The organism is Arthrobacter pityocampae (genome assembly GCF_002927275.1).
GTDB lineage: Bacteria > Actinomycetota > Actinomycetes > Actinomycetales > Micrococcaceae > Arthrobacter_D > Arthrobacter_D pityocampae.
The window spans coordinates 115343-171560 of record NZ_PRKW01000006.1 but is presented as its reverse complement, the minus strand read 5'-3'; the positions used below and the strand labels follow the sequence as shown (position 1 = coordinate 171560).

General features: G+C 71.4%; 50 protein-coding genes, 1 tRNA gene and 1 other RNA gene (2 of these 52 cut by a window edge). 21 read left to right on the top strand and 31 right to left on the bottom strand.

The window, feature by feature from the left end:
• From acs to C4K88_RS14730, 4 genes are all read right to left on the bottom strand, one after another.
• Positions 1-520, bottom strand: partial view of an acetate--CoA ligase gene (gene acs / locus C4K88_RS14745; protein ID WP_104122543.1) — the start only. Its footprint begins 1397 nt before the window's first position; only the first 520 of its 1917 coding nucleotides appear in the window; the start codon lies at positions 518-520; its stop codon lies off the left edge, out of view.
• 80 nt (positions 521-600) lie between these two features.
• Entirely contained in the window at positions 601-1458 is an 858-nt protein-coding gene (locus tag C4K88_RS14740; protein WP_104122389.1) for an ABC transporter permease, read from the bottom strand.
• The gene (locus tag C4K88_RS14735; RefSeq protein WP_104122388.1) at positions 1455-2492 is read right to left on the bottom strand and encodes an aliphatic sulfonate ABC transporter substrate-binding protein; all 1038 of its coding nucleotides are present in this window, start codon (positions 2490-2492) and stop codon (positions 1455-1457) included. The genes C4K88_RS14740 and C4K88_RS14735 overlap by 4 nt, the downstream gene beginning before the upstream one ends.
• 106 nt (positions 2493-2598) lie before the next feature.
• The gene (locus tag C4K88_RS14730; protein ID WP_104122387.1) at positions 2599-3438 is read right to left on the bottom strand and encodes an ABC transporter ATP-binding protein; all 840 of its coding nucleotides are present in this window, start codon (positions 3436-3438) and stop codon (positions 2599-2601) included.
• Positions 3439-3694: 256 nt separating this feature from the next.
• On the opposite strand from C4K88_RS14730, the gene C4K88_RS14725 reads away from it, so the two are divergent.
• Complete coding sequence (locus tag C4K88_RS14725; RefSeq protein WP_104122386.1) at positions 3695-4111, top strand: CoA-binding protein; 417 nt, start codon at positions 3695-3697, stop codon at positions 4109-4111.
• 3 nt (positions 4112-4114) lie between these two features.
• On the opposite strand, the gene C4K88_RS14720 is transcribed toward C4K88_RS14725, so the two are convergent.
• Positions 4115-4999, bottom strand: coding sequence for a DUF1206 domain-containing protein (locus tag C4K88_RS14720; RefSeq protein WP_241521989.1), 885 nt, complete (start codon positions 4997-4999; stop codon positions 4115-4117).
• Positions 5000-5132: 133 nt separating this feature from the next.
• On the opposite strand from C4K88_RS14720, the gene C4K88_RS14715 reads away from it, so the two are divergent.
• The 4 genes from C4K88_RS14715 to C4K88_RS14700 all read left to right on the top strand — a co-directional run bounded on the left by C4K88_RS14715 (position 5133) and on the right by C4K88_RS14700 (position 9601).
• A complete protein-coding gene (locus C4K88_RS14715) occupies positions 5133-5696 on the top strand; it encodes a DUF1990 domain-containing protein (RefSeq protein WP_104122385.1) in 564 nt (187 codons plus the stop codon).
• Between the two features lie 234 nt (positions 5697-5930).
• Positions 5931-7334, top strand: coding sequence for an acetamidase/formamidase family protein (locus C4K88_RS14710; RefSeq protein ID WP_104122384.1), 1404 nt, complete (start codon positions 5931-5933; stop codon positions 7332-7334).
• 492 nt (positions 7335-7826) lie between these two features.
• A complete protein-coding gene (locus C4K88_RS17465) occupies positions 7827-8771 on the top strand; it encodes a hypothetical protein (protein ID WP_167399060.1) in 945 nt (314 codons plus the stop codon).
• 95 nt (positions 8772-8866) lie between these two features.
• Positions 8867-9601, top strand: coding sequence for a class F sortase (locus C4K88_RS14700; protein ID WP_104122382.1), 735 nt, complete (start codon positions 8867-8869; stop codon positions 9599-9601).
• Positions 9602-9757: 156 nt separating this feature from the next.
• Here C4K88_RS14700 and purL read toward each other — a convergent pair whose 3' ends face one another.
• The 5 genes from purL to C4K88_RS14675 form a co-directional block, all read right to left on the bottom strand.
• Complete coding sequence (gene purL, locus C4K88_RS14695; protein WP_104122381.1) at positions 9758-12058, bottom strand: phosphoribosylformylglycinamidine synthase subunit PurL; 2301 nt, start codon at positions 12056-12058, stop codon at positions 9758-9760.
• A complete protein-coding gene (purQ, locus tag C4K88_RS14690) occupies positions 12059-12853 on the bottom strand; it encodes a phosphoribosylformylglycinamidine synthase subunit PurQ (protein ID WP_438502355.1) in 795 nt (264 codons plus the stop codon).
• Positions 12850-13110, bottom strand: coding sequence for a phosphoribosylformylglycinamidine synthase subunit PurS (gene purS / locus C4K88_RS14685; RefSeq protein WP_104122380.1), 261 nt, complete (start codon positions 13108-13110; stop codon positions 12850-12852). Before purS ends, purQ begins: the two co-directional genes overlap by 4 nt.
• Positions 13111-13397: 287 nt before the next feature.
• A complete protein-coding gene (locus tag C4K88_RS14680) occupies positions 13398-14015 on the bottom strand; it encodes an SSI family serine proteinase inhibitor (protein ID WP_104122379.1) in 618 nt (205 codons plus the stop codon).
• 134 nt (positions 14016-14149) lie between these two features.
• Positions 14150-15031: a 3-methyladenine DNA glycosylase gene (locus tag C4K88_RS14675; RefSeq protein WP_104122378.1), complete on the bottom strand. Its 882-nt coding sequence runs from the start codon at positions 15029-15031 to the stop codon at positions 14150-14152.
• Positions 15032-15250: 219 nt separating this feature from the next.
• On the opposite strand from C4K88_RS14675, the gene C4K88_RS14670 reads away from it, so the two are divergent.
• A complete protein-coding gene (locus tag C4K88_RS14670; protein WP_104122377.1) occupies positions 15251-18385 on the top strand; it encodes a S8 family peptidase in 3135 nt (1044 codons plus the stop codon).
• A 241-nt stretch (positions 18386-18626) separates the two neighbouring features.
• Here C4K88_RS14670 and C4K88_RS14665 read toward each other — a convergent pair whose 3' ends face one another.
• Entirely contained in the window at positions 18627-19916 is a 1290-nt protein-coding gene (locus C4K88_RS14665; protein WP_104122376.1) for an aspartate kinase, read from the bottom strand.
• Between the two features lie 207 nt (positions 19917-20123).
• Between C4K88_RS14665 and C4K88_RS14660 the strand changes: the two genes are divergently transcribed.
• Together C4K88_RS14660 and C4K88_RS14655 are read left to right on the top strand one after the other, a co-directional pair.
• Positions 20124-21056: an ABC transporter ATP-binding protein gene (locus C4K88_RS14660; RefSeq protein WP_104122375.1), complete on the top strand. Its 933-nt coding sequence runs from the start codon at positions 20124-20126 to the stop codon at positions 21054-21056.
• On the top strand, positions 21053-22192 hold the full coding sequence (locus tag C4K88_RS14655) for an ABC transporter permease (RefSeq protein ID WP_104122374.1): 1140 nt from the start codon (positions 21053-21055) through the stop codon (positions 22190-22192). The genes C4K88_RS14660 and C4K88_RS14655 overlap by 4 nt, the downstream gene beginning before the upstream one ends.
• Before the next feature lie 24 nt (positions 22193-22216).
• On the opposite strand, the gene recR is transcribed toward C4K88_RS14655, so the two are convergent.
• From recR to ffs, 4 genes are all read right to left on the bottom strand, one after another.
• Entirely contained in the window at positions 22217-22813 is a 597-nt protein-coding gene (gene recR / locus C4K88_RS14650) for a recombination mediator RecR (RefSeq protein WP_104122373.1), read from the bottom strand.
• 175 nt (positions 22814-22988) lie between these two features.
• A complete protein-coding gene (locus tag C4K88_RS14645) occupies positions 22989-26948 on the bottom strand; it encodes a DNA polymerase III subunit gamma and tau (protein WP_104122372.1) in 3960 nt (1319 codons plus the stop codon).
• Complete coding sequence (gene gluQRS, locus C4K88_RS14640) at positions 26945-27904, bottom strand: tRNA glutamyl-Q(34) synthetase GluQRS (protein WP_104122371.1); 960 nt, start codon at positions 27902-27904, stop codon at positions 26945-26947. The genes C4K88_RS14645 and gluQRS overlap by 4 nt, the downstream gene beginning before the upstream one ends.
• Before the next feature lie 28 nt (positions 27905-27932).
• An RNA gene (gene ffs, locus C4K88_RS14635) (signal recognition particle sRNA small type) lies at positions 27933-28028 on the bottom strand.
• Positions 28029-28175: 147 nt separating this feature from the next.
• Here ffs and C4K88_RS14630 point away from each other — a divergent pair.
• Positions 28176-28263: transfer RNA gene (locus tag C4K88_RS14630), tRNA-Ser, on the top strand.
• Positions 28264-28307: 44 nt separating this feature from the next.
• Here the strand turns inward: C4K88_RS14630 and C4K88_RS14625 are convergent.
• Positions 28308-29225 carry an oxygenase MpaB family protein gene (locus C4K88_RS14625; protein ID WP_104122370.1) on the bottom strand — a complete coding sequence of 306 codons (918 nt, stop codon included), beginning with the start codon at positions 29223-29225 and terminating at the stop codon, positions 28308-28310.
• A 151-nt stretch (positions 29226-29376) separates the two neighbouring features.
• On the opposite strand from C4K88_RS14625, the gene C4K88_RS14620 reads away from it, so the two are divergent.
• Positions 29377-29880: a glutathione peroxidase gene (locus C4K88_RS14620; RefSeq protein ID WP_104122369.1), complete on the top strand. Its 504-nt coding sequence runs from the start codon at positions 29377-29379 to the stop codon at positions 29878-29880.
• Between the two features lie 55 nt (positions 29881-29935).
• On the opposite strand, the gene C4K88_RS14615 is transcribed toward C4K88_RS14620, so the two are convergent.
• A complete protein-coding gene (locus tag C4K88_RS14615) occupies positions 29936-30856 on the bottom strand; it encodes a Cof-type HAD-IIB family hydrolase (RefSeq protein WP_241521986.1) in 921 nt (306 codons plus the stop codon).
• A gap of 90 nt (positions 30857-30946) precedes the next feature.
• Between C4K88_RS14615 and C4K88_RS14610 the strand changes: the two genes are divergently transcribed.
• From C4K88_RS14610 to C4K88_RS14600, 3 genes are all read left to right on the top strand, one after another.
• Positions 30947-31864, top strand: coding sequence for a ribokinase (locus tag C4K88_RS14610; RefSeq protein WP_104122368.1), 918 nt, complete (start codon positions 30947-30949; stop codon positions 31862-31864).
• A gap of 72 nt (positions 31865-31936) precedes the next feature.
• Complete coding sequence (locus tag C4K88_RS14605) at positions 31937-32236, top strand: type II toxin-antitoxin system VapB family antitoxin (RefSeq protein WP_104122367.1); 300 nt, start codon at positions 31937-31939, stop codon at positions 32234-32236.
• Positions 32229-32921, top strand: coding sequence for a LytR C-terminal domain-containing protein (locus tag C4K88_RS14600; RefSeq protein WP_104122366.1), 693 nt, complete (start codon positions 32229-32231; stop codon positions 32919-32921). The genes C4K88_RS14605 and C4K88_RS14600 overlap by 8 nt, the downstream gene beginning before the upstream one ends.
• 53 nt (positions 32922-32974) lie before the next feature.
• On the opposite strand, the gene aceB is transcribed toward C4K88_RS14600, so the two are convergent.
• Positions 32975-34603 carry a malate synthase A gene (gene aceB / locus C4K88_RS14595; protein ID WP_104122365.1) on the bottom strand — a complete coding sequence of 543 codons (1629 nt, stop codon included), beginning with the start codon at positions 34601-34603 and terminating at the stop codon, positions 32975-32977.
• 130 nt (positions 34604-34733) lie between these two features.
• On the bottom strand, positions 34734-36068 hold the full coding sequence (aceA, locus tag C4K88_RS14590; RefSeq protein ID WP_104122364.1) for an isocitrate lyase: 1335 nt from the start codon (positions 36066-36068) through the stop codon (positions 34734-34736).
• A 123-nt stretch (positions 36069-36191) separates the two neighbouring features.
• Between aceA and C4K88_RS14585 the strand changes: the two genes are divergently transcribed.
• Complete coding sequence (locus C4K88_RS14585) at positions 36192-37676, top strand: helix-turn-helix domain-containing protein (RefSeq protein WP_104122363.1); 1485 nt, start codon at positions 36192-36194, stop codon at positions 37674-37676.
• Between the two features lie 150 nt (positions 37677-37826).
• Here the strand turns inward: C4K88_RS14585 and C4K88_RS14580 are convergent, their stop codons facing one another.
• From C4K88_RS14580 to C4K88_RS14535, 10 genes are all read right to left on the bottom strand, one after another.
• Positions 37827-38402, bottom strand: a complete 576-nt coding sequence (locus tag C4K88_RS14580) for a DUF6328 family protein (protein ID WP_241521985.1) — start codon at positions 38400-38402, stop codon at positions 37827-37829.
• A 10-nt stretch (positions 38403-38412) separates the two neighbouring features.
• Positions 38413-39240 carry a hydroxymethylpyrimidine/phosphomethylpyrimidine kinase gene (locus C4K88_RS14575; RefSeq protein WP_104122362.1) on the bottom strand — a complete coding sequence of 276 codons (828 nt, stop codon included), beginning with the start codon at positions 39238-39240 and terminating at the stop codon, positions 38413-38415.
• 4 nt (positions 39241-39244) lie between these two features.
• Complete coding sequence (locus C4K88_RS14570; RefSeq protein WP_104122361.1) at positions 39245-40240, bottom strand: TIGR01777 family oxidoreductase; 996 nt, start codon at positions 40238-40240, stop codon at positions 39245-39247.
• Entirely contained in the window at positions 40237-40677 is a 441-nt protein-coding gene (locus tag C4K88_RS14565; RefSeq protein WP_104122360.1) for a hypothetical protein, read from the bottom strand. The genes C4K88_RS14570 and C4K88_RS14565 overlap by 4 nt, the downstream gene beginning before the upstream one ends.
• The gene (locus C4K88_RS14560) at positions 40674-41339 is read right to left on the bottom strand and encodes a TetR/AcrR family transcriptional regulator (RefSeq protein WP_104122359.1); all 666 of its coding nucleotides are present in this window, start codon (positions 41337-41339) and stop codon (positions 40674-40676) included. Before C4K88_RS14560 ends, C4K88_RS14565 begins: the two co-directional genes overlap by 4 nt.
• A 242-nt stretch (positions 41340-41581) precedes the next feature.
• Positions 41582-42520, bottom strand: a complete 939-nt coding sequence (locus C4K88_RS14555) for a hypothetical protein (protein ID WP_104122358.1) — start codon at positions 42518-42520, stop codon at positions 41582-41584.
• A gap of 166 nt (positions 42521-42686) precedes the next feature.
• Positions 42687-43949, bottom strand: a complete 1263-nt coding sequence (gene tgt, locus C4K88_RS14550; RefSeq protein WP_104122357.1) for a tRNA guanosine(34) transglycosylase Tgt — start codon at positions 43947-43949, stop codon at positions 42687-42689.
• Between the two features lie 39 nt (positions 43950-43988).
• Complete coding sequence (locus C4K88_RS14545; RefSeq protein WP_146065705.1) at positions 43989-44858, bottom strand: DUF6707 family protein; 870 nt, start codon at positions 44856-44858, stop codon at positions 43989-43991.
• Positions 44859-44962: 104 nt separating this feature from the next.
• A complete protein-coding gene (locus tag C4K88_RS14540; protein ID WP_104122356.1) occupies positions 44963-45502 on the bottom strand; it encodes an NUDIX hydrolase family protein in 540 nt (179 codons plus the stop codon).
• A 97-nt stretch (positions 45503-45599) separates the two neighbouring features.
• Positions 45600-46343: a VOC family protein gene (locus C4K88_RS14535; RefSeq protein WP_104122355.1), complete on the bottom strand. Its 744-nt coding sequence runs from the start codon at positions 46341-46343 to the stop codon at positions 45600-45602.
• A gap of 91 nt (positions 46344-46434) precedes the next feature.
• On the opposite strand from C4K88_RS14535, the gene C4K88_RS14530 reads away from it, so the two are divergent.
• Positions 46435-47037 carry a YdeI/OmpD-associated family protein gene (locus tag C4K88_RS14530; protein WP_104122354.1) on the top strand — a complete coding sequence of 201 codons (603 nt, stop codon included), beginning with the start codon at positions 46435-46437 and terminating at the stop codon, positions 47035-47037.
• 91 nt (positions 47038-47128) lie between these two features.
• Here the strand turns inward: C4K88_RS14530 and C4K88_RS14525 are convergent, their stop codons facing one another.
• Together C4K88_RS14525 and C4K88_RS14520 are read right to left on the bottom strand one after the other, a co-directional pair.
• Entirely contained in the window at positions 47129-48361 is a 1233-nt protein-coding gene (locus C4K88_RS14525) for a saccharopine dehydrogenase family protein (protein ID WP_104122353.1), read from the bottom strand.
• Positions 48362-48373: 12 nt separating this feature from the next.
• Positions 48374-49411 carry a glycoside hydrolase family 76 protein gene (locus C4K88_RS14520; RefSeq protein ID WP_104122352.1) on the bottom strand — a complete coding sequence of 346 codons (1038 nt, stop codon included), beginning with the start codon at positions 49409-49411 and terminating at the stop codon, positions 48374-48376.
• 143 nt (positions 49412-49554) lie between these two features.
• On the opposite strand from C4K88_RS14520, the gene C4K88_RS14515 reads away from it, so the two are divergent.
• The 6 genes from C4K88_RS14515 to C4K88_RS14490 form a co-directional block, all read left to right on the top strand.
• Positions 49555-50340: an SDR family NAD(P)-dependent oxidoreductase gene (locus C4K88_RS14515; protein WP_104122351.1), complete on the top strand. Its 786-nt coding sequence runs from the start codon at positions 49555-49557 to the stop codon at positions 50338-50340.
• A 36-nt stretch (positions 50341-50376) separates the two neighbouring features.
• Positions 50377-51537: an acyl-CoA dehydrogenase family protein gene (locus tag C4K88_RS14510; protein ID WP_104122350.1), complete on the top strand. Its 1161-nt coding sequence runs from the start codon at positions 50377-50379 to the stop codon at positions 51535-51537.
• 160 nt (positions 51538-51697) lie between these two features.
• Positions 51698-52039 carry a YidH family protein gene (locus C4K88_RS14505; RefSeq protein ID WP_241522005.1) on the top strand — a complete coding sequence of 114 codons (342 nt, stop codon included), beginning with the start codon at positions 51698-51700 and terminating at the stop codon, positions 52037-52039.
• 2 nt (positions 52040-52041) lie between these two features.
• Positions 52042-52407 (top strand): DUF202 domain-containing protein, encoded by a 366-nt coding sequence (locus C4K88_RS14500; protein WP_104122348.1) that lies wholly within the window; start codon positions 52042-52044, stop codon positions 52405-52407.
• A gap of 229 nt (positions 52408-52636) precedes the next feature.
• Positions 52637-55474, top strand: a complete 2838-nt coding sequence (gene ppc, locus C4K88_RS14495) for a phosphoenolpyruvate carboxylase (RefSeq protein ID WP_241522004.1) — start codon at positions 52637-52639, stop codon at positions 55472-55474.
• Between the two features lie 127 nt (positions 55475-55601).
• Positions 55602-56218, top strand: the 5' portion of a protein-coding gene (locus C4K88_RS14490; protein WP_104122347.1) for an NADP-dependent oxidoreductase. The gene runs 316 nt beyond the window's last position; only the first 617 of its 933 coding nucleotides appear in the window; its start codon is at positions 55602-55604; the stop codon falls past the right edge of the window.

The window sequence follows — 56218 nt, the reverse complement described above, 5'->3', positions numbered from 1 at the left end:
CGTCGGTGGTGACCAGCAGCTTCGCGCCGGTGTCCTCGACGCGGAAGCGGAGCGCCTCCGCGGAGAACCCGCCGAAGACCAGCGAGTGCACGGCCCCGATCCGCGCGCACGCGAGCGTGATGACCACCGTCTCGACGAGGACCGGCAGGTAGATCACCACGCGGTCTCCCCGCCCGATGCCCAGCGCCAGCAGTGCATTCGCGGCCCGCGACACCTCGTCCTGCAGGTCCGCGTAGGTGACGGTGCGGCGGTCCCCGGGCTCACCCTCGAAGTGGAGGGCGACGTTCGCGCCACGCCCGGCCCGGACGTGCCGGTCGACGCAGTTCACGGCGACGTTCAGGGTGCCGCCGGCGAACCACTCGATGGCGGGAATGCTGAGCGTCCCGTCCGGTTGCGGCTGCGCCCGCTCGAAGGAGTGCACGGTGTGCCAAGGGGTCTCCCACTCGAGCCGGGCGGCCTGGTCGGCCCAGAACGCGAGGCGCTCGGCCTCGTCCCGGGCGTCGGCCTCCTTCCGTGGCACGTCGGCTGGGTCCGCGCCCGGACCTGCACCCGTCGTCGCCGTGCTCGCGCCCGCGCCCACCGTTCTTGCGCCCCCCGTCCTCACGCCCACCGTCGCACCGCCCAGCGTTCGGCGATGCCGAGGAGCGCGTCCGTCGTCTTGCCGATGACGGCCAGCAGGATGATCGCGAGGAGAATGCGGTCCACGCGGCCCGTCTGCTGCGAGTCGGTCAGCAGGAAGCCGAGTCCCATCGACGACGCGATGAGCTCGGCGGCCACGAGGAACAGCCACGACTGCGCGAGGGCCAGCCGCAGGCCGGAGAACAGGGCCGGGACGACGGCGGGCAGCTGCACCGTGGTCAGCAGGCGGAGACCGCCCAGCCCGAACGCCCGCGCCGCCTCGACGAGGTTGCGGTCCACGTGCCGCAGGCCGAGGTAGAGCGTGGTGAAGACGGGGAAGAAGGCGCCGATGCTGATCAGGGTGACCTTCGAGTCCTCGTTGATGCCGATCCACAGCACCAGCAGCGGGACCCATGCCAGGGACGGCACGGCGCGCAGCGCGCCCACGGTGGGGGTCAGCAGGACGTCCGCGAGGCGGGACAGGCCCAGCAGTGCGCCGGCCAGGACGCCGAGCAGGGACCCGATGACGAAGCCGAGGACGACGCGCTGGGTGGAGATCAGGATGTGCGGGGCGAGCTGGCCGCGCTGGGCCAGGTCGACGGCGGCCGCCAGGACCGACGCCGGCGAGGGGAGCTGCGACGGCCGGAAGAAGCCCGACGCCGTGCTGAGGTGCCAGGCCAGCAGGATCAGCGCCGGGACGATGAGCCCGAGCAGGATCACCCCGGTGCGCCGGGCCGTCCTGCTCCGGCCGGCGTCCTTCTGCGGTTCCACTCCGGATACCGGCGCGCCGATCGCCTGGAGGCCCTGCGCGCTCACCGGCGTCGCGTGGTCGGCACTCATGATCCGGAGCCGATGGACGCCGGGTCGGCGTTCTCGACGAGCGAGGCGTCGAACAGGGAGCCGAGGGCGTCGTCGATCTGCTCCTGGGTCTGGACGTCGCCGGTCTCGACGAATACGGGGCCGATCTTCTCGAGGACGCTGCGCTGGGCGTCGCCCGGGGCGGGGTCGACGTCGAGATTCGTGCGGTCGATGATGACCGACTCGGCGACCTCCGGGTCGATCGCGGCCACCTCGGCGAGGATGGCGGCGGTCTCCTCGGGGTTCTCCGTCGCCCATTCCCGGGCCTTCTCGTAGGCGTCCACCACGGTCTGGGCGATGTCCGGCTTCTCCGTGAGGAAGTCCTCGGTGGCGTTGAGGAAGCCGTAGGAGTTGAAGTCGATGTCGCGGAAGAAGAGCTCCGCGCCGTCCTGTTCGGCGGCGGCCATGATCGGATCCAGGCCGGACCACGCGTCGACGGCGCCGCTCGCGAGTGCTGCGCGGCCGTCGGCGTGCTGCAGGTTCTCGATGGTGACCTCGGACTGGTCCACGCCGGCGGCCTCGAGCGCCTGCAGGAGGAAGAAGTACGGGTCGGTCCCGCGGGTCGCGGCGACCGACTTGCCGCGGAGGTCCTCGACGCTCGTGATGCCGGAGTCGGGGAGTGTGACGAGGGCCGCCCACTCGGGCTGCGAGTAGATGTCGATCGCCTTGATCGGGGAGCCGTTGGAGCGGGCGAGCAGCGCGGCGGACCCGGCGGTGGAGCCCACGTCGATCGCCCCGGCGCGCAGCGCCTCGTTGGCCTTGTTCGACCCGGCGGACTGTACCCAGTTCACGGTGATGTCCTGGTCGGCGAGTTCCTCCTCGAGCCAGCCCTGCTCCTTGATGATCAGGCTCAGCGGGTTGTAGGTGGCGAAGTCGATGTTCAGCTCGCCACCCTGGGTTCCGCCGTCGGCCGCGGCCTGCGTGTCGGAGGCGTTCTCGCCGGCGAGGCAGCCGCTGAGGCCGACCGAGAGGGCGGCGGTGAGGGCGAGGGTGGGCAGGAGGGCGTGGCGCTTCATGGTGGTCCTTCGGTCGGGCGGAGGTGCAGGGAGAGGTGCAGGAAAGATCATCGGCAGGCAGGCAGCACAAGGACGGCGACACTGCGGGAGGTCTGGGTGGGCGGGCCTAGTGCCCGGTGACGCCCAGCATCGACAGCAGGGTGCTGCGGAGCGCCCCGAGGTCCGCGGAGTTGCGGTCGCGCGGCCGGTCGCCGGGCACGGGGAGGAGTTCGGCGACGGTGGACCCTTCCGGACGGCGACCATCACCGTGGGTGTCGCCGCGGGCGTCTCCACGGCCGAGCACGAGGATCCGGTCGGCGAGCTGGAGGGCTTCGTCGACGTCGTGCGTGACCAGCAGCACCGTGGTGGGCTGCGCGCGGTGGATGTCCAGGAGGAGGTCCTGCATCCGGATGCGGGTGAGCGCGTCGAGGGCGCCGAAGGGCTCGTCGAGGAGCAGGACGCCGGGGTTGCGGGCCAGGGCGCGGGCGAGCGAGGTCCGCTGGGCCATGCCGCCGGAGACCTCGCGGGGGCGGTGCTTCGCGAAGGTGTCGAGCCCCACGAGCTTCAGCAACTCGAGGACCTTCGCCTTGCCGGCGCTGGCGCTGGAGGACTTCGGGAGCCCGATCGCCACGTTGGCCTGCAGGGTGTGCCACGGCAGCAGCCGTGGTTCCTGGAAGGCGACGGCGCAGCGCTCGTCGATGCCCGTCACGGGGGTGCCGTCGATCAGGACCTGCCCGGTGTCGGGGATGTCGAGACCGGCGGCGGCGCGCAGCAGGGTGGACTTCCCGCAGCCGCTCGTGCCGAGGATGGCGAGGATCTCGCCGGGTTCCACGTCCACCGTGACGTGCCGGAGGACGGTGCGGCGGTTCGTGGACGGGCCGAAACTGCGCCCGAGCCCGGCGAAGCGGACGCCGAGGGCCTGTTTGCGGTGGGACTGGGTGCTGCCGGGTGCCAGAACTGCGGTCATGGTGTCTCCATCGGTCCTGGCGGTAGCACCCTACGGACCGAGCCTTCCCCACCGTGTCCGGTGGTTCCCGTGGCTCGGACCTCGATATCGTCCGGCATCAGGGGGATGCGGACGACCAGGGTTGCTGCGGCTTCACTGATCCAGGTCTCTCAGCCGCTCGGGATGGTCACTCCTATGAAACGCCCGGGGTCCCGCGGGAGCAAAATAGGGCGTGTAACAAACGCTGTAACAATGGCAGGACACACCGGGAGGCGCCATGGCACACCAGAACGATCCGCAGGTCATCAGGCGGCTCCTGACCGAGCACGGCCGGTGGGCGGTCGTGGGCCTGTCGAACAACCCGCGCCGCGCCGCCGTCGGGGTGTCGCTGTTCCTGAAGGACCGCCTCGGGATGGAGATCGTCCCGGTGAGCCTGAAGGGCGACGACGTCCACGGACAGCAGGGCTACACGCGGCTCGCGGACGTCCCCGGCGCGATCGACGTCGTCGACTGCTTCGTGAACTCGTCCCGGGTGGGCGCCGTCGTGGACCAGGCGATCGCCGTCGGCGCGAAGGCCGTCTGGCTGCAGCTCGGCGTGATCGACGAGGATGCCGCCCGCCGGGCCGCGGAGGCGGGGCTCGACGTCGTCATGGACACCTGCCCCGCGATGGAGGCGCCGGCGCTCGGCCTCTGACGCCTACATGCGCTGGTACTTCGACCGCACCGCCATGAAGACGCCGTACGCCATGAGCCCGAGCGCCACGGCGCCGAGGAGCCAGACGCCGAAGGGCTGGTCGCGCACTGACTTCAGGGCGCCGTCGAGCCCGGTGGACTGCTCGGGGTTGTTGGTGACCGTAGCGACGACGATGAGGACGCCGAGGACGCCGAGGGCGAAGCCCTTCGCGATGTACCCCACGATCCCGAGTACGACGACGGCGGTGCCCGCCCGCCCCGACGGGAGGCCGGTGAGGTTCTTGAGGAAGTGCCGGGTGGCCCCGCTGTAGACGAAGTACCCGCCGACCACGAGGATGCCGACGCCCACGGCGAGGAGGAGGGCGGTCCCGGCCGGGTTGGACATGAGGGAGGCGCTCATCGAACTCGCGCTGCTGCTGCTGTCGCTCGAGCCGCCGAGCGCGTACCGCCCGAACGTCACGCCGATCGCGGCGTACACGGCGGCCTGTCCGCCGCTCTTGGCGCGGGCCTTGAGCTTGTCCTTGTCGCTGAGTCCCTTCGCGCCGAAGAAGACCTCGCTGAGCTGGAACAGGGCGAGGCCGATGCAGCCGATGAAGCAGAACCACAGGAGGAGGGTGCCGCCGGGGCTGCCGACCAGTTGCCCCATCGCGCCGCTCTGGTCGGCCTCACCGGAGCCGCCGCGCGCCAGGCCGAGGGCGATGAGGCCGATCAGGATGTGCAGGACGCCGGCGGCAACGTAGCCGGCGCGGGCCGCGACCTCCAGTCCCTTGGAGTTCGACGCGTCCTCCGCGGCATCGGATGCCTTGTCCGCCGCGTCCCTGCCCGGCGTGCCGGAGCCTCGTGCCATGGTGTTCCTGCTTTCCTCGTCGATCGGCGGGGCGGACGTCATGGGCGCGTCCGGGCCGGTCTGACCCCCATCCTGCCACTGCTCGTCCGTCTGCGCCGGTAGGGCGGGGTCGGGTCCGTAAGGTTGGGACCGGGCCCTGTCCCACGGGGTCCTGACGGGTATCGAGGAGGCACGCATGGAGCAGTTCACGTACGAGGAGCGCGGCGCGACGGACAGGCCCTTCCCGGAGCCCCTCGAGGGTGGGTGGCCAGCGGGCTACACCGTGATGGTGGAGTCCCACGAGATCCCCGCGGAGGATCCGTCGGCCGCGTTCATCGCCCTGACGGAGGGCATCCTCGCGTGGGAGCTGCACCGCCGCGCCGGGCTCACCATGGAGTCCGACGCCGGGCGTGCCGATCCCGGCGTCCGCGTGGTCTCGGGGTTCGGCATCGGTCCGGCCCGGATCAAGGCGCCGTGCAGGGTCCTCTGGTCGCGGGCGCCGCAGCTCGACGGCGCGGGGCGGGCAGTCCCGGGCCAGCGCGGCGGGTTCGGCTACGGCACGCTGCCCGGCCACCCGGTGCGGGGCGAGGAGGGGTTCTACGCCGAGCTGACGGCCGACAACCGGGTGGTCTTCCTCTGCTCCGCCTACAGCGTGCCGGCGAGCCTGGTCTACCGGCTTGCAGCGCCGGTGACCCGGCTGACCCAGCGGTACGTCCTGGCGCGGTACGTGAAGGCGGCGCGGGAGCTCGCGGGCGTGTAGCGTCGCTGGGCGTGCCTGGGCGTGCGTGGGCGTGCGTGGGCGTGCTTGGGCACCCGCCGCGGCGGCCCCGTTCCGTGGGAACGCCCCCACGGGTTGGGGCGCCCGCCGCGGCGGCCCGCCCCGCGCTGGCTTCCGCACCTGCCGCAGCCGACTTCCCGCCGTAGCCGATCCGAAACGGGCCCGTAACGCCCCGGCGCTAGCTTGAGGAACTCCACGACCCGGAGAGGACCCAGCATGGCTGACGTAGTAGGGCAGGAAGCTGCCGACGTGTTGACGGACGGATTGGGCAGGCGGAACTTCATGGGCGTCGTCGCGGCCCTCGGCGCGCTTTCCGCCGCATCGGTGGCGGGAGCGCCGTCCGCGACGGCCGTCGGCCCCGCACCAGGGCGTGAGCCAGGCGCGCCGGGCAAGGCCCCCGGCGTGCCCGGCAACGGATCCACAGGGAAGGGGCCCATCGACGTCCTGCAGCCGGGACGCGGCCGGATCCGCGGCGACCACTACCTCTCCTCCACGCCCGACGAGGTCCTCTGGGGTTATGTGCCCACCGTGGACGCGGAGCCGGTCATGACGATCCGCTCAGGTCGGACGGTCACCATCGACGCCCTCTCGCACGAGGGGATCCTCGAGGATCAGGGCCGTGACCCGCTCGAGTATTTCGGTGCGCTCGGTGTCGGGCGGTCGTCGATCCTCGACGACGCCGTCGACATCGCCGCCGGGTACCGCAGGACCGAACGGCGGTTCGATGTCGACGGCCCGCACATCGTCACGGGCCCCATCGCGGTCGAGGGTGCCGAGCCCGGCGACGTGCTGAAGATCGAGACGCTCGAGGCCGTTCCGCGGGTCCCCTACGGGGTGGTGTCCAGCCGGCACGGGAAGGGCGGCCTCGCGGTGCAGCCCGGCCCCACGCCGCCGGCCGGAATCACGCTCGACGAGGTCATGCCACCGGTGGCCACGGACAATCGCGCCTCGGGCATCCCGTCCGACTACGGCAACGTCTCCGTCTTCACGCGGATCGAGAAGGGCAAGGGCGTGATGACCAGCGGCGACACGACCGTGCGGTTCCCGCTGCGGCCCTTCATGGGCATGATGGGTGTCGCCTTCGCGGACGCCGACGGCCTCACGGCACCCGAGGCGAACTCCGTGCCGCCGACGCTCGGGGGAGGCAACATCGACATCCGTCACCTCGGCGCCGGGTCCACCTTCTACCTTCCGGTGAAGGCGCCGGGCGCTCTCTTCTACGTCGGTGATCCGCACATGGGCATGGGCGACGGCGAAGTGGCGCTCACGGCGATGGAGGGATCGCTGCGTGGGACCTTCCGGCTGACCGTCTGCAAGCCCGGCTCCGGCGACGCTCCCTCGGTCGCGTACTCCTACCCCTTCGGGGAGACGAAGGACGCCTGGATCCCCATCGGCCTGTCCGATCCGGACGCGCTGGCTGGCGGAGGCGTCTCCGGCGACCTGAACGTCGCCATGCGCCGTGCCATCATCAACGCCCTCGACTTCCTGCAGCACGATCGCGGCATGGACCGGGCCGTGGCGTACGCCTACCTCTCGGCGGCGGCGGACTTCGCGGTGTCGCAGGTCGTCGACCGGACCGTCGGGGTGCACGGGCTGATCGCGAAGTCGCACTTCGGCTGAGCAGGGGGCTCGCCGTCGTCGTGCCGTTCTCGGCTGCAGGTCCGGCTGTACCGGATCCGACGACGGCGAACCGGCCGCGGTAGCTGGGCCTATCGGTCCGGCTCGCGTCGGCCGGCCCGGCTCGCGTCGACCCGGACCGAACGGCGGGCTGCGCAACCGGGAAGCAACGCCGGGGGATCAGCCCCATTCCGGGGGAACGCCGCCACGGGTCTCGGCACCCGCCGCGGGGACTCACTCAACCTCGATGCCAAAGCGTGATGCTGACGACTCACAATTTTTATTGCCTACGTCACACAACACCTCTAAGTTGGTGCTTACAGCGACCGTTCAGCGGAGTCACAGCAAGTTGTGGCTCCGGCGTCATGACGATCAGCGGATCATAGCGATCTTGTTCGCGGCGCCCTCATCGAGGGCGCTGCTTGCGTGTGGGGCCGCAAGCTGCGCCGTCGGGGATGGCCCGGGGGAAACTACGTGTTCAGGAGAAGCACAGACATGATCAATACGAAAAAGTGGGTTGCTGCCGGTTCGACGGCCACCCTTCTCGCCGGAGGCCTTTTCCTCGGTGCTCCGATGGCATCGGCCGCACCCGGTGACGCCGCGTGCCTGCAGGCGTCCACGCAGTTCAATGCGGCTCTCGGCCTCGCCGGTGTCGACGTCGGCTTCGTGAACCAATTCGAGGCAGCGACGGCGGCCGTCGTAGCAGCTGCAGCGAACTATGACGCAATCTCGGCGTCGTTGAACGTGGAAGCGTTGGTTGCTGAAGCCGATCGCACAAACGAGCTCGCTGAGGTCGCTCAGGTCGCGGTCGAGAACGCTCAGATCGCGGTTGACGCCGCCGTGGTTCTTGCTACGGGTGAGAACACGGATGGGGATGGCAACCCCGAGAACGATCAGCGCGTCATCGATGCGCGCGCGGCGCTTAAGGCGGCGTCGACTGAGGAGACGACTGCAGTTCAGGCAGCTGTCGACGCAGGAGCAGCTGCTGAGGCGGTCTCATCCAATGCCGACCTGGTCACAGCGGTAGCCGATCTGGAAGCCAAGGGCGCGCAGGCTGACGCTCTTCTCGCTCAGCTCAGCGGGAACGAAGCCCTCGCGGGCGAGCTCCTCGCCCTGTTCAAGGCGTTCCTCGCCGCATGTGATGCCAGCGCCATCGGCGTCGACCCGGCACCCGTCGCGCCGGCCCCTGTCGTACCGGCCGGACAGGGCGTCACGCCGGTGGGCCCCGCCCCCGTCGCCCCCGTCGTCGTCGCGCCGGTCGCACCGGGTGCCGTCGCGGCACCGACCGGCACGAACAAGGGCCTGAACGTCCAGACGGCCGTTGCGACCGAGGACAACAGCGCAGCTGTGGCCCTCATCGCCGCGTTGCTGGCCGCCGGAGTCGCGGTTTCCGCGGTCACCGCCGCGCGCATGCGTCGTCTCGAGCGCGCACAGCACTAGCACCCTGGCCGCTCCGGCCCGGAGCCGTGGTCGAGAGACCGCCACTCCGGGCCGGAGCGGTGCCCCCTTCATCTCGAGCTCAGGACAGCGCAGCCATGGAACAGCCCCGGACGCCCGACGACGCCTCGGACCAGCCGGGGGCCCCCGCGCAGACGCGCTCCGAGCCGCGCCGCCCGCTCGCGAAGCGCTGGGTGGCGCTGCCCCTCGTCGCCGCTGCGGGGCTTGCCCTCGCCGTCGGGGTTCTGCCGCCGTCGATCGGCGCCTCGTCGGACACCCCGTCGTCGTCGAGCACTGTGTCGGCCGCGGCGACCCTCGCGCCGTCGTCTGCGCCCTCCGCAGCGGAGACTGTCCCCGCGCCCAAGGCATCCACTCCGGCGCCCGGTCCCGCCGCAGCCAAACCGACTGCGTTGTCCTTCCCCGCAGCCAAGATCGACATGGCGGTCCTACCGCTCACGCCGAGCGAGGCCGACCTCGCCACGCAGACCCTCGTCCCGCCGCTCACCATCGACGCCTACTGGCTGACGTCCTACGGGATCCCGGGCGCCGGGTCGAACAACACCACCTACATCGCAGGCCACAGCTGGGACGGCAGGGACGCCCCGTTCAACGCCCTGAGCGAAGAATCCCTGGTCGGCGCGGAGTTCACGCTCACCGTTGAGACGGGCGACCTCACCTACGTCGTCGACTCGGTGACCACCCACGACAAGGACACGCTGAAGGACAGCGACATCTGGAACATCGTTCCGAACCGCGTGGTCCTCATCAGCTGCTACACCGAGGACCCGTGGGGCAAGAACGTCGTCGTCACGGCGATGCCGAAGACCGCCTGAGGCTTCCCGCCGCCCCGCACTGCTGCAGAGCCGGGGGATCGGCCCCGGTCCGGGGGAACGCCGCCACGGGTCTGGGCACCCGCCGCGGCGGCCCACCCGGAAGCGGCGGCCCACCCGGAAGCGGCGGCCCACCCGGAAGCGGCCGCCCCCATCCGGTCAGGCGAAGTGCTTCGGCAGCGTTCCCTCGTGAGCCTTGCGCAGCATGTCCAGCGGCAGCGTGAAGTAGCCCTGCACGTCGAGTGCCTGGTTCTCCGTGTCCACCACGCCGATCCGGATGGTGGGGAAATTCCGCGCCGTGCACATGTCGTTGAAGCGGACCTCCTCGGAGCGGGGGACGCTGACGACGGCGCGGGCCTGGCTCTCGCTGAACAGTGCGGTGAACGCGTCGATGCCGTCGCGCTCGCACAGCTCGTCGAGCCCGATCCGCGCACCGACGCCGAACCGCAGCGCCATCTCGCTCAGGCCGGCTGCGAGGCCGCCCTCGGAGAGGTCGTGGGCGCCGTCGATCATGCCGTCCCGCGAGCAGTTGACGAGGATCGCCGCGAGCGTCTTCTCGGCAGCGAGATCGAGCGCCGGCGGCTGCCCGCCGAGGTGTCCGCGCAGGTTGGCCCACTCGGAGCCGTCCAGCTCGTCCGCCGTCGTGCCCAGCAGGTAGATGGCCTGCCCGTCCTCACGCCAGCCCGACGGCGTGCGCCGGGCGACGTCGTCGAACACGCCGAGCACGCCGACCACCGGGGTGGGGTGGATGGCGACGCCGCCGGTCTGGTTGTACAGGGAGACGTTGCCGCCGGTCACGGGCACGCCGAGTTCCTGGCAGGCGTCGGCGAGGCCGCGGACGGTTTCGGCGAACTGCCACATGACCTCGGGGTCCTCGGGGGAGCCGAAGTTCAGGCAGTCGGTGACCGCGAGCGGCTCCGCGCCCGACGTCGCCACGTTCCGGTACGCCTCGGCGAGCGCCAGGCGCGCCCCCTCGTAGGGGTTGAGGTAGGAGTAGCGGCCGTTCGCGTCCGTGGAGATCGCGATGCCGAGGCCGGTCTCCTCGTCGACGCGCACCACGCCGGCGTCGTCGGGCATGGCGAGGGCCGTATTGCCCTGCACGTAGCGGTCGAACTGGTCGGTCACCCAGTTCTTCGCACACATGTTGGGGGAGGCCATGAGGTCCAGGACGGCCTCGCGCAGGTCGGCGGGCCGCTCGGCGGCGGGGGAGGCGGTGAAGGCGTCGGCCTGGACGCCGTCGAGCCACACCGGCCGGTGGTACGGCCGCTCGTAGACGGGGCCTTCGTGGGCGACGATGCGGGGGTCGACGTCGACGATCTTCTCGCCGTCCCACTCGATGATGAGCCGGCCGGTGTCGGTGACCTCGCCGAGCCAGGAGTACTCCACGGCCCAGGTGTCCATGATCGCCTCGAACGCCGCCACGTTCTCGGGCGTCACGACGGCCATCATGCGTTCCTGCGACTCCGACATCAGGATCTCGCCGGGGGTGAGGGAGGGGTCGCGGAGAAGCACGTTGGTGAGCTCGACGTGCATGCCGCCGTCGCCGTTCGAGGCGAGCTCGGACGTCGCGCAGGAGATGCCCGCCGCACCGAGGTCCTGGATCCCCTCGACCACGGACGCCTTGAACAGCTCGAGGCAGCACTCGATGAGCACCTTCTCGGCGAACGGGTCGCCCACCTGGACGGCGGGACGCTTGGACGGTTTTGAGGAGTCGAAGGACTCCGAGGCCAGCACCGAGGCGCCGCCGATGCCGTCGCCGCCGGTGCGGGCACCGAAGAGGACCACCCTGTTGCCGGCACCGGACGCGTTCGCGAGGCGGATGTCCTCGTGGCGCAGCACCCCGACGGCGAGGGCGTTGACGAGCGGGTTGCCCTGGTAGACGGCGTCGAAGACCACCTCGCCGCCGATGTTCGGCAGCCCGAGCGAGTTGCCGTAGCCGCCGATGCCCGCGACGATCCCGTGCACGAGGCGCGCGGTGTCCGGGTGGTCGATCGCGCCGAAGCGCAGCGGGTCCATGACGGCGACCGGGCGGGCGCCCATCGAGATGATGTCGCGGACGATCCCGCCGACGCCCGTGGCCGCGCCCTGGTAGGGCTCGACGAAGGAGGGGTGGTTGTGGCTCTCCACCTTGAACGTCACGGCCCAGCCGTCCCCGATGTCGACGACGCCGGCGTTCTCGCCGATGCCCACGAGGAGGTGCTCCTTCATGGCCTCGGTGACCTTCTCGCCGAACTGGCGCAGGTGCACCTTGGACGACTTGTAGGAGCAGTGCTCGCTCCACATCACCGAGTACATGGCGAGCTCGGCGGCCGTGGGCCTGCGCCCGAGGATCTCCTCGACGCGCCGGTACTCGTTCTCCTTGAGCCCGAGTTCCGCCCAGGGGAGCGCCTGGCCGGGGGTGGCCTCCGCGTTCGCGACCGTGTCGATGTTGAAGGTCCGGGACGTTGTCTGTGCAGTCACTTAGCCCACCAGTTTCTTGAGTACCGAGGTGAAGATGCCGAGCCCGTCGGTGCCGCCACGGACCCCGACGTCGCCGCGCGCCGAGGAGTCGGGGCCGAAGCCCGCCTCGACCGCGTGCTCGGGGTGCGGCATGAGCCCGACGACGTTGCCCGCGATGTTCGAGATGCCCGCGATGTCACGGCGGGAGCCGTTCGGGTTGCCGTCGACGTACCGGAAGACCACGCGTCCCTCGCCCTCGAGCTCGTCGAGGGTGCGGTTGTCGGCGACGAACTGCCCGTCCTGGTTCTTGAGCGGGACGACGATCTCCTCGCCGTCCGCATAGTCCGCGGTCCAGAAGGTGCCGGCGTTCTCGACGCGCAGGCGCTGGTCGCGGCAGATGAAGTGCAGGGAGTTGTTCTTGATCATGGAGCCGGGCAGCAGGTGCGCCTCCGTGAGGACCTGGAACCCGTTGCAGATCCCGAGCACGGGGAGGGCGTTCGCCCCGCCCGACGCCGCCGCCGTGATCTGCTCCATGAGCGGCGCGAAACGGGAGATGGCACCGGCGCGGAGGTAGTCGCCGTAGGAGAAACCACCGGGGATGATGACGGCGTCGACGCCCTGCAGGTCGTGGTCGCCGTGCCACAGCTGGACGGCGCTGCCGCCGGCGAGGCGGACGGCGCGGACGGCGTCGCGGTCGTCGAGCGAGCCGGGGAACGTGACGACGCCGACCCTCACGCCGTCGAGCGCGCGGTCAGCGCCGGCGGTGGCGGGCTGGGGGCCGCCGATGAGCGGGGTCTCGAGGTCGGAGGCGGTCACTGGCCGTCCTCCTCGATGACCTCCACGCGCGTGACGTCCTCGATGACGGGGTTGGAGAGCAGCGTGGTGGCGGCGTGGCGGGCCTGCTCGAGGATCTCCTCCGTGACATCACCGTCCACGGTCAGTTCGAAGCGCTTGCCCTGGCGGACACCGGCGAAACCGGTGAGGCCGATCCGAGGGAGTGCTCCGGCGATCGCCTTACCCTGGGGGTCGAGGATCTCGGGCTTGGGCATGACGTCGACAACGATCCGGGGCATCCGGCAACTCCTGTGCGTGAGCGGCAAGTGCTGGGGGTTCCAGCATTAAATGCAGTAGCCCGGAAGTGCCGTCTCACGCCGCATCTGGGTCGATACCGGCGCTCCGCGAGCTTGCCGTCCAAGTCTAGCGGGGATTCCCCGCAGGCCCGTGCGGGCCCTGCTGTCCGCACGGCCGTCCGTAAAGCCCACCCGACGGGCCCGGACGGTGGGGATGGCCGCATCTGCCCACCGGCCAGACCGAGTCGGCGGGCAGATCCGACCGTTCCAGGCCCGACGGCGTCGCTGACCTACTGCGCGCCGGGTGCCCCCAGCAGGTCCTTCGCGCTGTTCCAACGTGAGATCTGGCAGCCGTCCGTCAGGGCGAACGATCCCGTCACGGCGGTGCCGTCGAGCTCCCCGGTGATGCTCGCGGTCTGCGGGCCGCCGTACTGCTGGGTGCACGCCACGTCCTTCCGGGGGCGTGCGGTGAAGAAGGCGGTGCCGAGCCGCGCGAGGGACGCGCAGGCGGCGTCGGCGTTCGGGTGCGTGGTCGCCGGCCCGGGCGCGCCGTCGACGCATTCCAGGACGTACTGCACGGGCTCCGAGGAGGCATCCTGCTGGACGGAGATGGTCAGCAGGGCGTTCGTGGAGGCAGGCGGGGTGGAAGCAGGTGGGGTGGTCGGCGTTGGTGTGGAGGGCGCCGGGCTGGAGGCAGGCGGGGTGGACGACGCCGGGCTGGGCGCGGCGCTCCCGTCCTGCGCTGGGGTGGAGGACTGCACGGCGGTCTCCTGATCTGTCGGTTCGGTGGTCGGCCCGCCCTGGGTGCAGGCGGACAGGGCGAGGGCGAGTGCCACGAACGGCACCAGGGCGCGCAGGGCGGCCCTGTGCGTACGGCAGACGGCCGGCGTCGGATCGGTGCTGGTCATGGCGTCCCCTTCGGCTGGCTCCCCAGCGTAGCGGCTGGGGGCAGCACGATGCGGGACGACGGCGCGGTCCCGCCCGTCCCGCTGGGGTGTGCGGCAGCGCCCTGCCCGGCACGGGGTTGTGCGGTCCAGTACGTCTAGGGAGCGTCCAGCGCGGCGTCGAGCAGTTCGAGGAGCTTCGCCCGGAGCGCCTGCGACTCCTCGGCGAACCCCCGCTGCAGGCGCACGTACTCGGCCTTGCCCTCGGCCGTCTCGATCGCGATCGGCGTGTAGCCCCACGCCGCGAGGTCGTACGGAGAGGCGCGCATGTCCATCGTCCGGATCCGCCAGGACAGTTCGAAGCAGTCCATGACGATCTCGCTGGGCAGCAGCGGCGTGAGCTTGTACGCCCACTTGTACAGGTCCATGTTGGCGTGGAGGCAGCCCGGCTGCTCGAGGTCCCGCTGCGTCTGGCGCGTGGGCGCGTGCTCGTTGAGGGGCACCGCCTCCGGCGTGTAGAAGCGGAAGGCGTCGAAGTGCGTGCAGCGGATCCGCGCGGAGTCGACGACGCCGTCGGTGCCGTCCGCCCCCAGGCGCAGCTCGAGGTAGTCGTGGCGGACGCCGTTGACGGCCGACCGGTACGCCATCGCCCACTCGTGGAGCCCGAAGCAGCCGAACTGCGCGGGCCGCGCCGCGGTCCGGCCGAGGATCACCCGGGCGAAGGCGATCGCCTCACGGCGCTCCTCGATGAAGCGCTGCGCATCCACCCGGACCCCGGCGTCGTCGGCGGCGTAGTACTTCCAGCCGGCGCGCTCGAGCGCGGCCGGTCCGGCGAGGACGACGGCGGCCCCCGGGTGCCAGCGCATGAGCTGACCGGGTTTCTGGGTGTAGTAGGTGAAGAGGAAGTCCTCCACAGGATGCCGGGCGCCGTGGGACCGCCGCTCCAGATAGGGGCCGGCGAAGCGTGCCACCCGGTCCCGGTGCAGCTGCGCGCGGTCCTGCCATTCCGCTTCGGGGAGGCGGATCGACGGGCGGGGCATTGTTCCATTATCACCCGGCCTGCCGTTCGTAAACCTCCTGTGAAGTTTCTGGGGATTGACCCGCGATCCCTCTGGGCAGGGTGTGTTGCCTCGGGTAAGTTTGTGCTCGCTGTGGCGTCTGTGAGCGTCATCACAGGGATGGGGTCCCATACGGGAGACCACGGCATCGGGGGAACGGCTTCGGTCGGTCCGCACTTTCACGAGAGGCACTACCTTCCTATGACACAACGGAGAAATGCCGGGCAGGGGCGCGCCAGACTGCGCACTGCCGCGGCGATCGTTCTGGGTCTGCCGTTACTGGTCACATCGACGGCTGTGGCACCTGCTGCGTTCGCGGCCCCCGGGACGTCGGTGGCGCCGCAGAAGGCGCCCGCCAAGGACCTGGACCCGGCGCAGTTCCCGGCCGGCAAGTACATCGTGGTCCTTGCCGACAAGCCGGTCGCCACCTACGAGGGTGGCGTGCAGGGCATCGCCCCGACGAAGCCCCAGCCGGGCAAGAAGCTCGACGCCGAGGCACAGAACGTCCAGCAGTACTCGAAGTTCCTCGAGACCAAGCAGCAGGAAGTCGCCGCGGCCGAGAACGTCGAGGTCGACCGCACGTACACCGCGGCGATCAACGGCTTCGCCGCGGACCTCAGCGCCGAGCAGGCCATCGAACTCGCCAAGAGCGACAAGGTGCTCATGGTCGCCCCCGACGTCGAGAACGCCCCGGACTACTCCACCATCGACTTCCTCGGCCTCGACGGCAACAAGGGAGCCTGGAAGACCCAGTTCGGCGGCAAGAAGAACGCGGGCAAGGGCACGGTCGTCGGCGTCATCGACACCGGCTACGCCCCCGACAACCCCTTCTTCGCCGGCAAGCCCGTCAAACCCCTCCCCGGCAACTCCAAGCCCAAGGTGGGCGAGCCCTACCGCGACGCCGACGGCAGAATCGCCATGCTGAAGGCCGACGGCACCACGTTCGCCGGTGACTGCGAGGTCGGCGAGGACTTCGACGGCAGCCTCTGCAACTCGAAGGTCGTCTCCGCCCAGTACTTCGCCGAGGCCTTCATCGCGACCGTGCCCGCCGAGAACCGCGCCCCCGAGGAAGTCCTCTCCCCGGTGGACATCGACAACCACGGCACCCACACCGCGAGCACCGCCGCCGGCAACGCGGGCGTCACCCAGACCGTCGACGGCCGGGACTTCGGCGTCTCCGCCGGCGTGGCCCCCGAGGCGAAGATCTCGGTCTACAAGACGTGCTGGGAGGACAAGGACCCCAACACGGGCGGCTGCTACTCCTCCGCCGCCGTGGACGCCATCAACCAGGCCATCCTCGACGGCGTCGACGTGCTGAACTACTCGATCTCGGGCAGCACGACGACGACGACTGACCCCGTCTCCCTGGCCTTCCTCTCGGCCACCTCGGCGGGCATCTTCGTCGCCGCCTCGGCCGGCAACTCCGGCCCCACAGCCAGCACCGTGAACCACGGCGCCCCGTGGATGACCACGGTCGCCGCGAGCACCTTCAACTACGAGCTGCAGGGCACCGCCGAGTTCTCGGACGGCACCAAGTACCGCGGCGCGTCGATCATGCGCACCGGCGTTCCCGCCAGCCCCGTCGTCCTCGCGGCGAACGCGGCCGCGGCCGGCGCGGTCAGCCCGAGCCTGTGCGGCCCCAACACCCTCGATCCCGCGAAGGTCGCCGGCAAGATCGTGGTCTGCGACCGCGGCGTCGTGGATCGCACCGCCAAGAGCGCCGAGGTCAAGCGCGGCGGCGGCGTGGGCATGATCCTCGTCAACCTCGTCGACTCCTCGACGGACACCGACCAGCACGTCGTCCCGACGGTGCACGTCAACGCTCCCGAGGCTCTCGAGCTCAAGGCGAAGGTCGCCGCGAACCCGGCCATCACCGTCGCCCTGAAGCCCACGGACACCACGGGCAAGCCGCTGCCTCCCACCCCGCAGATCGCGGGCTTCTCCTCCCGCGGCCCCCTGCTCGCCACCGATTCCGATCTGCTGAAGCCGGACATCACGGCTCCCGGCGTCGCCGTCCTCGCGGGCGTCTCCACGGTCGGGTCCAAGGGCGCGCAGTTCGGGTTCCTCTCCGGGACCTCCATGGCATCGCCCCACATCGCGGGCTTCGCCGCGCTGGTCCTCGCCAAGAACCCCGCCTGGTCCCCAGCCGCCGTGAAGTCGGCCATGATGACCACCGCCTACCCGCTGAAGACCGCCACCGGCGGCGTCGAGACCGACGTCCTCGCGGTCGGTGCGGGCCACATCAACCCGGCCAGCGTCCTCAACCCCGGGCTCGTCTACGACCAGACCGTGGACGACTACCTGCGCTTCATCCAGGGCACCGGCGTCGATCTCGGCATCAAGGAGATCAAGGCCGTCGCCGCGAAGGACACCAACGTGCCGTCCTTCGCCCTCGGCAACCTGACCGGACGCACGGAGGTCACCCGCACGGTCACCGCCGTCACCCCCGGCCTCTACCGGGCCACGGCCAACGTCCCCGGCGTGAAGGTCACCGTCACCCCGGCGGTCCTGAACTTCAGCGCCCCGGGCGAGAAGCGGACCTTCAAGGTCTCCTTCGAGAACCAGAGCGCGCCGTTCGGCACGTTCGCGGCCGGGTCCCTGACCTGGTCCGGCCAGGGCACCACCGTCACCTCTCCGGTGGCTGTGCGCCCGCAGGCGGTCAAGGCTCCGGCCGAGGTGGCCTTCACCTCCCCGGGCCCCGATGGCAGCGGCTCCTTCGATGTCACCTCGGGCACCAACACCCCGATCAAGATGACCCTCGACGGTCTCTCCAAGGCGGATTCGACGCCGATCAACCTCGAGGTCGGTGCTGAGACCACCAAGGAGGTCACCGTCCCCGCGGGAGCCCCGGTGGCGAAGTTCTCCGTCCTGTCGAGTGACCCGACGGCCGACTTCGACATGAAGATCATCCTGCCCTCTGGCGCGGCCCAGGATGTCGCGACCGCCGATGCCAGCGAGACGATCACCATTCCGAACCCGGCGCCGGGCACGTACCGGATCATCGCCAACCTGTACGCCAGCACCGACAACCGGCCCACCGCCGGCACCATCGACGCGGCGGTCCTGAAGACCGAGAACAACGCGACGCTGACCCCCAACCCGCTCGCCCTGGCGAACGGCAGCACGGGCAAGGTGAACCTCGCCTGGCAGGGCCTGGCCGCCGGCTCCTACGTGGGCCGCGTGACCTACGCCGGATCCTCGGCCGTGACCTACGTGACGGTGGTCGTGGGCGGTGCCGGTGAGGCACCGGCCGCAGCCCAGGAGCCCACCGCCGGCGCGGCGGACAAGCTCCTGACCGGTCCGCGGGAGGCCATCACCCCCACCGGGAACAAGTAACACCCGCTGAAGGACAGGCAGAAGGCCGGTGGATTCATGATCCACCGGCCTTCTGGCTGTGCGGCGCCGCTCGGTCCGCTGCTCCAGCCCACTGTCCAGGATCATGGAGTGGGACCGTCTGGACATGCCCACTCGACGAGCGCGGCCGGTGGGCAGACGGTATCCCCGGCGTGCGGGCGGCCCGGGCCGGTGGGCGGACGGCGTTTCCGGGGGTCGTCCGGCTACGGGTAGGAGTGTTGGGTCAGCGGCCCGTCCCGGCGTACACCGTCGCCGTGCTCTCGCCGTCGAGCTCGAAGGCGGCGTGCACGGCGCGCACCGCGGTGTCGAGCAGCTCGGCGCCGGTGACCACGGAGATGCGGATCTCCGATGTCGAGATCATGTCGATGTTCACGCCGGCGTCGGACAGGGCGCGGAAGAAGCGGTAGGAGACGCCCGGGTTCGAGCGCATGCCGGCGCCGATCAGCGAGAGCTTGCCGATCTTCTCGTTGTAGTCGACCGATTCGAAGCCGACCCGCTCGCGCGCGCCGTCGAGCGCGGCGAGGGCCTCGGCGCCGTCCACGATGGGGAGGGTGAAGGAGATGTCCGTGCGGCCCGACCCGTGGGTGGAGACGTTCTGCACGATCATGTCGATGTTCGTGTTCGCGCCGGCGACGATCCCGAAGATCTCGGCCGCCTTGCCGGGGATGTCGGGCACGCCGACCACCGTGACCTTCGCTTCGGAGCGGTCGTGCGCGACGCCGGAGATGATGGGCTGTTCCAAGGGTTCTCCCTCTTGAATCTTGATCTGGTCGTCGGGGCTGGGCAGCACCCAGGTGCCCTCGTTGTGGCTGAAGGAGGAGCGGACGTGCAGTGGCACGCCGAAGCGTCGCGCGTACTCGACGCAGCGCAGGTGCAGGATCTTCGCCCCCGACGCCGCCATCTCGAGCATCTCCTCGCTGGAGATGGTGTCGATCTTCTGTGCCGACCCCACCACGCGGGGGTCGGCGGTGTAGACGCCGTCGACATCCGTGTAGATCTCGCAGACGTCCGCGTCGAGCGCGGCGGCGAGGGCGACGGCGGTCGTGTCCGATCCGCCGCGGCCGAGGGTCGTGATGTCGTTGCTGTCGCGGCTCATGCCCTGGAAACCGGCGACGATCGCGACGTCGCCCTTCTCGATGGCCGTCCGGATGCGGTGCGGGGAGACGTCGATGATCCGCGCCTTGCCGTGGATGGCGTCCGTGATCATGCCGGCCTGGCTGCCGGTGAAGGACTGCGCGGAGGCGCCGGTCGCGTGGATCGCCATGGCCAGGAGGGCCATGGAGATGCGTTCACCCGCGCTCAGGAGCATGTCCATCTCGCGGGCGTCCGACGACGCCGGGCTCACCTGCCCGGCGAGGTCCAGCAGCTCGTCCGTGCTGTCGCCCATGGCGGAGACGACGACGACCACCTGGTGCCCGGCGGCCTGGGTGTCGACGACCCGCCGCGCGACGCGCTTGATGCCTTCGGCGTCGGCCACCGACGACCCGCCGAACTTCTGGACTATGAGGCTCATGCACTCGCTCACTGACGAAGGAGGACGGCGGCGTCAGCCGGCCGTGCTTGCTGGAACGGGCGGCAGCATCGGCGCCTGGGGGAGCGGAATCCGGATCCCACGCCCGTGCCAGTGTAGCGGCGGGGGATTCGTCCGCTCAAAGTCGGGTCCGAATAAGAACCTGCCGCGTTACGGCCCATACACTCCCGCGTCGCCTAATCTCGGAGCATGACCAACGACTGTGGGGGAATCGTCGTCGAGGGGGTCGCACGGAGCTTCGGCTCCGTGCAGGCCGTCCGCGATATCGATTTCGAGGCTCCGCCCGGGGAAGTGACCGCTCTGATCGGTCCGAACGGCTCCGGCAAGACGACCCTGCTGCTGATGATGGCGAGCCTCCTGGCCCCCGATCTCGGCTCCATCCGCGTGGCGGGGTTCGATCCCGTCGTGCAGCCCCGGGAGGTGCGGAGCAGTGTCGGCTGGATGCCTGACACCCTGGGCGCGTGGGAGTCACTGACCGCCCGGGAGGTCCTGACCACGATCGGCGCGCTCTACGGCATGAGCCGCCCGGACCGGACCCGGAGGGCCGGCGAACTCCTGGCGGCCGTGAAGCTCGACGCCTTCGGTGACCAACCGGCCCGCGTCCTCTCCCGCGGGCAGCAGCAGCGGCTCAGCCTGGCCCGGGCCCTGATCCACGACCCGCAGGTCCTGCTCCTGGACGAGCCGGCGTCGGGCCTGGACCCCGGTTCGCGGGTGGATCTGCGGTCGCTCTTGCGCTCCCTCGCCGCCGAGGGCAGGACCGTCGTCGTCTCGAGCCATGTCCTGTCGGAGCTGGACGAGATCGCCGACCGCGCCGTCTTCGTCAGCCGGGGCCAGTCGGTGAAGAGCCAGACGCTCGACGAGGCGGGCGGCCAGACCCGCCGCTACTACATCCAGGCCGAACCGATGACCGCCCTCGCCGCAGCCCTGCAGAGCCACGGCGTGCGCTTCGAGGCGCGCCGCGACTCGCGGCGCGAGGAGTTCCTCGTCCAGCTCGGCACCACCGCGGAGGCCTCCTGGCTGCTGCGCACACTGGTGATGGCCGACGTCGTCGTCACCGCCTTCGCACCCGCCGGCGGTGCGCTCGAGGAGACCTACATGAGCCTTGATACGGACAGACGATGAGCACAGTGACCGAACCCTCGACCCCCGACCGCGCACGGTCCGCGCCCTCGCTGCCCTTCACGACGGCGGTCCGCACCGTGTTCGCCCTCGAGATGAAGCAACGGCTCCGGGGCAGGGGCTGGTACTGGATGCTCGGCATCTGGTTCGTGGTGGTCGGCTTCATCTTCGTCCTCGGTCTCGGCGTGATCGGCGCCACCGATAACGAGGGCGGGATCCTCTTCGACCTGATCGTCGGCTTCGTCCTCTTCTTCGGACTCCTGGTTTCTCCCGGGCTCTCGGCGAACGCCGTCAACGGGGACCGCGCGGGCGGCACCCTCGCGATCCTGCAGGTCACCCTGCTGACGCCGGGGCAGCTGATCGCCGGGAAGTGGCTGGCCTCCTGGGCAGGCTCCCTCGCGTTCCTCGTCCTCAGCACCCCCTTCATCTTCTGGGCGCTGGCGCTCGGCGGGGTCACCGGCCAGGAGGCCGTGGTCTCGCTCCTGATGCTCGCCGTGGAACTCGGCATCGTCTGCGCGATCGGGGTGGGCGTCTCGGCGCTCGCCAACCGGCCGCTCTTCTCCATCGTCAGCACCTACATGCTGGTGGCCCTGCTGGCGCTCGGCACGGTGATCGTCTTCGGGCTGAGTGCCCTGCTGGTGATGGAGGAGCGGACCATCACGTCCTCCTACTACACCTATCCGGAGTCCAGCCTGGACAGCATGGGTGCCCCCGAGCCCGGCGCCGAGCTGGAGTGCGTGACGCAGACCTCCCAGTCCGAGGTGCCGAACACGCAGTACATCACCTGGATCCTGGCCGCGAACCCGTTCGTGGTGGTGGCGGACGCCGTGCCCTACAACGTGGAGGATCTGCCGGAGCCCGAGACGGCCGGCCCCTACGGGCCCACCGGGGGGCCGTACTACACGCCCGGCGTCATGGAGACGATCAGCCAGGGGGTGCGCGCGGCGCAGGCCGGACCCGACACCGACCAGACCTGCGAGGAGGCGGCCCAGGCGTTCCGGCCGCTCCCGCAGGAGACGCCGGTCTGGCCGCTGGGGCTGGGGATCCAGCTGCTCCTGGCCGCCGCGCTCCTGCTGGGTGCCCGCCGGAAGCTGACGATGCCGGCCCGGCGTCTGGCGCGCGGGACGCGCATCGCCTAGGGGCTCCCTTCGGGGCCGTTCGCGTCAGGACATGACGCGGCGGCCCTCGAAGGCCCGCCCGAGGGTCACCTCGTCCGCGTACTCGAGGTCGCCGCCGACCGGGAGGCCGGAAGCGAGGCGTGTCACGGGGATGCCGATGGTCTTGAGCATGCGCACCAGGTAGGTCGCCGTCGCTTCCCCCTCCAGATTCGGGTCCGTGGCGATGATGATCTCCTGGATCTGCGCATCCGACAGACGGGCGAGGAGTTCGCGGATGCGCAGCTGGTCCGGGCCCACCCCCGCGATGGGATTGATGGCGCCCCCGAGGACGTGGTAGCGGCCGCGGAAGGAACGCGTGCGTTCGACGGCGATCACGTCCTTCGACTCTTCGACGACGCAGATCATGGACGCATCCCGGCGCGGGTCGCGGCAGATGGCGCACTGGTCCTGCTCGGCGACATTGCCGCAGACGCTGCAGAACTTCACGCGTTCCTTGACCGTGGTGATCGCCGTGACCAGGCGCTGCATGTCCTCGCCGTCGGCCTCCAGGATGTGGAACGCGAGGCGCTGGGCCGACTTCGGCCCGACCCCGGGCAGGCGTCCGAGCTCGTCGATAAGCTCCTGCACTGCGCCTTCGTACACGGTGTGTCCTCTTCTGCCTGTCGTGATGCTGATCCGATGCCGGATGCCGCACCCTCCCGCTACGTCAGCGGGAGGAAGCGCACCCTCCATTGTCCGCCCTCCCGGGGACCTGAAGCCCCCGGAGAGCGGGTGCGGCGTTACGCCCTGAGCGTGGGCGATCCGCAGCGGGCACCCGCTACTGGCCGTCGATGCTGCGTTCCTCGACGAGGCGTCCGTTGAGGATGCGCTCGATCGCGGTCCGCCCAACGAGCCCCGATTCCTCGATGGTCTCGTCGTCCGCGCTGGGCTCGTCCTCCACGAAGCGGAGATCGGCGACGCCCCGCGCCGCTGCCGCCTCTTCGGCGCGCTTCCGTTCGGCTTCGTCGAGCAGTTGCTGGTACCGGCTGACCGGCTTCCGCAGGACATCGCCGGTTGCGGGGCGGTCCTGACTGGCACCGCCACCGGGCGCGGTGGTGGGAGGCGTTGCGCCGGGTGCCGACCGCGTGGGGGCATCGCCTGCCCCGGGGGCTGGCGCTGCGAACCTGGGGACGACGGCGGTCCTGGGCTGGGCGGGCGACGTGGTGTGGGCGAAGGGCGGCTGAGGCGCTGTCCCCGCATCGGTGCCGTCCGTGCCGGGAGCAGGGGTGTGCGTCCTGTCCCCGGCGGCGGTGGTCGGGGGTGCCGTGTCCGGCGGGCTCCAGATGACGGAGCGGGACGCCGCCGGCGCGGGGGCCGGGCTCGTCGCCGCTCCCTCCGGTGCAGCGCGCGAGCCGGATACGGAAGGGCCCTGGGGTGCAGGGGCACGCTTCGGGCTCCGGGGGTCCGGGCCGCGGCCGTCCGTCGTGTCGGGTGCCGGGGCCGCTTCCGCGGTCCCACGGGGTCCTGTAGCGCGACGGGCGAAGGGATCTTCCGGGACGGAGCCCCAGCCCGGACCCGGGTCGAAGGCTTCCTCGGGCGGTTCGACGAGGGCCCAGGAGTCATCCGACATGGACGGGTCCCAGGCGCTGACGCTCTCCGTGCCGGGTTGTCCCGGGGCAGACGCCGCTCCGGACGCCACGCCCGATGCAGGGCGCCCGGCCGGGCGCGTGTCACGGGAGGCGCCGGCGTTGGGTGCTGGAGCCTCGGCGCGGTTCGGCACGGGTGCGTCGCCGCGGGTGTCGCGTGCTGCTGGTGCGGCAGGGGGCGCGGTCGTGCCCGCGCGCTCGTGCTCCTCAGTCGCTGCCGGGCGGATGCCGGAGGGCTGCCCGGCCTGCAGCGTCGGCGGGACGGCGGCTGGTGCCGGGCGGACGGTATCCGGGGTACCCGCGGTATCTGCGCCGTTATGACCTGGGGTGTCGCTCGTGACCGGTTGCGGTGACTCTGCGGTCGGTGCGGCGGTTACCTCCTCGGTGTCCGTGCGGTCCGAGGTGGGTGCGTCGCCGGCGGCCGGCCGAGCTGCGGATGCAGTCTGCTGGTTCGCGTGACCGGCACGGCCTGCGACCGACGCCGGACCGGGGGGAGGATCGTCGGCCGACGGCGTCGAGGTCTCCGCCGCTCCGGCGTCACGCATCCCCGAGCCCGTGAGCGAGGAGGGCGCCGGAGCAGCGGCCCCGGTGCCATGCGCCCCGGGGCTGGCGGGCGAGGACGGCGCGGGAGCACTTGCCCCGGCGGCCGGTCGACCATCCTCCCGAGGGGCCGACGGATCGCTCGCGCGACCCGGCGCCGATGAAGCAGGGCCCGGGCTGCTACCCGGGCCCGCCGTGCGGGCCGGTACTTTTGGGCCCGACTCACCCGCCCCGCCGGCGTCGTGGACCGCTTCGATGGAGCAGGTGAGGCCGAGGACCTTGTGGATCGCCTGCTTCAGGTTGTCCATGTGGGGCCCACGCTGGAACCCGATCGCGTTGCCCTGGTTCACGAAGGCGAGGACCAGCTGGTTGCCCTCGAACGACCGCGGCTTGGCCGAGACGTTCACGATGAGCCAGGTGGCGCGCTTGATCTGGGCGACCTCGTCCATGATCTCGGGCCAGGCGCGCCGGATCATCTCGACGTTGCCGCCGGACGCAGCGGGCTGCTGCTGCCGGCCGGCTTCGGGTCGCCGGGCTTCCTGCTGCGGCTGTGCCGGACCGCCCGAAGCCTGCGCCGGGTGCTGCTCCTGTCCCGCGTCCGGCTGCCGGCCCGGTTCGCCGGTGAGGTGCTGCCCGGGAGCGCCGTCGGTCCGCTGCCCCTGGCTGCCCTCGTGGCCCTGCGACTGTGGAGCCCGGCCACTCCGGCGACGCGCTCCGTCGTCGACGACGGCGGCCTGATCCGACCGGCCCGTTTCCGGCATCGCGACCGGCCCGTCGGGCCCGCGCTCCCCAGCAGCCGGGCGCTCGTCGCGGACTCCGTCGCTCGCCGAGGTGTCCGGCGTGGAGGCGTCGGGCCTCGGGGCGCCCAGCATCGGGGCCGTCGAGGCGGACCCTGCAGCGTCCCGATCGCGGTCGGTGGTCCCGGTGACCGGAGTGCGTGCCGCATCCGGTGCGGACGGAGAGCCCGCTGCGTCCGGCGCACCCGCTGCGTCGGCAGTGTCCCGGGCGCCAGGAGCAGCGGTGGCCGGCGCACCTGACGTGCCCGACTCGCCCGGGGCGCCCACACCTCCGGGAGTGACTGCGGGGGCGCCCGGCGTCGTACCCGGAGCTCCCGCCGCGGGACGCGGCGCTGCCGCCTGCGCCTCGGGCTCCGGGGCCGCGAACGCGGACGGAGTGGAGACGCCCCAGTTGCCGCCCCAGTCGGGTGAGGAATCCGCCGCAGGCGTGCCCGGCTGCCTGGCTGCGGCAGGGACGGCGGGGGACTGTGCGGCGGCGGCTGCGGGTACGGCGGGCCCGGCCGGATCGGCCACCGGCAGCGACCAGCGGGCCGCGGCCTCCTCCGCGGTCCGGGGGACGCCGTCGAGCCGCGGACGCGGAGGCTTCGATGGTTCGGCTGCGGCGACCGGTGCGGCGTCGGGTTCGACGCCGTCGGCAGCTGGCGTCCCCGCGGCGTATTCGAGGCGGCGCTCGATGCGGTCCACCCGGGCGAGCGTGCCGCGCACCGAGGCATCCGCCGCCGGGAGCAGCAGGCGTGCGCACAGCAGTTCGAGATGCAGCCGCGGCGACGTGGCGCCGGTCATCTCGTTCAGGGCGGCGTTGGTGACGTCGGCGGCGCGGGACAGTTCGCCGGCGCCGAGCTGGGTGGCCTGCGTGCGCATGCGGTTCAGCTGGTCGTCGGGCACGCCGCGCAGGATCGACGCGGCACCTTCGGGGACCGCGTTGATGACGATCAGGTCGCGGAACCGCTCCAGCAGGTCCTCCACGAACCGCCGGGGGTCGTGACCGGTCTGGATCACGCGGTCCACGGCGTTGAACACCGTCGCGGCGTCGCCGGCGGCCACGGAGTCGACGACGTCGTCGAGCAGGGTCGCGTGCGTGTAGCCGAGGAGTGAGACGGCGAGCTCGTAGTCGAGCCCCGTCTCGCTCGCGCCGGCCATGAGCTGGTCGAGCACGGACAGGGAGTCACGGACGGAGCCGCCGCCGGCGCGGACCACGAGCGAGAGGACGCCCGGGGCGACCGGCACGTTCTCTTTCCGGCACAGCAGTTCGAGGTAGGCCATGAGGGGTTCCGGCGGGACGAGCCGGAAGGGATAGTGGTGCGTCCGCGAGCGGATGGTGCCGATCACCTTGTCCGGCTCGGTGGTCGCGAAGATGAAGAGGATGTGCTCCGGCGGCTCCTCCACGATCTTCAGCAGGGCGTTGAAGCCTGCCGAGGTGACCATGTGGGCCTCGTCGATGATGAAGATCTTGAACCGGTCGCGGACGGGGGCGAAGGTGGCGCGCTCGCGGAGGTCGCGGGCGTCGTCGACGCCGCCGTGGCTCGCGGCGTCGATCTCGATGACGTCCAGGCTGCCCGAACCGCCCCGGGCGAGTTCGACGCAGCTGTCGCACACGCCGCACGGCGTGGAGGTGGGGCCCTGTGCGCAGTTGAGGCAGCGGGCGAGGATGCGCGCCGAGGTGGTCTTGCCGCAGCCGCGGGGCCCGGAGAACAGATAGGCGTGGTTGATGCGGTCCTTGTCGATGGCCGCCATCAGGGGTTCGGTGACATGCTCCTGGCCGATGACGTCCGCGAAGGTCTCGGGGCGGTAGCGGCGGTAGAGGGCTGTACTCACGGAGAAACCTTATCGGTTGGTACTGACGGTGTGCATGCCGGTCCGGCGGCGGTGGAGAACAGGACAGCGGGCTCGACCACCCACGGGTGGTTTGGCAGCCGCCCCGGATCGAACACCGCGAGGGCCGCGTCCAGACTCCCGCGGGGAAGACCGAGCGAGGCCAGGATCTCGTCCAGGACCGCGGCCGCCGACGAGCCCTGCCCGGCAAGGTCCTCCAGTGTCACAGCGCCGTCGCGCTTTGCCAAGCGGCGGCCCCCGGCCGTGACCGCCAGGGGGACATGCGCGTACGTGGGCGACGGGAGACCGAGCAGGGAGGCGAGGTAGGCCTGCCGGGGGGCCGAGTCGAGGAGGTCCTCGCCCCGCACCACCTGGTCGATGCCCTGGGCCGCGTCATCGACGACGACGGCGAGGTTGTAGGCGATCACGCCGTCGTTCCGCCGCAGGACGAGATCGTCGACCGGCGCCGTGACACGCCCGGCGAGCAGGTCCTCGACGGTCCAGCTGTCGACGGCGGAGCGCAGCCGCAGCGCGGGGCGGCGCTCCAGCCGACGTCGTGCCCGCTCGTCCTCGCCGAGGGACCGGCACGTGCCGGGGTAGAAGCCGGGCCGGCCGTGCGGTGCGCTCGCCGCCTCGGCGACGTCGCGCCGCGTGCAGAAGCACTCGTAGGCGAGGCCCCGGGCCATGAGCTGCTCCAGCGCCGCGGTGTAGCGGGGGACGTGCTCGCTCTGGCGCAGGACCGGCTCGTCGGAGGCGAGACCCAGTGCCGTCAGTTCGGCGAGCTGCTCCGCCTCGGCACCGGCGCGGACGCGGACGCGGTCCAGGTCCTCCACCCGGATCAGGAACCTGCGTCCGGTGGAGCGGGCGAAGAGCCACGCGAGGACGGCCGTGCGGAGGTTGCCGACGTGCAGCTGGCCGGAGGGGCTGGGGGCGAAGCGGCCGGCGCCCGTGTCTGCCACCGTGGAACCTCCCGCTGCCCGCGCTTAAAGTGAAGACCCCCCATGCACCTGCCAGAGCCCGCTTACCCTTGCTACCTTCCGGTCCTGGGGGAGTTCACAGGATGACACCACATGAGGGGCCGGGAAATAGTCTACACAGTGGATCGGGTGGCATTCGACTCCGCGGGCCAGGCCTGCGGGAGGGCCGCCGCGGCGCCGGCGTGGCCCTGCGGAATCGGGGCGATTCGGCGAGAACCGGTTGTATGGGTATTCTGGTATCTGCTCCAAATGAGGAGGATTCGCCTAGCGGCCTATGGCGCACGCCTGGAACGCGTGTTGGGTTCACGCCCTCGGGGGTTCAAATCCCCCATCCTCCGCCAGTTCGACCAGCAGGACCCCGGCTCCGGCCGGGGTCCTGCTGCGTTCAGGCCGCCGACGGGTCCGCGGCGCCGGCCACGCGGCGGATGCGGTTCTTCGCGGCGGTCTCCGCTGGGCCCTCCGGTCCCAGCCCCAGCCGGATCATCCCGAGGACCAGCCGCACGGCCGGCCGGATCGGCAGCGGGAGCGGTCCGAGGGACGGCACCCGCAGGCCGAGCAGCTCGCGATGGCGCGGCTCCAGCGTGGCCACCGCGCCTGCGAACAGGATCCGGTAGCCGAGGCGTTGGGAGCGGGGCAGGGGAGGACGGCGGATGTAGGTCAGCGCCTCCTGCACCTGCTCGCTGTTCCTGAGGTCGTCGTCGAACGCGGCGAGCTGCGCCCGGAGCTCGCCGGCGGAGCGCGGCGGGTCCTCGAGGCCCATCAGCTCCCCGGCCTGCGCCCATTCCGCCACGTACTGGTCCACGCCGCCCGGGATGGGCCCGCCGTACGCCGAGTGCGCGGCCACGAAGGCGTCGGCGAACGCGAGGTGGACCCACCGGATCAGGTCCGGATCCGCCGCCGAATAGGGCTGCTCAACGCCGCGGCTGTCGATGTACGTCCCGTGGACCCGCGTATGGAGACGCTGGACGAACGCCGACCCCTCCCGGGCCGCGACCGTGGACCCGTACGTCACCGTGAAGATCCAGCGGATGGTGTTGGCGAGCCGCCCGAGGGGCTCCTCGCGGAAGCTCGAGTGGGCGTGCACGCCGGCCATGGCGCCCGGATGCAGGGTCTGCAGCAGCAGGGCGCGGATGCCGGCCACGGTGGGCGTGATGGAACTGTGCACCGTCCAGACGGCCGAGTCGACGGGGAAGTACCCGACGTCGTCGCCCTTCTCGAACTCGAACTGCCACTGCGGGATGGTCGGGTCGCCGTCCGTGAAGGTCGTCCGGAGCTGCGTCTTCCACGTGTCGATGATTCCCATCCGGTGACCCGTCCTGTCGGTGTCGTGCGGCCTGCCTCCGGCCGCCGTTCCTTCCAACGTGCCCGCGGGCCGATTTGCTCCGTTGAGGGAGGCCCATCCGCTTCGTGCGACGATACGAACACCGAGCACCACCGACCCCCGAGGAGTCACCATGCCTTCGTCCGCCCTGTACGGGATCGACCTCACCATGACCGACGGCAGCACGAAGTCCTTCGGGGAGTTCCGCGGCCACCCCGTCCTGGTGGTCAACGTCGCCTCGAAATGCGGCTTCACCCCGCAGTATGCGGGCCTCGAGGCCCTGTACGGCCGGTACGCGGAGGAGGGCCTCGTGGTGCTCGGCATGCCCTGCAACCAGTTCATGGGGCAGGAACCCGGCAACGACGGCGAGATCGCCGCGTTCTGCTCGAGGACCTTCGGCGTCACCTTCCCGCTGATGGCCAAGGGCGACGTCCGCGGGAAGGACCAGCACCCCCTCTACCGGCAGCTGACGACGTTCAGGACCGGGCTCCTGCCCGGCCTCGTGAAATGGAACTTCGAGAAGTTCCTCGTCAGCCGCGACGGCGAGGTCGTCGCACGCTTCGCCCCGACGGTCGAGCCGGATGCCCCCGAGGTGATCGCCGCGATCGAGGATGCCCTGGCACAGGACGCCGCCTGACCGGGGCGTGGCGGGACGCCGCCGGGTACGTCCCCTCCCGGAACGGCGACGGGCCCTAGCCGAGGGACGCGACGCAGCGGGCGAGGAAGGCGGCGCCGGCCTCCTCGTGGATGAGTGAGCCCTCGGTCAGGACCTCGTAGGGCTTCGCGGGGACGCCGTCGGCCGGCCGGACGTCCACGTGCGCGAGGTCGTACCCCTGCTCGTGCAGGTAGTCGGCCATGGCGTAGTCGGTGCGTGAATCGCCCACCGTCCGCCACGTGCGGGGGAGGTCCATGAGCGGCGCGACGAGCGTGAGGGCGCGCTCGGCGCCGAGGTCCTTGCCCACCCGGACGGACTCGATGTCCGTGGAGATGATGGTCGGGTCCACGCGGTACTCGATGTCCCCGTTGCTGTCCGGCTCCTCCCGGTCCAGCCGGCAGGCGCCCATGTCATGGCTGTGCATGATGTCGAGGACGTCCTCGTCGAAGGAGCGCTGGCCCTCCAGGTAGTCGGCGTTCGCCGCCTCGAGGGACTGCTCCACCGAGACCATGGCGAGCTTCGTCTCGTCGAAGAACATGAGGTGCGAGTACTTCTCCTCGACGAGGTCCCGGACGTCGTCGGCGAAGCTCGTGGGCAGCGCGAGCCCGCGGTCGGTGAAGACCTCCCCGGCGCCGTCGGCCGTGAACGAGAACCAGGTGGCGCCCTTCTCGCAGACGGCATGGAAGGTGATCCCGGCGGGCAGGCCCGCGGCGAGCATCGGCTCCATGACCTGCTTGCGGATGAACGCGTCCGAGCGGCCCGTGTTGAACACCACGGGCCAGCCCGCCGTGGCGAGCGTCAGCAGGTCGGCGATGATCCCCGCGGGGACCGTCCGCGTCACGGGGCTGGCCACCGGGCCGTCGACGTCGAGCAGGAGCCCCCGGGCGGGCCGTCGCCCGTCGGGGGCGCGCGGGGCGGGGGCAGCGGGCAGCAGATCGATCGGGGCATCCGTAGGCATGGCTCCATTATGTTCCGGGACGACGCCCGCCCAACATTCGGGACTGGTCCCGCGGACCACCGGACCGGACCGGCGTGAAAGACTCACGGCATGAGCGCAGGGTCGGGCATCGTCGTCGTCGGGTCCATCAACGCGGACCTCGTGGTCACGGCCGACCGGCACCCGAGGCCGGGCGAGACCGTGGCCGGCCGCTCGATGACGGTGCTGCCCGGAGGCAAGGGCGCCAACCAGGCCGTCGCCGCGGCCCTGCTGGGCGCCGAGGTCGCCCTGGTCGGCGCCGTGGGAGCCGACGCGTACGCCGACGTCGCCCTCTCCCTCCTGACGACGGCGGGCGTGGACCTGCGGGCCGTCCGGCGGACCGATGGCGCGACCGGGCTCGCGGTGATCCAGGTGGCCGGCGACGGCGAGAACACCATCGTGGTGCTGCCCGGCGCCAACGCCGGGATGACCCCCGACCTCGTCGCGGCCTCTGCCGGCACCATCCGCGCGGCCGGCGTCGTCGTCGTCCAGGGGGAACTGCCCGCCGACACCACGGCCGCGGCGGTCCGCCTCGCCACCGGACGCGTGATCGTCAACCTGGCACCCGTCATCGCCCTCGACCGCGCCGCGCTCCTCCGTGCGGACCCCCTGGTGGTCAACGAGCACGAGGGGGCGCTGGTCCTCGAGCGATTCGGACACCCGGTGGCCGCGGACCACCCGGGTGTCGTCGAGGGGCTTCTGGGCCTTGGCTTCGCGTCGGTGGTGATGACGCTCGGCGGGGCCGGTGCCCTCGTCGCCGACGGCGGGGGCCTCCACCGGGTGCCCGCACCGCAGGTGGCCGTGGTCGATACGACCGGCGCCGGAGATGCCTTCGTCGGGGCGCTCGCGGCGCGCCTCGTAACAGGTGAGCCGCTGGACGACGCCGTCCGGTACGCCGTGCGGGTCGGCTCCTACGCGGTCCGGCGCCCGGGGGCCCAGCCCTCCTACCCGACGCCCGCCGACGCCCTCCCCGCCGCTCCCCGGGCGTGACCGTCGAGCCGCGGGATGCCCGGCTGGCGGACGCGCGTTCCATTGGTCGAAGCAATTACCTACCCTAGAGGTGTGATCTTCAAAGCAGTGAGTGACGGGCGGCCGTACCCCGACCACGGATGCGTGACCCCCAAGGACTGGGCGGAGGTGGCTCCCCGGCAGGTGCGGCTCGATGAACTGGTGACCACCAAGACCACGCTCGACCTCGAAGCGTTGCTCGCCGAGGACTCGACGTTCTTCGGCGACCTCTTCCCGCACGTGGTGCGGTGGAACAACACGATGTACCTGGAGGACGGTTTGCACCGCGCGGTCCGGACGGCGCTGCACCAGCGGACCATCCTGCACGCGAGAGTCCTCGTCCTCGATGAGTGAGCACGGCTCGCCGCGCCACCAGCGGGCGCAGGCCAAACAGGACCCGACCGAGTGGCACGGCCAGCGGATCGTCACCGAGACGGACCTCGGCGCCGTGTTCGGCGAGGACGACGCCGATCGCCACCGCCGGGTACCGCTGCGGAAGATCTTCCACGGCGTCGTCCTCGTCCTGCTCGTCGGACTCGTGACCGCCGCGGTGTACTTCGCCGTCGGTATCACGCGCGGCGACATCAGCATCAGCATGGGGGCGCCCGAGACGGCGGCCCCCGAACCGACCCCGACGTGCCCCGCCGGACCGTTCGACTACCAGGATCCGAGCTCCGTCAACGTCAACGTGTACAACAGCACCAGCATGGACGGCCTCGCCACCACCGCTGCGACGCAGCTCCGCGGCCGGGCCTTCGCGGTGCGCGAGGTCGGCAACCGGCCGGTCGGCCGGACCGGCATGACGGCGATCATCGTCTCGGGCGAGGCCGGGCGCGACAACGCGTTCACCCTGCAGCGCACCATCCCCGACACGATCTACGTGACCGACGAACGCAAGGACCGGACGGTCGACGTCGTCGTCGGGTCCGGTTACGCGGGCGTCATCCCGCCGGAGCGGGTGGACATCACGCCCGCCGGGCTGACCTGCGCCCCGAAGGACGGCACGCCGGCTCCGGCGGCGTCGCCCACCGCCCCGTAGGCCGACCGCGGGGGACGACGTCGGCGTCGTCCCCCGCGTCGGTGTCGGCGGCGTCACACGGCGGCGAGCGACCGCTCGTCCCGCAGGTACTTCGAATACGCGGTCACGGTCAGGAAGGCCGGGAACTCGGTGCCGAGGGCCACCTCCTCGAACACTTCGCGGGCCTCGTCGAACCGGTCGCCGTCGAACCGTGCCAAGGTATCGAACTCCTCGTCGAGCAGATCGGCCACCCGCTCCCGGGTGATCACCTCGCCGTCGTCCGTGAGGGCGCCCGTGTAGATCCACTGCCAGATCTGCGACCGCGAGATCTCGGCCGTCGCGGCGTCCTCCATCAGGTTGTTGATGGCCGCGGCGCCGTTACCCCGCAGCCAGGACTCGATGTACCGGACCCCGACCTCGAGGTTCTCGCGGACACCGCGCTCGGTGATGATGCCCGGCGTGGCGGCGATGTCCAGCAGCGCGGCGTCGTCCGGACGGACGTCCTCGCGCAGGCGGTGGAGCTGGTTCGGGCGGTCACCGAGTGCCGCGTCGAAGACCTCCATGGCCACGGGCACGAGGTCGGGGTGCGCCACCCACGATCCGTCGAAGCCGTCGCCGGCCTCCCGGGTCTTGTCCGCCCGCACCTTCTCGAGGGCGAGGGCGTTGGCCTGCTCGTCGCGGCGGTTCGGGATGAACGCGGCCATGCCGCCGATCGCGTGGGCGCCGCGGCGGTGGCAGGCGCGGACGAGCTGCTCGGTGTAGGCGCGCATGAACGGCGCCGTCATGGTCACGGCGTTGCGGTCCGGCAGGACGAAGCGCGGGCCGCGGGTGCGGAAGTTCTTGATCACGGAGAAGATGTAGTCCCACCGGCCGGCGTTCAGCCCCGCCGCGTGGTCCCGCAGTTCGTACAGGATCTCCTCCATCTCGAACGCCGCCGTGATGGTCTCGATCAGCACGGTGGCGCGAATGGTGCCCTGCGGGATGTTGAGCAGCTGCTGGGCCTGGACGAAGATGTCGTTCCACAGGCGCGCCTCGAGGTGGTTCTCGATCTTCGGCAGGTAGAAGTAGGGTCCGCGTCCCTGGTCGATCAGCGTGCGGGCGTTGTGGAAGAAGTAGAGGGCGAAGTCGAACAGGCCACCGGCGACGGCGACGTCCTGGATGAGGACGTGCTTCTCGGACAGGTGCCAGCCCCGGGGGCGGACGACGATCGTCGGCAGCGTGTCCGCGGCGCCTTCGACCCGGTACTCCTTGCCCTCGGGCGACGTGAACCCGATGCGCCCGGCGAGGGCGTCCCGGAGGTTCAGCTGGCCGTTGATCACGTTGGACCACGACGGCGTCGAGGAGTCCTCCATGTCGGCGAGCCAGACCTTCGCGCCGGAGTTGAGGGCGTTGATGGTCATCTTGCGGTCCACGGGGCCGGTGATCTCCACGCGGCGGTCCTCGAGACCCGGCGCCGTCGGGGCCACCCGCCACGACGCGTCCTCGCGGATGTGCCGTGTCTCGGGCAGGAAGCGCGGGTCGGCGCCGGCCGCCACGGCCTTGCGTTGGCGGCACCGGTGGTGGAGGAGCTCCTCGCGGCGCTTGTGGGTGGCCCGGTGCAGCGCCTTGACGAAGTCCAGGGCCTCGCGGGTCAGGATCTCGCCCTGGCGCTGGATGGGCGGCGCGGTGAGGGTGATGCCGTTCAGGGTGTAGGTGTCGTTCATGGTGTGCTCCTGGAGGTCTGGGTGCCGGTTCGGGGTGCCGAGAGGGGTGCCGGTTCGGGGTGCCGAGAGGGTAGAAGTGACCGCCCGGACCCGGGTTTCGTGGTCATTCCTGCCCTCCCGACGGGGAGGGTCAGTGGAACTGCTGCGTCTCGGTGGACCCGGCGAGAGCGAGGGTGCTGCCGCCGGGGTTGAGGGCCGTGGCCACCTGGTCGAAGTAGCCGGTGCCGACCTCGCGCTGGTGCCGCGTGGCGGTGTAGCCGCGGGACTCGGCGGCGAACTCGCGCTCCTGCAGGTCCACGTAGGCGCTCATCCCGTTGCGGGCGTAGCCGTGGGCGAGGTCGAACATCGAGTAGTTGAGGGCGTGGAAGCCCGCGAGGGTGATGAACTGGAAGGTGAACCCCATCGCGCCCAGCTCGCGCTGGAACCGGGCGATCGTGGCGTCGTCGAGGTGCTTGCGCCAGTTGAACGACGGCGAGCAGTTGTAGGCGAGCATCTGGTCCGGGAACTCCGCCTTGATCCCCTCGGCGAAGCGCCGCGCCAGGTCGAGGTCCGGGGTGCCGGTCTCCATCCAGAGCAGGTCCGCGTACGGTGCGTAGGCCCTGCCGCGGGCGATGCACGCCTCGAGGCCGTTGCGTACGTGGTAGAAACCCTCGGGGGTGCGCTCGCCGGTGACGAACGGCTGGTCCCGCTCGTCGACGTCGGACGTGATGAGCGTGGCGGCCTCGGCGTCCGTGCGGGCGACGATGACCGAGGGCGTCCCGGCGACATCGGCCGCGAGCCGTGCCGCGTTCAGGGTCCGCACATGCTGCTGCGTGGGGATCAGGACCTTGCCGCCGAGGTGCCCGCACTTCTTCTCCGACGCGAGCTGGTCCTCCCAGTGGATGCCGGCCGCGCCGGCCTGGATCATCGACTTCATGAGCTCGTAGGCGTTGAGCGGCCCGCCGAACCCGGCCTCGGCGTCGGCGACGATCGGCACGAGCCAGTCCTCGACGGTCGAGGTGCCCTCCGCCCACTCGATCTGGTCGGCGCGGAGGAGCGCGTTGTTGATGCGGCGGACGACGGTGGGCACGGAGTTCGCCGGGTACAGCGACTGGTCCGGATAGGTGTGGCCCGAGTTGTTGGCGTCCGCGGCCACCTGCCAGCCGGAGAGGTAGATGGCGCGCAGCCCGGCCTTGACCTGCTGCACGGCCTGGTTGCCGGTGAGGGCGCCGAGGGCGTTGGTGTACCCGCCGGTGCCGACCTCCTCCGTGAGCTGGCGCCACAGCTTCTCGGCGCCGCGCCGGGCGAGCGTGTGTTCCTCCTGCACGCTGCCGCGCAGGCGGACGACGTCGGCGGCCGAGTAGTCGCGCCGCACGCCCTCCCAGCGCGGGTCGGCCGACCACTCGAGGTCCAGGGCGCGGGCCGCGTCCGCAGCCGCGCCCTGCAGTCCGGTGGAGGGGGTCGAGGGTGTGGGTTCCTGCGTCATTGCTGTCTCCTTGGTCGGTGGCCGGCTGCCCGGCGGGTGTGGAATCAACAATTCGCCACTTCTGCCGAGGTTCCTACCCTCCAGCCCTGGCAAGAAACGCAGTTCTTCGCTTACTGTCAAGAAATGACGACTCCCGCGTGGACCCAGCCCTCCTCCGCCACGCCGCCGAGTGTCGAGGGCCAGCCCCTGGACCTCATCAGCCTGGGGCGGCGCGTACGCCATCTCCGCAAGGCCAAGGGGCTGACACTCGACGAGCTGGGCGCCGCCGTCGGGACCGTGGCCTCACAGCTGTCCCTCGTCGAGAACGGCAAGCGGGAGCCCAAGCTCGGCATGCTCCAGCGCCTCGCGGCGGCGCTCGGGGTGACGATCGACGAGCTGCTCGGGGCCGAGCCGCCGTCGCGCCGGGCCGCCCTGGAGATCGCGCTCGAGCGGGCGCAGCGCGGCCCCCTCTACGAGTCGCTGGGGCTGCCGAAGGTCCGCATCTCGTCGAGGTTGCCGCTGGAGGTGCTGGAATCCCTCGTGGGACTCCAGGGCGAACTCGAGCGCCGGCTGAACGAGCAGGTGGCCACGCCGGAGGAGGCCCGGCGGGCGAATGCCGAACTGCGGGCCGTGATGCGCGAGCGGAACAACTACTTCCAGGAGATCGAGGCGCAGGCGCAGGGCGTGCTCGACGCCGTCGGATACGGCGCGGGACCCGTGTCCCAGCACCTGATCGCGGACATCGCCGCGCACCTGGGTTTCTCCCTGCACCATGTGGGCGACCTGCCACACTCCACCCGCTCCGTGACGGACCTCAAGAACCGCCGCATCTACCTCACGCAGTCGCAGCGGACCGACCACGACCCCCGCTCCGTGCTGCTGCAGGCGCTCGGGCACTACGTCCTGGAGCACAGGACGCCCGAGAACTACGGCGAATTCCTGCGCCAGCGGGTCGCCACCAACTACTTCGCGGCGGCCCTCCTGCTCCCCGAGCGCCCCACCATCGAGTTCCTCAAGCGGGCGAAGGCGGCGAAGGAGATCTCCGTGGAGGACATCCGCGACAACTTCGCGGTGTCCTACGAGACCGCCGCGCACCGCTTCACGAACCTCGCCACCGAGCACCTCGACATCCGCACGCACTTCCAGAAGACGCACAAGAGCGGGATCATCTACAAGGCCTACGAGAACGACGGCGTGACCTTCCCGCAGGACCACACCGGCGCCATCGAGGGCCAGCCCTCGTGCCGCCGCTGGACCTCCCGCGTGGTGTTCGACGTCCAGGACAAGTTCCGCGCCTACAACCAGTACACGGACACCCCGAGCGGCACGTACTGGTGCACGGCGCGCACCGAGCGGGCGGCGAGCGGTGAGTTCTCGCTCAGCATCGGGGTGCCGTACGCGCACGTGAAGTGGTTCCGCGGACGGGACACGGACATCCGCGAGAAGTCCTTCTGCCCCGACGAGTCGTGCTGCCGCCGGCCGCCGGCGGATCTCGCGCAGGAATGGGCCGGGCAGGCCTGGCCGAGTGCGCGTGCCCATTCGCACCTGCTCGCGGCGATGCCGCCGGGGGCCTTCCCCGGCGTCGACGAGACCGAGGTGTACGCGTTCCTCGCGACGCACTCGGGCTGAGGCGGCGCCTCTCGGCGCATGGTGCGCTTCACCGGGCACGACGACGGCCGGCCGGCGGCGCCTTCCGGTCCCCTGATGCGCTTCCTGGTCGCACCACGACGGCGGGCCGGCGGCGCCTTCGCGGTGCTTCCCGCACGCGCTGCGAGGGGGTCAGCCGCGCTCCCTGAGTGCCCGACGGCGGAGGGTCAGCGGGTAGGCGAGCCACAGGATCGCCTCCAGGACCAGGAGCGCCCCTGCCACGACGAGGCTGGCGGTGCGCCCCAGCACGAGGTCGAAGATCAACCACATCGTGCCCATGAGGACCACCCCCACGAGCGCTGTGGCCATCGGGATGGTCGCCGCGGTGTGCTGCACCAGCGTCCCCTTCACGTGCAGGCCGAACAGGGCCCGGTGCAGGGTGATCGTGGACAGCAACAGGGCCTGGATCAGGAAGGCCAGGCCTACCAGGCACAGGTAGACGGTGATCTGGAGGTCGTCGAGCTCCTCGAAACGGGACTGGAAGGGCAGGATCAGCAGGAACCCGGCCAGGATCTGGACACCGGCCTGCATGACGCGCAGCTCCTGCAGCATGTCCTGCCAGTTGCGGTCCAGGCGCTGGTTCCCGCTCTCGCCGCGCCGGTCGTCGCGGTCGGGACGCCGCCTCGACGAACCCGACCCGCGGGAGATGCCGCCCGTAGCCGGGGTGTCCCCTGCTCCGGTGCTGTCCTGTCCCGCGGCGGCGTCCATCACATGCCGGCTACCGGGTGGACCCCGCGCCGCCCTGCCAGACGGCGTCGAACGGGGCGTTGGAGGGGACGCGGTTGCGGATGCCCTCGGTCACGAAGGCCTTGGCGGTGCGGGCGGCGTCCAGCGGCGTCGCGCCCTTCGCGAGTTCCGCGGTGATCGCCGCCGCGAGCGTGCACCCGGCGCCGCTGACCGCGACCTCGCCCACCTTCGGGGCGGACAGGACCTCGAGCGTCTCGCCGTCGAAGTAGACGTCGACGGCGTCGGGGCCTTCGATGCGTACGCCGCCCTTGGCGAGGACCACGGCACCGCTCTGGCGGTGGATGATGCGGGCGGCCTCCTTGAGGTCGTCGAGCGACTCGATGCTGATGCCGGAGAGGGACTCCGCCTCGAAGTGGTTCGGGGTGACGAAGGTGGCCAGCGGCAGGATGGTGGCCTTGAGCGCCTGATCGGTGTCGAGGGCGGCGCCGGGCTCCTGACCCTTGCAGATGAGCACCGGATCGAGGACCACGTTGTCCCACGCCTGGCTCTTCAGCGCGGCGGCCACGGTGTCGATGGTGGCCGGGGTGCCGAGCATCCCCAGCTTGACGGTGTGCAGCGGGTAGCAGGACTGGATGGCCTCGAGCTGGTCGGCGATGACCTGCTGGTCCACCGGGACGAAGCGGTGCTGCCACTCGTTCGCCGGGTCGAAGGACACGATGCAGGTGAGGGCTGCGATGCCGTAGACGTCGAGTTCCTGGAACGTCTTGAGGTCGGCCTGGGCTCCGGCGCCGCCCGTCGCCTCGGACCCTGCGATGGTGAGGGTGACGGCGGGGGCTGCGGAGGGCTGGGTATCGGACATCGTCCTAGTCTGCCCGACTCGGCTCCACGGAGGCCACCCGATCCGGGCCGAGGATGTCGTCGAGAGCCGGCCCCAGCGTCGGGTGGTCGAAGATGAACCCGGCATCGACGAGCTTGCGCGGGGCCACCCACCGGCTCTTCAGGACCAGTTCGGCCTCCGTGCGGATGATCCTGCCACCCAGTTCGAGGAGCCACGCGGGGGTGGGGAGCCCGGCCGGGACACCGAGGCGGGAGCGGACGGCGGTCATGAGGGCGGCGTTGGTGACGACGTCGGGCGCTGCCGCATTCACGGGTCCGCTCAGCGACGGCGTGTTGGCGATGAACACGACGGCACGGAAGACGTCGTCGAGGTGGATCCAGCTGAACTTCTGCGTCCCCGGACCCATCGGGCCGCCGAGCCCTGTTCTCGCCAGCACGGTCAGTGGCGTCATCACGCTCCCGGGCCCGAGCACGATGGACAGGCGCAGTGCCACCTTCCGGGTGCCGGGTGCGTCGGCGTCGGCCAAGGCCTGCTCCCAGGCCCGTGCGACCGACACCGAGAAGCCGGTGCCGAGGTCGCCGTCGTGCTCCGTCTGGGGCCGGTCCGTCGCATGGCGGTAGATGGTGCCGGTGCTGGAGTTGATCCAGACGGGCGGCGGGGTGCCGCCGTTCCGGCGACACAGGGCGAGGGCCCGACCGAGTTCCTCCGTGGTGTCGACGCGGGAGGAGAAGATCGCATCCGCATTCCGCCTGTTGTACCGGCAGTTCACGCTGCGTCCGGCCAGGTTGACGAGGAGGTCGACGCCGTCGAGCGCGCCCGCGATGGCTTCCGTGTCTCCCCAGCGCACCGGCCCCGAACGGCCGATCGTCCGGACCTCCGCTCCCAGGGCGCGGAACCGCCCGACGAGGTGCGCCCCGATGAAGCCCGAGGCTCCGGCGATGGCGACCGTCCTGATGGTCGACGCAGGGTTCGCTGCGGGCACCGCTGCAGGGTTCGCCGCCGGGTTCGTTGCACGCTTCATTGCACGCGGACCAGCTTCCAGACGCTGGCGCGGGCGAGGGCGCCTGCGCCTCCGATGATGAGGGCGATGGGGAGGCTCTCGAGGAGCACCCGGGAGGGGGACAGCAGGGTGATGACGGCGAAGGAGACCAGGGTGAACGCGGCGAAGAAGACGCCGACGTGCACCCACTGGTTCGCCACGGGCCGCAGCAGGAGCCCGAGCCCGACGCCGAGGGGCAGTCCGGTGATCGTGCCGACGCCGACGCCGTACGCGAGTGCCAGCAGGAAGACGCCGGGGGCGGCGGGTCCCCAGGAGAGAGCGAAGGCCAGGGCGAGGGTCGCGAGTCCCACGAGGAACCCGACGGCGACGGCGCCGACCCCGAACGTCACCCGGCGGCGGGGGTCCGGTGTGGGCCGCCCGGCGTCGTCGTCGGACGTCATGGTCGGGTCGCCCGTCACTGCCGGGTCCCCCGGATCAGCTGCACGATGTCCTCGGCGATCTTCCGCACCACGGGGAGCCGGGAGAGGATCACGAGCTTCGAGATGAGCGGTGCGGCCTGGTCGATGAGCCGGCGGGTCCGGATCTGGTCGGGCGAGGAGTCGTAGACCCAGAAGAGGGTGATGCCCATGTAGGCGTACCAGAGGAGTTCGGGGAGGTCGTCGCGGATGGCCAGGGGTGGTTGCGGACGGGACATCGCCACGGCCTGCCGGAAGAGTGCGATGGCGCGGGCCCTGGCGACGGCGGATTCGCTGCCGAACGGGCTCGTCGTCGCGGACGGTCTGATGGCGATACCGACGAAGTTCGAGCCGAAGTCGTGGTACGGCCCCATCACGTCGACCCCCGTGTTCAGGACGATGCGCAGGAGTTCGCCGAGGTTCTGGCCTTCCCGCAGGCGGGGGAGGGCCAGCGCGCGGTGCTCGTCCTGGAGGGTGCGGTACAGCTCGTGGACGAGGTCGTCCTTCGAGGCGAAGTAGTAGTAGGCGCTGCCGGTGGACACGTCCGCGGCCGTGGCGATGGCCCGCATGGTCGTCTTCTCGTAGCCGTGCTTGCGGAACAACCGGAGCGCGGTGGAGACCAGCAGCTCCCGGGTGGCTTCGCTCTTGGCCGTCGGCGTGGGCATCGGTCTCCTTTTCGAACGTGTTCAATTCGGAGTGTAGCCCACATTTGAACACGTTCAATACCCCGGCGCGGGGCCGCCGCGGCGGGTGCCCGGACCCGTGGAAGCGTCTCCCCGGAACGGAGCCTATGCCCCGGGTTCAGGTGTGCGGAATCGCCCCTTGGACCGCCCGACCGCCGGACTGCCGGACCCCGGACTGGTGGTCGTCTGCCGGTCCGCCGGTGAGTCGGCGACGGGTGCTGGTGCTACGCGGCGAGGCGTGAAGCCACGCGGCGGAGCGTTGCTCGCAGCCGGGCCTCGAGCTCCGCCTCCCGGAAGAGATCGCTCCACTCGATGCGGAGGATCGTCCACCCCTCCTCCACGAGGGCCCGCTCCCGACGGCGTTCCTCGTAGAGCACCTCGTCGGTGGCCTCGGTGCCGAGGTACTTCACTCTGCCGTCGAACTCGAGCCCGACGAGCAGGTCCGGCCAGGCGAAGTCCAGCCGGTAGCACCCGAGACGCGTGGACACCTCCACCTGAGACACCGCCCGGGGAAGCCCGAAGCGGAGGAGGCGGCTGCGGGTCAGGGTCTCTCCGGGGGACTCCGCCAGGGGATCGGCGGCAGTCAGGACGGCGCTCGCCCTGCCCACTCCCGCCGCGGGCCCGAGCAGGTCGACGGCGGTCAGCGCCGCTCCGCGTGTGACGCCACGCGCCATGCACTGGTCGGCCACGATCAGGGCCTTGTCGAAGGGGAGCGTGCGCGCGCAGTCGATCGCGGTTCGCAGGAGCGAGGTGACGGGCAGGCCCTGGAGGAGGACGACGTCGTCGGCTGCCAGGTGCGCGCTGTGGTTCCGCACGTCCGCGCCATGGCTCGCGTTGGAGGTGCGGGTGGGCTGGGTGACGTGCACGTCGTTCCCCGGCCGCCACAGGTCCAGGCCGTGGAGGACGGCCGCCGTCTCGTGGCTGTAGACATGCCCGACGGTGTCCCGTCCAACCAGGCTGTGCTGGTGCGCCTGCGCCTGGAGTACGAGGCGCTCGACGGTCGAGAGGCCCGACCATTGCGCCTCCGGCACGTAGCAGTTCTTCCGCAGCCGCCGGAGTTCGCCACTGCCCACGAGGTGGTGGACGTGCTGACGGGACAGCCCCTCGTCCAGGAGTTCTCGGTAGCGCCAGAGGGTCTTCGTCGGGCTCAGCCGTGCGGTCATGCGCCAACGGTCCCAGGAACGAGGACGGCACGGTGGGCCGGAGGCCCGGATGTGCACAAGGTGTGCTCGACGGCGGCAGACCCGTGGCATCGGCCCAGACCCGTGAGGGCGTTACCCCGGGTCGGGGCACCCGCCGCGGCGGCCCCGCAGAAGAACGCCCACAGGGTCAGGCATAGTACCGACCCAGCACCTCGGCCTTCAGGTCGTAGAACGTGCCGTCGTCGAGGGCCGCCCGGGCGTCGTCGACCATGCGCACCACGAAGCGCTCGTTGTGGATGGAGATCAGCGTCGCCGAAACCATCTCCTTGGCCTTGAACAAATGGTGGATGTAGGCCCGCGTGTAATGGGTGCAGGTGTAGCAGTCGCAGCCCTCGACCAGCGGCGTGAAGTCCCGCCGGAAGCGCGCATTCGAGAGGTTCCACCGGCCGTCCGGCGTGTAGAACGCGGAGTTGCGGGCCACCCGTGTGGGGGAGACGCAGTCGAATGTGTCGGCACCGTTCTCGATCGCCGTGAAGAGGTCGTCCGGTTCCGAGATCCCGAGCAGGTGCCGGGGCTTGTTCTCGGGCAGTTCGTCGCTGCACCAGCCGAGGATCGTCCCGAGGTTCTCCTTCTCCAGGGCGCCCCCGATCCCGAAGCCGTCGAAGTCCATGACCCCGAGGTCCGCGGACGCCTTCCGGCGGAGATCCTCGTACTGGGCGCCCTGGATGACCCCGAACAGGGCCTGGTACGGGCGGTGGCTGCGCTCGACGGTGAGCCGCCGGTGCTCGGCGATGCACCGCTCGGCCCACAGCCGGGTCCGTTCGAGGGACTCCTCCTGGTAGCCGCGCGAGTTCATGAGGGTGGTGAGCTCGTCGAACGCGAACATGATGTCCGCGCCGAGCTGGTGCTGCACCTGCATGGAGATCTCGGGCGTGAAGCGGTGGCGGTCGCCGTTGAGGTGGCTCTTGAACCAGACGCCGTCGTCGTCGATGTGCGCGAGGCGCTCCTTGCCGACGGCGATGCGGTCGTCAGCCCCTGCCGCCTCGGCGCCCACGGGGACGTCCATCGAGATGACCTTCTTGAAGCCCGAGCCGAGGCTCATCACCTGGAAACCGCCGGAATCCGTGAACGTGGGGCCGGGCCAGTTCATGAACGCGCCAAGCCCGCCGGCCTCGTCGAGGATGTCCGCCCCCGGCTGCAGATACAGGTGGTACGCGTTCGCGAGCAGCGCCTGTGCGCCGAGCTCGGCCATCGCCCCCGGCAGCACGGACTTCACGGTCGCCTTGGTGCCCACGGGGATGAACGCCGGGGTCCGGATCTCCCCGTGCGGTGTGGTGATCGTCCCGGTCCGCCCGTGCCGGGGCCCGCCGCTCCCGGCCCCCGGCGTCGTGTCCTCGATGCGGGTGTGGACGGAGAAGGCGAACGAGGACTGCTGGGACTGTGGGTGCACCGTCCCATTTTGCCAGCCCGACGGCGGTGGGCCGGACCGCTACCGGTCGGCGAGCTGCGCGTTGAGGGCTGCGACGGCCGCCAGTTCCGCGGCGATGCGGCGCTCCAGCACGTCCCTGCTCAGGGTCTCCGAGCCGCCGTGGGCCCGCAGGTACAGCAGGACGCCGATGCGGAGCACGCGCCAGTCGCGTTCGACGTCGATCCGCCCGGACGTGGAGGCACGGAGGATCTCGGGGTCGTACACGTTGGGTTCGTTGAGCTGCCGTTGCCGGTACATGGCACTGGTCTTGGCGCGCAGCGGATCCGTCTCGGCGTCGTCAGCCGCGCGGATCGCGGCCGAGTACCGGAGGGAGCGCTCCTCGTCGTGCCGGGTGAGGTAGGCGGCGATCGCGAGGCCGCCCTCGATCCACTTCCAGCGGCCGAAGTTGCCGTCGAACGGCAGCTCCGCGAGGAGATCGGCGATGCTCAGGGCCGCCGCGGCATCGCCCTCGTCGACGAACAGGGCGAGCGCGAGCTGGTGCAGGTCCTGGAGGTTGCTGCCGGCCTTGAGGTTGATGCCGCGGGCCAGGCGCCCGGCGACGCCCTGGATGTCCGTGCTGTCGGGGTGGGCCTGGGCCACCTGAGCGACGAGCGCCTCGGGGGATCCGTGGTCGGCGGCGACGGCGGAGACCCCGATCTCGGCGTCCGCCGGCTCCACGTAGACCATCGAGCCCGTGGCGATCGTGATGCGGCGATCCTCGTCCACGGTCGCCACGACGAGCGCGGGCACCCCGAAGTCGTCGTTCTCGACGTCGACCGCCGTGACCGCGGCCGCCGCGTCTCCACCGGGCAGGGCCAGCACGTCACCGGCCGCCAGCATCTCCGCCGGGACCGCGCGCAGCCCTGTCCTGTCCACCCTGTTCACCATCATGTCCGTCGTGCCAACCTCTGCCTCTAGCCCCCTGGATGTTCCCGTCGCCCCGGTGCGCCCATACGACGATACGGTAAACGCGGAGCAGGGCGGGTGCCGTCGGGTCAGCGCCCCCAGCCGGCGTGGGCCAGCGCCTGGCGCAACAGGTCCGCGCGTCCACCCGAGAACTCGGCCTGGATCGAGGGGCTCAGCGCCTCGGACGGCGTCAGCCAGGACAGCTCCAGCGCGTCCTGCCGCGGGTTGCACTCGCCCGTGACGGGGATCAGGTACGCGAGGGCGACTGCATGCTGGCGGTCGTCGGTCAGTCCCGTCTCCGAGGGGGAGGGGAAGTACTCGGCGATCGTGAAGGGGACGGGCGACGGCGGCAGCTGGGGCAGGGCCAGCGGTCCCAGATCCTTCTCGAGGTGGCGCAGCAGCGCGGCCCGGATGGTCTCCCGGTACATGACGCGGCCGGAGACGAAGGTGCGCACCATCTCGCCCTGCTCGCTGGCCTGCAGCAGCAGCCCCACCTCGTTGACGTACCCGAGGGAATCGCACCGCACGGGGATCGCCTCCACGTACACCATCGGCAGGCGTCGGCGGGCCTCGTACAGATCATCTTCGGAGAGCCAGCCCGGGTTGGGGTCAGGGGTGCGAACGTTCATACCCTAGTTCTATCGCAAGTTCTCCCGCAGTGGCTCCGCCGGGGCCGGTGGCACGGGGTTCTTCGGCCCGTGGCTGAATCCGCGCGGACATGCACCGTCACAGGGCGGTGGAGCCGACGGCGTCCCGAGCCCGCTCGTCGACCCGGACCTCGGCGCCCCACGGGGCGGGGACGCGCAGCGATCGCCCGTGCTCCCCGTCGACCACGACAGCCCCGAAGCCGCCGCCGGTCACCCCGGGGAGGAGGTCCCGCACGTCGCCGGCGTACTCGAATGCCAGTCCGATCGCGGGGCGGGCGCCCGCACGGACGGCCACGAGACCCCCGTTCTTCGCCCGGAAGCTGTGCGGGGCACCGGCCTCGGCGGCGGTCCGGGGCTTCGCTCCGATGTCGTTCAGCACCGTCACGGCCGGTACGACGCCGGGCGTAGACCACAGGGCGAGGACCGTGAGGGGCGACGGCGGCGCGCCCGTCTCGCGCGGTCCGACGTCGGCGGGGAAGGACAGCCCATCCGGTGCGCTGATGTGGGCCGTCGGGCCGTGGCCGTCCTCGGCGGGCTCGACCCTCGACCGAGTGCCCGCCTCCGCGGTCCGGCGGGCGAACTCCCGCACGTCGGAGACGTCGAACGCGAGGCTCACCCTGCCGTCCTCGGCACTGCCCGGCGCGCAGGAGTGCAGGGCCACGCGGCCGCTCCCGGCGTCGAACACGGCCTCGTTCTCCGCGTCCATGCCGGCCTCGGAGCCGGTCGGCGGGGGATCCTGCACCGGGGTGAGGCCCAGCGCCTGCAGGAACCGGGCAGCACCGGGAAGATCCGGGGTCGAGACGACGGGACGGACGCGGAGCATCAGTTCTCCTGGGAGATCGGGGAGGCCGGGCCCGTCCAGCATGCCAGCCCGCACGGTTCCGCGCCGACCGGAAGCGTCCTAGGGTGGGCGCATGAAAGCCGAACTGCCCGAACTCCTCCTGCCCGACGCCCCCGCCTGGCGTGCCTGGCTGGAGGAGAACCACGCCTCCTCGCCCGGCGTCTGGCTGATCGAGCACAAGAGGGGAGGGACGACGACGGCGCTCACCTACGCGCAGGCCCTCGACGAGGCGCTGTGCTTCGGGTGGATCGACGGCCAGGCGAAGTCCCGGGACGACTCCAGCTATCTCCAGCGCTTCACGCCGCGCGGCCCGAGGAGCATCTGGTCCGTGCGCAACCAGGGGCACATCGAGCGGCTCCGCGCGGATGGACGCATGCGGGAGGCGGGGGAGCGTGCGGTGGCCGCGGCGCAGGCCGACGGCCGGTGGGAGCGCGCCTACGCGGGACCGGCGACCGCCGAGATGCCGGTCGAGCTGACGGCCGCGATCGAGGCCGACGACGCCGCGCTCGCCACCTTCCGCACCCTGTCCTCGCAGAACCGCTACGCCATGATCTTCCGGCTGTCGCAGCTGAAGACGGACGCGGCGAAGGAGCGCAACATCACGAAGTTCGTCGCCATGCTGGCACGCGGCGAGACGTTCTACCCTCAGGGGAAGGGTCCGACGACGAACGGCTGACGCCCGGCCAGGACAACCGGGTCAGGACAGCCGGGTCAGGACAACCGGGTCAGGACAGCCGGGTCAGGACAACCGGGTCAGGACAGCAGGGTCAGGACAGCCGGGTCACCTCGTAGGTGTGCCCCGCGGCGCGGAGCCGTTCCACGAGGACGTCGCCGAGCGCCGTCGCCGGTGTCAGTGATCCGCTCACGGGCGGGAGCCGGTCGCCGTCCAGTGCCAGGGCCAGCGCCGTCTCCCCGGCCATGACGGCCGTGGCGGCGTAGCCCGGGTCGCCGGGGCCTGCAGCGAGCGCCCGGTACCGGTGCCCGTTCTCGGTGCGGGCGGTCACCTGGGAGCGGAACCAGCCGTTGTTTCGCGTGGCCTCGCTCGGGCCCGTTCCCGGCGCCGGCAGCACGCGGTCGAGGAGGCGCCGGGTCGGCCGGAACGCCATCGCGCCGGCGAACGCCCCGAGTCCGAGCGTCGTCGCCGCGGCCAGCACAGCCCCCACCGGCCCGCGCGCGATGCCCATCACCTCCCCATAGCGCAGGGAGCGGCCGTAGGCCCAGCCCTGCAGGGCGTTGCTGCGGCGCACGATCCGCGTGTTGGCCGCCGCCATGATGAAGGGCGCGGTCCACAGTCCGTTCTCCGAGCGGCGCACGGACGCCACGTCCGCCGGCTGCTTCGTGTCCGGCTCCTGGGCGCGGTCCGGGCTGAGGGAGTAGGGATCGGCGACGAGGGACCGCAGGGCGGGGGTCGACCGCATCGACTCGAGCTGCCCCCGCATCGACTCGAGCGTGCCTCCGCTGATGCCGCCCTTGGCCGTCGCGACGAGCTGGACCTCGGTGAGGTCACCGGCGCCATCGGCCTCCGCGGCCTGATGGAGCAGCAGGACCGCCAGATCGGACGGGACGGAGTCGTAGCCGCACGAGTGGACGATCCGGGCGCCGCTCGCCCGCGCGAGGGCGTCGCAGCGCTCGATCGCCTCGCGGACGAAGATCACCTCGCCCGTGAGGTCACCGTAGTGGGTGCCCGCCCGCGCGCAGGCCTCGACGACGGGCAAGCCGTACTTCACGTAGGGGCCGACGGTGCTGAAGAGCACCCGGGTGCTTGCCGCCAGGGCGGTGATCGAGCCCGGGTCCTGCGAGTCGGCCTCGATGAGGGGCCAGGCGTGGGCCGCAGCGGGCAGCCGTGACCGGACCGCCTCGAGTCTGGTCCTCGACCGGCCCGCGAGCCCGACCCGCAGGCCGGCCGGGGCGTGCGTCGCGAGATAGGCGGCGATCAGTTCGCCGACGAAGCCGGTGGTTCCGAAGATGACGAGGTCGTGGTCGCGGGGTGAAGTCTCCATGCCAGCAGTCTGTCACCCGGCGGCGGGTTGCCCTGCCCCGGCGCGGCCTGCGGCTTCCAGGATCATCCAGGCCTGGAGCTGGGAGGACAGACTGACCGGCCCGTCCTGCCTCGGCGGGAAGACGAGCATCCCGGCGCCGTCCGTGCGGCGGCCCGCCCAGACCGCCTCCGCCGTCGCACCGAGGACGGCCCGGACCTCCGCCGCGGCGGACCCGCCGATGGGAGCCGCAGCCGGATCGTCCGTCGCCGTCGCGGCCTGCGCGAGGTACCGCGCGAGGATCCCGGTGAAGAGGCCGGCGTCGCCCGTGCCGGCCAGCGGCAGCACGCCGTCGTCGTCGGCGACCTCCCGGGCCACCGCCCGCGCGAGATGGGCCGCGTGCCGCAGATTGTGGGGTCCGCCGACGGCGACCAGCGCGCCGAGCACCGTGCCCTGGTTGTAGGTGTGCAGCGACCGCTCCACGCGGCCGTCGGCCTTGACGCCGTCGAGGTACAGGCCGTTCCCGGCGTCGAACAGGTGCTCCCTCAGCCAGTCGAGCAGCTCCTGCGCCCGACCGGTCTCGCCGGCCCGCGCGAAGAAGAGCGCTGCGGGGGCGGTGCTGGGGGTGTTCTTGTAGTCGCGCGCGGTGTTCCAGTAGACGCCGCCGCCGAGGTCCGGGGTGTGCGCCGACCGGAGGGCGTTTGCGAGCACCCGCACGCGGCGCCGCGGACGGCGCCGTCCGTCCACAGCGTCCAGGCGCTGCAGGGCGAGCGCCAGCCAGGCCATGTCGTCGTAGTAGGCGTTGCGCCACCGGCCGCCGTTCCTCAGCCAGATGCCGCGGGCGAGCTTCCGGGCCTCGGACAGCGCGCCCGTCCCGGCGTCGCGCTCGTGCTCGTCGAGCAGGCAGTCGAGGTAGTGCGCCTGCCACCAGTAGTGCCAGTGGCTCCGGGGGCCGGTCGGCGCGGGGAGGGCGACCGCCGCGAGACGCGTCCCCGGCACCCGCAGGCTCCGCCGGGCGAACAGGTGGCGGACGCTGTGGGCCGCCGCGGCGGGGGCGTCGTCGGGAATGGGCATGTGACCACCCTAGTTCCGCCGCTACGCCGTCGGATTGGGCAGGATGCGCAGTGGATTCCCCGCAGGGTGCGCAGTGGGCCACGTCACAGTACGCTGGGCGCGGCTGGGCCAACGGCGGTCTACCGGATGCGAAAGGACCAGGCATGGACATCAGGGGAGCAGTGGCCCTCGTCACCGGCGGCGCCTCCGGACTCGGATTCGCCACGGCCCGCCGGCTGGTCGACGACGGCGCGTCCGTGGTCCTCGTGGACCTGCCACAGTCTGCCGGCGCCGAGGCCGCCGCGGAGCTGGACCCGCACGGGGAGCGGGTGCGCTTCGTCGCCGCCGACGTCGCCGATCCCGCCCAGGTCCAGGCCGCCGTCGATGCCGCCGTCGCCCTCGGCCCGCTGCGGATCGTCGTGAACTGCGCCGGGATCGCCACGCCGGGCAAGGTCCTCGGACGTGACGGCGTGCTGCCGCTCGAGCAGTTCGCGCGCGTCGTCACCGTCAACCTCGTGGGCACTTTCAACGTCATCCGGCTCGCCGCGGAGGCCATCGCCGCCACCCCTCCGGTGACGGGACTCGGCGGCTCGGACGAGCGCGGCGTCATCATCAACACCGCGTCCGTCGCCGCGTTCGACGGCCAGATCGGGCAGCCGGCCTATGCCGCGTCGAAGGGCGGGGTCGCGGCCATGACGCTGCCCATCGCCCGCGAACTCGCGCGGTCCCTCATCCGCGTGGTCACCATCGCCCCCGGCATCTTCGAGACGCCCATGATGGCCGGGCTGCCGCAGGACGCCCAGGACTCCCTCGGCGCCCAGGTGCCGCACCCCTCCCGGCTCGGCAAGCCCGTCGAGTACGCGGCGCTCGCCGCGCACATCGTCGGGAACCAGATGCTCAACGGCGAGACGATCCGACTCGACGGCGCGATCCGCATGGCGCCCAGGTAGCGCCGCTCCCGGTCTCAACGAAAGGACGGCTCGACGATGAGCCAGCTGCCCACCGCCGATTTCCTCGGCTTCGAATCCCTCCTCCCCGCCCGCGAACGCGAGAAGCTGCAGGATGTCCGCGACTTCCTCGACAAGGAGGTCACGCCCTCCGCCGTCGACTGGTGGAATCGGGCCGAGTTCCCGCACGAGCTCCTGCCGAAGCTGGCGGACCTGCGCCTCAGCACACCCGTGCAGCAGGGCTACAGCAGTCTGTTCAGTGGCCTCGTGATCGCCGAGATGACCCGCGCGGACACCTCGATCGCGACGTTCTTCATGGTCCACCACGATCTCTTCGTCGAGGCCCTGCACACCTTCGGCAGCGCGGAGCAGAAGGGACGGCTCCTGCAGGACGCCATGGACCTGACCATCACCGGGGCGTTCGCGCTCACCGAACCGCTGCACGGCTCCGACGTCGCCGGTGGCATGGCCACCACCGCCATCCGCGACGGCGATACCTGGGTGATCAACGGCGCGAAGCGGTGGATCGGCAACGGGACGTTCTGCGACTACATGCTCCTGTGGGCGCGGGACACGGACACGGGCGGTGTGCGGGGCTTCATCCTCGACGCGACCCTGCCCGGGGTCACACGCACCGTCATCGCGAACAAGACCGCGCTCCGGACGGTCCAGAACGCGGACATCACGCTGACCGACGTGCGCGTCGCCGAGGCCGACCGCTTCGCCGGCATCGCGTCCTTCGAGGACACCCGGCAGCTCCTGCTCGGCTCCCGGATCCTCGTCGGCTGGCAGGCCGTCGGCCAGCAGCTGGCCGCGTTCGACGTCGCCCGCCAGTACGCCGTGGAACGCCACCAGTTCGGCCGGCCGATCGCGGGCTTCCAGCTCGTCCAGGACCAGCTCGTCACGATGATGGGCAACACGACGGCGAGCCTCGGCGTCATGGCCCGCATCGCCCAGTTGCAGGAGCAGGGCATCTCCGACATGCCGCAGGCCGCCTTCGCCAAGTCCTTCACCACGGCCCGGATGCGCGAGACGGTGGCGCTCGGACGGGGCATCCTCGGCGGGAACGGGATCGTGACGGATTACCGCATGGCGAAGATCTTCGCCGACGCGGAGGCCGTCTACACCTACGAGGGGTCCTACGAGATCAACAGCCTGATCGTGGGCAGGGCGCTGACGGGTATCTCGGCCTTCACCTGAGACGCGGCACCCCGGTCGGCGGATCTACCATGGGCGCGTGACCTCTTCCAGTGACGGCCCGCCGGGTGGCGACGCCCCGCCGGGTAGTAACGCCCGACCGGGTAGCGATGCACCGCCCGGCGCGACCACCCCGCCCGCGCGAAGCCCCCGGTCCGCGCGGATCCTCGGCGGCGGGACCGAGCCGGACCCGCGGTTCACCCTCGCCAACGAACGCACGTTCCTGGCGTGGATCCGGACGGCGCTCGCGCTCCTGGCGGGAGGCGTCGCCCTCGAGGCCTTCACCGCGGACACGTTCGCGGAACCGGTCCGGTCCGGGCTCGCCGTCGTGCTCCTGCTGCTTTCGTTGATGCTGGCCGTCGCGGCCGGGATCCGCTGGCTCGCCGTCGAACGCGCCATGCGCCGGCAGGCGCCGCTGCCCCTCTCGCTCCTCGTCCCCGTCCTGGCCGGTGGGGCCGCGCTCGTCGCCGCGGCGTTCCTCGCCGTCGCGCTCGGCGGCGCCTGACCGTGCACGTCCCGCAGGACGACCCTCAGGACGACCCGGACCGGCGACCGCACGCAGATCCCGGGCTGCAACCCGAACGGACGACGCTGGCGTGGAACCGCACCGTGCTCGCGCTGGTCGTCGCGGGCCTCCTCCTGCTCCGCTGGGTGCCCGGCCACGGCTGGTTCCCGCTCGTGCTGACGCTGCTGACCCTCCTGACGGCCCTGGTCATCGCCGGCGGGCAGGCGCGTCGTTACCGCCGCAGTTCACGGGGGATCAGGGACGGTCGGGTCGAGGCCGACGTCGTCGGGGTCCTGGGGACCACCGCCGCCGTGGCGCTCCTCGGTGCGCTGGCGCTGGTCGTGGTCGTCGCCCTGCCCCTGCGCTGACCGGCGGGCAACCAGCCGGCCAGGCGGGCGCGACGCCGGCTGCCGGGCACGACGCCGGCTGCCGGGCACGACGCCGGCACCGGGCCGGGAGGACGCCCCGGGGGGAGCTTCACATGACGGGCCGGGTGAGTCCTGCACCACATCGCCGGGTAAAATCCGACCATCATCCGTCGTATCCAGTGCCGCATACGTCCCGTTCTTTCCGACCTGAAAGCAGGCCGTTGTGACAGTGCCCTCCGAAGTGATCGCTCCGCCCGCCGGCGCCCGGCCCGGTGACGCGACGGGAGACCTCAGTGCCGATCTCCGGGCCGATGTGCGGCGGGTCAGCACCCTGCTGGGCGAGTCGCTCGTCCGGCAGCACGGGCAGGAACTGCTGGACCTCGTGGAGCGTGTCCGGCTCCTGACGAAGCAGTCCAAGGAATCAGGCAGTGTCAGCGACGCCGGCGAACGCGCGGAGCTGGCCGGCCGCGTCCGCGAGCTCCTAGCGGCCCTGCCCATCGACCAGGCCACGGACCTCGTGCGGGCCTTCGCCGCGTACTTCCACCTGGCCAACGCCGCCGAGCAGGTCCACCGCGTACGTGGCCTGCGTGCGCGGCCCGAGGAGGACGGCTGGCTCGCGCAGACCGTGTCACGCATCGCCTCCGACGCCGGCCCCGCCGCGCTCGCCGACGTCGTCGCCTCCCTCGACGTGCGCCCCGTCTTCACGGCGCATCCCACCGAGGCCTCGCGGCGGTCCGTCCTGGACAAGATCCGCCGCCTCTCGGACATCCTCGCCGAGGCCACGCCGGAGGGCTCCCAGCACCGACGGCGCCAGGACCGGCGGCTCGCCGAGGTCATCGACCTCATCTGGCAGACGGACGAGCTGCGGCAGGTGCGACCCACGCCGATCGACGAGGCCCGGAACGCCATCTACTACCTCGGCGACATCCTCACCACGTCGATGCCCGAGCTGCTCGAGGACCTCTCCGACCTCCTGGCCGAGCACGGCGTGGCGCTGCCGGCCGAGGGCGCTCCGCTCCGCTTCGGCTCGTGGATCGGAGGCGACCGCGACGGCAACCCGAACGTCACCGCGGCCGTGACCCGCGAGATCCTGCAGATCCAGAACCAGCAGGCCGTGCGCATCGCGATCCACTTCGTCGACCGGCTCATCTCCTCGCTCTCCTCCTCGACGGCCATCGTCCCGGCGTCGGAGGAGCTGACGTCCTCCATCCAGCGGGACCTCGCGAACCTGCCCCGCCTGGACAAGCGGATCCTGGAGCTCAACGCCCAGGAGCCCTACCGGCTCAAACTGACCTGTGTGAAGGCCAAACTGCTCAACACCGCGGCGCGGGTGCAGAATCACACCGCGCACGAACCCGGCCGGGACTATAACGCGACGGCGCAGGTGCTGGCAGATCTTGCGCTCGTCGGGGACTCCCTCCGGGAGCACTCCGCGGGCCTCGCCGCGGACGGCGCGCTGGCCACCGCGTCCCGCGTCATCTCGTCCTTCGGGCTGCACCTCGCGACCCTCGACGTCCGCGAGCACGCGGACATGCACCACGACGTGATCGCCCAGTTGACCGACCGGCTCGGCGAACTGGAGGTCCCGTACCTCGAACTGGCCCGCGTCGACCGCCTCCGCACGCTGTCGGCCGAGCTGGCCTCCCGGCGTCCGCTGGCGACGGCGAATCCGCCCCTGGACGACGGCGCGCGCCGCACCTTCGATGTCTTCCGCGAGATCGCCTCCGCCCTGGAGACCTACGGTCCGGACGTCATCGAGACCTACATCGTCTCCATGACCCGGGGCGCGGACGACGTCCTCGCCCCGGTGGTGCTCGCCCGCGAGGCCGGACTCGTCGACGTCGTCGGGAATGGGTCCGGGGGCGCCGACTCCGGTGCGTTCGCGAAGATCGGCTTCGCCCCGCTCCTGGAGACGGTCGACGAACTGCGGGTCTCCGCGCGGATCGTGGACACCCTGCTGTCCGACCCCACGTACCGGGAGGTGGTGCGCCTGCGCGGCGACGTGCAGGAGGTGATGCTCGGCTACTCGGACTCCAACAAGGAATCCGGCGTCCTCACGAGCCTCTGGGAGATCCACAAGACGCAGCGGCTCCTGCGCGACGTCGCCGCGAAGCACGGGGTCCGGCTGCGCCTGTTCCACGGCCGCGGCGGGTCCGTGGGCCGCGGCGGCGGCCCCACCTACGACGCCATCGTCGCCCAGCCCAACGGCGTCCTCGAGGGCGAGATCAAGTTCACCGAGCAGGGCGAGGTCATCAGCGACAAGTACCTGCTGCCCGCCCTCGCCCGGGAGAACCTCGAACTGTCGCTGGCGGCGGTCATGCAGGGGTCCGCGCTCCACCGCACGCCCCGCTCCTCCGACGACGAGCGGGACCGCTGGGCGGAGGTCATGGAGACGGTGTCGGACGCCGCGTTCGCCCGCTACCGCTCGCTGATCGACCACGAGGACCTCCCGGCGTACTTCCTGGCCTCCACGCCGGTGGAGCAGCTCGGCTCGCTGAACATCGGCTCGCGTCCGGCCAAGCGACCCGATTCGGGCAGCGGCCTCGGCGGCCTCCGTGCCATCCCATGGGTCTTCGGGTGGACGCAGTCCCGGCAGATCGTCCCCGGATGGTTCGGTGTCGGCTCCGGGCTGCGCGCGGCCCGGGAGGCCGGCCACGAGGGACTGCTCGCCGAGATGCTGGAGCGCTGGCATTTCTTCCGCACCGTGGTCTCGAACGTGGAGATGACGCTGGCGAAGACGGACCTCGAGATCGCCGCGCACTACGTCGAGGCCCTCGTGCCGGGCGAGCTGCAGCACCTCTTCGGCGTCATCCGGGAGGAGTACGAGCTCACCCTTGCCGAGATCAGGCTGCTGACGGGCGAACACGAACTGCTCGACGACCAGCCGGTCCTGAAGCGCTCCCTCGCGGTGCGCGACCAGTACCTCGACCCGATCTCCTACCTCCAGGTGGAACTGCTGCGCCGGGTGCGGTCCGAGGCCGACGGCGGGCAGCCCGACGGGCAGCTCCAGCGTGCGATGTTGATCACCATCAACGGCGTGGCCGCCGGGATGCGCAACACGGGCTGAGGTTTCTGCGCCGCAGCGCCGCGTCGCCCCGGAATACGCCCGGCGGAGGGTCCGTTGCGCCTCACGAAGCGAAGAAGCGACCGGCCCGCCGGCAACCGGCGGGCCGGCCCATGAGAAGGAGACCCCCATGAAGGCAGTGTTCTACGAGCAGTACGGCGACCCCGACGTCCTCCAGTACGGCGAGCAGCCGGACCCGAAGATCGGGCCGGACGCGGTGCTCGTCGACGTCAGGGCGTCCTCGGTGAACCCGGTGGACTGGAAGATCACGGCCGGGTACCTCGACGGGGCGCTGCCGACCTACTTCCCCGTGATCCCGGGGTGGGACGTCGCCGGCGTCGTCGTCCAGCCCGGGCCGTCGGTGACGGAGTTCCAGGCCGGTGACGAGGTCATCGGGTACGTCCGCGCCGACACCGTGGGCCTCGGGACCTTCGCCGAGCAGGTCGCGGCTCCCGTCCGGACCCTCGCCCGGAAGCCGCGCAACGTGTCCTGGGCGGAGGCGGCCACCATGCCGCTGGCAGGACTCACGGCGTACCAGTCGCTCCGGGCCGTCGGCGTGTCCGACGGCGACACCGTCCTGGTGCACAACGGCGCCGGCGGGGTCGGTACCTACGCGATCCAGATCGCCAAGGCGTGGGGAGCCCGGGTGCTGGCCACCGCGTCCGAGAAGAACCACGACTTCCTGCGCTCGCTCGGAGCCGAGCCGCTTACCTACGGCGAGGGACTCGGGGAGCGTATCGCCGCTGC

Bases quoted from the DNA above. Each gene is read 5' to 3' on its own strand.
- C4K88_RS14610 (WP_104122368.1), top strand. From the start codon at position 30,947: ATGAGCGCAGGGTCGGGCATCGTCGTCGTCGGGTCCATCAACGCGGAC.
- C4K88_RS14515 (WP_104122351.1), top strand. From the start codon at position 49,555: ATGGACATCAGGGGAGCAGTGGCCCTCGTCACCGGCGGCGCCTCCGGA.
- C4K88_RS14600 (WP_104122366.1), top strand. From the start codon at position 32,229: ATGAGTGAGCACGGCTCGCCGCGCCACCAGCGGGCGCAGGCCAAACAG.
- aceA (WP_104122364.1), bottom strand. From the start codon at position 36,068: ATGACGCAGGAACCCACACCCTCGACCCCCTCCACCGGACTGCAGGGC.
- aceB (WP_104122365.1), bottom strand. From the start codon at position 34,603: ATGAACGACACCTACACCCTGAACGGCATCACCCTCACCGCGCCGCCC.
- C4K88_RS14720 (WP_241521989.1), bottom strand. From the start codon at position 4,999: ATGACGTCCGCCCCGCCGATCGACGAGGAAAGCAGGAACACCATGGCA.
- C4K88_RS14510 (WP_104122350.1), top strand. From the start codon at position 50,377: ATGAGCCAGCTGCCCACCGCCGATTTCCTCGGCTTCGAATCCCTCCTC.
- C4K88_RS14585 (WP_104122363.1), top strand. From the start codon at position 36,192: ATGACGACTCCCGCGTGGACCCAGCCCTCCTCCGCCACGCCGCCGAGT.
- C4K88_RS14670 (WP_104122377.1), top strand. From the start codon at position 15,251: ATGACACAACGGAGAAATGCCGGGCAGGGGCGCGCCAGACTGCGCACT.
- C4K88_RS14700 (WP_104122382.1), top strand. From the start codon at position 8,867: ATGGAACAGCCCCGGACGCCCGACGACGCCTCGGACCAGCCGGGGGCC.
- C4K88_RS14665 (WP_104122376.1), bottom strand. From the start codon at position 19,916: ATGAGCCTCATAGTCCAGAAGTTCGGCGGGTCGTCGGTGGCCGACGCC.
- C4K88_RS14625 (WP_104122370.1), bottom strand. From the start codon at position 29,225: ATGGGAATCATCGACACGTGGAAGACGCAGCTCCGGACGACCTTCACG.
- C4K88_RS14740 (WP_104122389.1), bottom strand. From the start codon at position 1,458: ATGAGTGCCGACCACGCGACGCCGGTGAGCGCGCAGGGCCTCCAGGCG.
- C4K88_RS14735 (WP_104122388.1), bottom strand. From the start codon at position 2,492: ATGAAGCGCCACGCCCTCCTGCCCACCCTCGCCCTCACCGCCGCCCTC.
- C4K88_RS14725 (WP_104122386.1), top strand. From the start codon at position 3,695: ATGGCACACCAGAACGATCCGCAGGTCATCAGGCGGCTCCTGACCGAG.
- C4K88_RS14710 (WP_104122384.1), top strand. From the start codon at position 5,931: ATGGCTGACGTAGTAGGGCAGGAAGCTGCCGACGTGTTGACGGACGGA.
- C4K88_RS17465 (WP_167399060.1), top strand. From the start codon at position 7,827: ATGATCAATACGAAAAAGTGGGTTGCTGCCGGTTCGACGGCCACCCTT.
- C4K88_RS14535 (WP_104122355.1), bottom strand. From the start codon at position 46,343: ATGCTCCGCGTCCGTCCCGTCGTCTCGACCCCGGATCTTCCCGGTGCT.
- C4K88_RS14540 (WP_104122356.1), bottom strand. From the start codon at position 45,502: ATGAACGTTCGCACCCCTGACCCCAACCCGGGCTGGCTCTCCGAAGAT.
- C4K88_RS14555 (WP_104122358.1), bottom strand. From the start codon at position 42,520: ATGACCGCACGGCTGAGCCCGACGAAGACCCTCTGGCGCTACCGAGAA.
- C4K88_RS14530 (WP_104122354.1), top strand. From the start codon at position 46,435: ATGAAAGCCGAACTGCCCGAACTCCTCCTGCCCGACGCCCCCGCCTGG.
- C4K88_RS14675 (WP_104122378.1), bottom strand. From the start codon at position 15,031: ATGCCCCGCCCGTCGATCCGCCTCCCCGAAGCGGAATGGCAGGACCGC.
- C4K88_RS14580 (WP_241521985.1), bottom strand. From the start codon at position 38,402: ATGGACGCCGCCGCGGGACAGGACAGCACCGGAGCAGGGGACACCCCG.
- C4K88_RS14680 (WP_104122379.1), bottom strand. From the start codon at position 14,015: ATGACCAGCACCGATCCGACGCCGGCCGTCTGCCGTACGCACAGGGCC.
- C4K88_RS14545 (WP_146065705.1), bottom strand. From the start codon at position 44,858: ATGATGGTGAACAGGGTGGACAGGACAGGGCTGCGCGCGGTCCCGGCG.
- C4K88_RS14715 (WP_104122385.1), top strand. From the start codon at position 5,133: ATGGAGCAGTTCACGTACGAGGAGCGCGGCGCGACGGACAGGCCCTTC.
- C4K88_RS14575 (WP_104122362.1), bottom strand. From the start codon at position 39,240: ATGTCCGATACCCAGCCCTCCGCAGCCCCCGCCGTCACCCTCACCATC.
- purS (WP_104122380.1), bottom strand. From the start codon at position 13,110: ATGCCCCGGATCGTTGTCGACGTCATGCCCAAGCCCGAGATCCTCGAC.
- C4K88_RS14615 (WP_241521986.1), bottom strand. From the start codon at position 30,856: ATGCCTACGGATGCCCCGATCGATCTGCTGCCCGCTGCCCCCGCCCCG.
- C4K88_RS14560 (WP_104122359.1), bottom strand. From the start codon at position 41,339: ATGCCCACGCCGACGGCCAAGAGCGAAGCCACCCGGGAGCTGCTGGTC.
- C4K88_RS14730 (WP_104122387.1), bottom strand. From the start codon at position 3,438: ATGACCGCAGTTCTGGCACCCGGCAGCACCCAGTCCCACCGCAAACAG.
- C4K88_RS14655 (WP_104122374.1), top strand. From the start codon at position 21,053: ATGAGCACAGTGACCGAACCCTCGACCCCCGACCGCGCACGGTCCGCG.
- C4K88_RS14525 (WP_104122353.1), bottom strand. From the start codon at position 48,361: ATGGAGACTTCACCCCGCGACCACGACCTCGTCATCTTCGGAACCACC.
- C4K88_RS14620 (WP_104122369.1), top strand. From the start codon at position 29,377: ATGCCTTCGTCCGCCCTGTACGGGATCGACCTCACCATGACCGACGGC.
- C4K88_RS14570 (WP_104122361.1), bottom strand. From the start codon at position 40,240: ATGAAGCGTGCAACGAACCCGGCGGCGAACCCTGCAGCGGTGCCCGCA.
- C4K88_RS14660 (WP_104122375.1), top strand. From the start codon at position 20,124: ATGACCAACGACTGTGGGGGAATCGTCGTCGAGGGGGTCGCACGGAGC.
- C4K88_RS14520 (WP_104122352.1), bottom strand. From the start codon at position 49,411: ATGCCCATTCCCGACGACGCCCCCGCCGCGGCGGCCCACAGCGTCCGC.